Here is a 54,048-nt window from a genome sequence, read left to right as displayed (position 1 = left end):
TGGCCTCGGCGCCGTCCTGCCGGGGCTCCTGCTCCTGGGCGCCGCCCGGCAGCCCGCACGACTCGGGGTCGGCGGCGCACTCGTCGGCCCGCTGGCGCAGCTCGGCCACGCGCGTGTCGGCCTGGCCGGTCTGGTCGGAGCCCTCGAACGTGATGGTGCCGGTGACGGCGGCGCGCTCGGTCTCGGGCAGGCCGTCGAGGGGGATGCCGGTGTCCTCGACCTGCTCGGCGAGGCGGTAGCCGGCGACGTCGTCGTCGATGCCCCGGAAGACGGCGACGTTCTCGCCGTTCTCGGAGGGGCCGATGAAGTACTGGCTGTTCAGGTAGCGCGAGCCGAAGTAGTAGCCGGCCCCGGCGAGGAGCGCGACGACCACCAGGAAGGTGACGACCATCGGCCACCACCGGCGGGTGCGGACCTCGGGGGTGTCGTCGTCGGGCTCGGGCGTGTAGCCGGGGACCCGGTCCATCTCGGCGGTGTCGCCGCCGCCGGGGCGGTTGAGGCCCTGCGCCCGGCCGGCCGGGGTGTCGGGGGTCATCAGCGGCTCGCGGCGCTGGTCGGCCGCTCCGACGACCGACGGCGCCTGGGTGGGGCCCTGCGGGTCGGTCGCGGTGTCGATGACGTCGGCCACGACCGCGGTGATGTTGTCGGGGCCGCCGCCGCGGTTGGCGAGGTCGATGAGCCGGCGGGCGACGGCGTCGACGCTGAGGTCGCTCGCGAGCGTGTCGCGGATGGTCTCCGTGCTGACGACCCCGGAGAGGCCGTCGGAGCAGAGGAGGTAGCGGTCGCCGACGCGGGCCTCGCTGATGGAGACGTCGGGGTCGACCTGGCTGCGGCCGTCGAGGGCGCGGAGCAGCAGGGACCGCTGGGGGTGGGTGGCGACCTCCTCCTCGGTGATCTTGCCCTCGTCGACGAGGGTCTGCACCAGGGTGTGGTCGTGGGTGATCTGGCCGAACTCGTCGCCGCGCAGCAGGTAGGCGCGGGAGTCGCCGACGTGGATCATGGCCACCCGCGCGCCCGACCACAGCATGGCGGTCAGGGTGGTGCCCATGTTCTCCAGCCGGGGCTCCTCGCGGACCCGCTGGGCGAGGGTGGTGTTGGCCTGCTCGACGGCCTGCTGGAGCGAGCCGACCATCTGCTCGGCGCCCGGCACGTCGTCGTCGAGCGGCATGAGGGTGGAGATCGCGATGGCGCTGGCGATCTCGCCGCCGGCGTGCCCGCCCATCCCGTCGGCGACCGCGAGGAGGTACGGGCCGGCGTAGGCGGAGTCTTCGTTGCCTTCGCGGAGGCATCCTACGTCGGAGTACGCCGCGTATCGGAGAGCGATTGTCATTTGCGCAGTTCCAGGACGGTCTTGCCGATGCGGATGGGCTGCCCCACCGTGATGGGCTGGGGGCGGGTCAGGCGCTGCTGACCGAGGTAGGTGCCGTTCGTCGACCCGAGGTCCTCGACGACCCACCGGCCGTTGTCCGAGAAGATGCGGGCGTGCCGGCCCGACGCGTAGTCGTCGTTGATGACCAGCGTGGCGTCCTTGGCCCGGCCGATGACGATGGGCTGGGAGGAGAGGTTGAGGGTGGTGCCGGTGAGCGGGCCCTTGGTCACGACGAGGGCGCGGGGCTCGTTGCGGCGGCCGCGGGGCGCCTTGGGGGCGGGGGCGCGCCGGGGTTCGGCGGAGCGCTTACTGCGCCCGCTCTTGGACTTCACGGGGCCGAGGAGGTCGGTGCGGATCACTCCGACCGCCATGATCACGAACAGCCACAGCACCCCGAGGAACGTGATCTTGATGAGCATGAGGGTCAAGTCGGACATTGAACTGCTCTTCAGCCCCTGTCGTGTTCCGGCGGGGTGGCGGCCATCGGCGCCGCCACGCGTCTACTCGGCGTCGAACCCTAATGGATGGTGTCGGAAAAGCCCGACGAACTCAATGGAAGGGCCGTCGAGCTCGGTACCGCGGGGCTTCCTCTCCTGGGGGGCGGGCGACGAGATCCGTGGGGTCCGGCGTGCTTGCCCCCTGAGACGCCAGGAGGGCGGGTTTGGTTGCGGCCGCGCGGGGTCAGTCCCGGCGGAAGGTCATGGTGGTGCGGCCGAGGCTGATGCGGGTGCCGTCGACCAGGCGGGCGCGCTTCACCTGCTGGCCGTTGACGAAGGTGCCGTTGGTGGAGTTCAGGTCGATGAGGGCGGCCTCGTCGCCGTCGATGCGGATCTCGGCGTGGTGCCGGGAGACCCCGTTGTCGACCAGGCGGAGGTCGCAGTCGGTGCCGCGGCCCAGCATGGTGACCTGGGCGTTGAGCTCGAACGACTGCTGCTGCCCGTGGCTCGCCGAGGTGCCCTCGGTGACCGCGCCCCCGGGGGAGATGAGCAGCCGCGGCCGGCCGGGCGCCTGCGGCGACGCGTGCGCGACGTGGTTGGGCTCCTGGCGGATCTCGCCGCCTTCGAGGGTGGTGCCGCGCACCACCCCGGAGCGGATGCGGAACCGGCCGGTCTGCAGGTCGTTCTCTGCGGTGAAGTTGACCTTCACCGGGCCGACGAACGAGTAGCCCTGCTCGGTGGCGTAGTCGCGGGCCAGTTTCGCGAGCTCCTGGCCGATGCTGTCGGCCAGGGCGTCGAGCCGGCCCTTGTCGTCGACGGCCAGCTCGACGACGAAGTCGTTGGGTACCAGGGTGCGGCCCTGGGCGACGATCGCGGCGCGCTCGTCCATTTCGCGTTGCACGGCGCTGGCGATCTCGACGGGCTGCAGCTCCGACTTGAAGGCCCGCGCGAAGGTGCCTTCGATCATGCCTTCAAGCCTGCGCTCGAAGCGTTGGAGCACTCCCACGAGGTACCTCCCTTACTCCACTCCCGATGTACAGACGATCGTAACCGGGTAATCGTGCCCTTGGTTTCACGCGCACGCGTCGGCGCCCGGAACCGGTGTCCGGCGCGCCCGGGAGGCAGGCGCGCGGGGCGGCGGAAACGGGTGCGCGACCGGTGTCGCGACCGTGCTAGCCTTGTCTCTGTCGCCAGCCGGACGGGCCGGGAAACCGGATCGCCCAGGAGCGGTGGCACCACAACTCTATATGTCACTCGGGCGGGTGGCGGAACGGTAGACGCGCACGGTTCAGGTCCGTGTGTCCGAAAGGATGTGAGGGTTCAAATCCCTCCTCGCCCACGGGGACCGTGGTCCACGATCACCTCCCGCAGTATCTGTCGAGCCCCGGCGCAACGCGCCGGGGCTCGCGTCGTCTCCGGCGTCATCCCTACCCGCCGCGCGCCGGTTCATCCCCCGGTGCGGCACCGGCCGCCTCCGGCCACCCGGGTGCCGCGTGTCACACTTTGCGCGTGAGACTCAGCGAACGCCTGCACGCGGCCGGCCGGCCCCTGGTCGACGCCCAGCTCGCCCACCCCACCGTCGCCGGCATCTCCCGCGGCGACCTGCCCGAGCGCGTCTTCCGGTCCTGGCTGGAACAGGACCACCTCTACCTCCTCGACTACGTGCGGGTGTTCGCGCGGCTCGCCTGGCAGGCGCCGCCGCACCACCTGGGCACGCTGGTCGACCTCGCGCACTCGACGCTGCACGAGGAGCTGGCCCTGCACCGGTCGCTGGCGGCGGAGTTCGGCGCCGACCTGGAGGGCGCGGCCAAGGGCCCGGCGTGCGCGGCGTACACGGCGTGGCTGCTGGAGTCGGCGGCCGACTACGCCGACGGCCTCGCCGCGATGTACCCGTGCATGTGGGGGTACTCGACGCTGGGCCGGGAGCTGGCGGCCCGCCCGGCGCCGGCCGACCCGCGCTACCGCCGGTGGATCGAGACCTACGCCGACCCCGGCTTCGTCGAGCTGACCGAGGTGTTCGCCCGGATGATCGACGAGGCGGGGCCGGCGCCGGACCGCGCCGAGGAGCTGTTCGTCCAGGGCATGCGGCACGAGGTCGCGTTCTGGAGCGTCCCGCTGTGAGGCGGGGCGGTCACGGGGCCAGGACGGCGCCCATCTCCTCGTAGCGCTCCAGCTCGCAGCCGCCGGCCTTGGTGAACTCGGTGTCGACCTCGGTGCCGTCGACCCGCCCGGTGACGGTGGCGACCTCGGGGCCGCCGTGGATGTGGGTGCACACCTGGTCGTCGCCGACCTCGGCGAAGGCGTCGGTGCCGGCGTCCTCCAGGTCGGCGCAGGCGGCCTCGGGGTCGGGGTGGTCGCCGCCGACGGGCGCGCAGGTGAGCGTCCAGTCGGCGGGTTCGGCGGCGCCGGGGGCGGCGTCGTCCGCGACGTCGATGCGGATGGTCAGCTCGGTGGCGGGGTCGGTGCCGGCCGGGTCGGACCCGCCGTCCTCGTCGGCGCCGGGCGTGTCGGCGGAGGGGGAGCCCTCCGGGGACGCGGACGGCGCGGGGGATTCGGTCGTGGTCGGGGAGGTGCTGTCCTGCGGCGTCTGGACCCCGGTGGCGCCGCCACCGCAGCCCGCGACCAGGAGTGCCATGGCCGCGAGCGCTGCGGGGCGGACCAGCGCGGTCGCCGGGATGTGCGTGCGCATAACCTGTTCGACGCGGGGAGCCGGCAGCCGGTTCCCGATCGTCATGAACCAGGTACGCAACGTCATGCGAGGGGGTCCCGGTGTTCGGACAGAACGTGCCGGTGGTGGAGGTCAGCACGGTGCCCGACGGCGGGTACGTGCTCGACGTGCGCGAGCCCGACGAGTGGGCGGCCGGCCACGCGCCGGACGCCGTGCACATCCCGTTGGGCGAGCTGGGCCAGCGCGCCGGGGAGGTCCCGCGGGACCGGCAGGTCTACGTGGTGTGCCGGGTCGGCGGCCGCTCGGCGCAGGCGGTGCAGGCGCTGAACGACGCCGGGTGGCGGGCGGCCAACGTCGCCGGCGGCATGCAGGCGTGGGCGCTGTCGGGCCGCGCGATGGCCAGCGAGACGGGGGCGCCGCCGCAGGTGGTCTGACCGGGCGGGGAATCCGGACGGGACCGCTTTTGGGTAAAGGCGGGCCGCGCGACCGCGTACGGGTGGCACTATGACGACGTGGCCCCCGACCGTTCCCCTCTCAGCGCCGACGCCGTTCTCGCCAGTGCGGCGGACGCGGTCGTGGCCGTCGACCCCGCTCTGCGCGTGGCGGCCTGGAACCCGGCGGCCGAGCGGATGTTCGGGTGGTCGGCGGCCGAGATCCGCGGGCTGCCGCTGCCCATCGTGCCCGACGAGCTGATGGCCGAGTACCACGCCGTGCTCGAACGGGTCCGCGCGGGCGGCCCGCTGTCGATCGTGAGCCGGCGGCTGCGCCGCGACGGCTCGGCCATCGACGTCCGCATGGACACCAGCTGCCTGTACGGCGACGACGGCGGCGTCGCCGGGTGGGTGGCCGTGTTCCACCCGTACGAGGACGCGGGGACCGTGCGGTCGCACATGACCGAGCGCGCCCGGCTGGTGCGCCGGCTGACCGACGTCGTCGCCGACATCAACGCCGACCTCGACCTGGGCGCGGTGCTCGACCGCATCGCCCACAGCCTGACCGAGCTCACCGGCGCCGACGCCGGCGGGTTCGTGCTCATCGAGGACGACCGGCTGCGGCTGGTCAGCCTCACCCGGCTCTCGGCGCACCTGCGCGGCTACAGCGCGCCGCTGGCCTCCAGCCTCTTCGGCGAGCTGCTGCGCAGCGGCAAGACGGTGCTGCTGGCCACCGACGACACCCGCAGCCTGGACGACCTCATCTGGGCCGACCTCGACGGCCTGCACACCATCGCGCTGGGCGTGTCCAACGTGCAGGGCCGCCCCTACGGCGCCCTGTACGCGCTGTACAGCCGGCGCAAGGTGGGCCACGTCGAACTGGAGCTGCTGGAGCTGCTGGCCGCGCACGCGGGGGTGGCGCTCGGCAACGCCATGGCCTACCAGGAGATCGTGCGGCAGCGGGCGCACGAGCACGCGGTGGTCGACTCCAGCGCCGACGGCATCGCGGTCCTGGGCCGCAGCGGGCGGGTGCGCAAGTGGAACCGGTCGGCCGCCGAACTCACCGGCCTGTCCTTCGCCGAGGTCGTCGGGCGGCCGCCGCCGTTCCCGCTGCCGGCCCGGCAGGGCGAGAACGTCAAGCACCGGCTGGCGGGCGGCCGGTGGCTGGAGATCCTCGTCACCGACATCCCCGAGACCGGCGAGCGCGTGGTCGACTTCCGCGACATCAGCGAGGCCAAGGCGCTGGAGGAGGAGAAGGACCTCTTCCTGGCCACCGCCGGCCACGAGCTGCGGACGCCGATCACCGTGGTGCAGGGGTTCGCGAGCACGCTGGCACAGCGCTGGGACCAGCTCGACGAGGACGCCCGGCGGTCCGCGGTCGGCACGATCGCGGAGCGCTCGGCCACGCTGGCGCGGCTGGTCGAGAACCTGCTGCTGGGGTCGGCCGCGGCGGGCGGCGACCTCTCCTCGGGCGCCGCGCCGTTCGACCTGGCGCGGCTGCTGTGCGACACCACCGCCGCGTTCCGCCCGTTCTCCCCGCGGCACACCCTGCTGCTGGAGGTCCCCGAGCGGCTGCCGCGCGCGGTGGGCGACCCCGTGGCCACCGACGTCGTCATCGGGCAGCTGCTGGAGAACGCGTTCAAGTACTCGCCCGACGGCGGGCGGATCGTGGTGCGCGCCGCGGCCGACGGCGACCGGGTGGTCGTGACCGTCGACGACGAGGGGATCGGCATCCCCAAGGGCGATGAGGAGCGCGTGTTCGGCCGGTTCGTGCAGGGCGAGGCCGGCGACCGCCGCAGGTTCGGCGGGATCGGGCTCGGGCTCTACATCGTGCGCCGGCTGGCGCACGCCCAGGGCGGCGAGGTCACCGCCCACGCCCGGCACCCCCGTGGCACCCGCATGAGATTCACGTTACATCGGGCCGAACCGGGGGTGTCCGGAACGCCTGCGGCGCGGCCGGATGCGGACGCCGGTGGCACCTTTCACGACGCTGAGTAGGCATGACGGTGATGTTGCCCCTGCGTGACGTGTTTCCATGTGGACCGAACGGGGCATTTCGGCCCTGGCGGAGTCGCACACCAAGACTTTGCCGTTGACCGGCCAAGAGAATACGGGGCGAGATCGGACGCCGCGGGCGCGGCGAACGCTCCGGCGCTCCGCCGGTACACACGGGGGCGATCGGACGCGGGCGCCGGGGCGCCCGCCTCCGAGGAAGAGGAGATTAGGACGTGTCGAGGGCCGTACTGCTGCCACATGCGCCGGCGAGCGTGACCAGCGCGCGTCGGCACCTCTGCTCCGACCTGCACGCGTCCGGCCTCACGTCGGGCAAGGTCGACGACGCCGCGCTGATCCTGAGCGAACTGCTGAGCAACGCCCTGCGGCACGCCGCGCCGCTGCCCGCGCCCTACCCTCCCGGGTCGGTGCGGGTGTCGTGGGAGGTCGGCCGTTCCGTGGACGACCACGGGGGGTGGCTGGAGATCGCGGTGCAGGACGGGGGCGCCGAGACCCTGCCGCGCATCGCCCGGCCGTCGCTGTCGGCGCTGGGCGGGCGCGGGCTGGGCATCGTCCAGCACCTCGCCGCCAAGTGGGGCACCGAGGTCGACGACCGGACCACCACGGTCTGGGCCGTCCTGGAGGTCGTCCCGGACGAGGAGCCCGCCGCCGACGGCGCGGCGGTCCCGTGGCTCGACGCCATGGTGTCGCGCGCCTGAGTTCCCCGGTTCCGGCCGTTCCAATCCTGCGCACGCCGCCCGATGTGGCGAAACACCGCCGACGAGGTGGTCAGGCACCGCCGTGGCCGCTACAGTCACGAATGTGGAGTTGAAGATATCGAGTCGATCTCAGGACGATTGCGCGGTGGTCACCGTGCTCGGCGAGATCGACCTCTATACCGCACCGCAGTTGCACAGCGAGCTCGGCGCCGCGCTCGACGACGGGGCGCGCCGCCTCCTCGTCGACATGTCGCGGGTCGAGTTCTGCGATTCCACCGGGCTGAGCGTGCTGCTGTCGGCCATGAAGCGGGTCCGCGCGTCGGGCGGTGAGCTGGAACTCGTCGCGCCCAAGCCCGCGGTCCGCAAGATCCTCGTGGTCACCGGCCTCATCGACGTCTTCACCGTCCGCGACTCCACCGACGCGCTGCCGCTGGCGGCGGGGACCGGCGCGGGCACCACCTAGGAGCGCGGCCATGAGCCACGGGGAGCCCGGCGTCGCGGTCGTCATCGCGGCGAAGGACGAGCAGGAGCGCGTCGCCGCCACTGTGCGGGCCGCGAGCGGGTTGCCGGGCGTCGACCTGGTCGTGGTCGTCGACGACGGGTCGGCCGACTCCACCGCGGCGGTCGCCGCCGACGCCGGGGCGCGCGTGCTGCGGCACGGCCGCAACCGGGGCAAGGGCACCGCCATGGAGACCGGCGCCGAGGGCGTCCGGCTCATCGAGGCGGAGGCCGGGCCCGCCGCCCCCCGCCACCTGCTCTTCCTCGACGCCGACCTGGGCGACTCCGCGGCCGGCGCCGGTCCGCTCGTCACCCCGGTCCGCGCCGGCGGCGCCGACATGGCCATCGCCCTGTTCCCGGCCACCCGGATGCGGCTGGGCGGGCACGGGTTCGTCGTCCGGCTGGCCCGCGACGGCATCCGCCGCGCCACGGGCTGGGAGCCCGAGCAGCCGCTCAACGGGCAGCGGTGCATCACCCGGGCCGCCTTCGAGGCCGCCCGGCCGCTGGCCGCCGGGTTCGGTGTCGAGACCGGGCTCACCATCGACGTCCTGCGCGCCGGGTTCCGGGTGGTCGAGGTCGAGGTGCCGCTGGAGCACCGGGCCACCGGCACCGACCTGCGGGCGCAGTTGCACCGCGCGCGCCAGTTCGCCGACGTGGGCCGGGCGCTGGCGGCGCGCGAGCTGCGGCCCGCCCTCCGTAGGGGCGCCGGGCGGCTGCGGCGGGGCGCCGGCGACGCCGGAAGATCCGTTTCGCGGAAAATCGCGCAAAGTCGACGCAATAATAACGCTGCGTACCGCTCTGACGACCAGGCGTAGCAGTACGCTCGCTGGTGTGCTGACGACAACCCTTGCCGTGATCGGCGTGCTGGCGGGCCTGTGCGGAACCGCCCTCGGCTTCTGGGCGCTCACCCGCGCCCGGACCGCGGTCGGCGAGTGCCGCACCGCCGTCCAGCGCGCGCTGCCCGACACCGGGCTCGACCTGCGCGCCATCCGCGACGTCGCCGTGGTGCGCTACGACGCGCTGGAGGAGATGTCCGGCGCCCGCTCGTTCTCCCTGGCCATGCTCAACGCCGAGGGCGACGGGGTGGTGCTGACCTCCATCAACGGGCGCACCGAGTCCCGGACCTACGCCAAGATCATCGAGTGCGGGGGCGCCTCCGAGGCGCTGTCGCCCGAGGAGTACCGCGCCATCCGGGCGGCCCGCCTCGGCCAGGGCCCCGGCAACGTGCCCGCGCCGGACACCACCGAGGACGCCCCCGCGGTCAAGCCCGTCGGCGCCACCGCGCCCCCGCCGCGCCGGGGCGACGACGAGGCCGGCGCGACCGACGGGGCCCCCGACGTCCCCGAGGCCGCCACCTGACGGGCCGCACCGGACACGCCCGCGCCACGTGCCGCGGGCGCGCCCGCCGGGGGCGGCCCGCCGATCCGGGCCCCCGGCCGCTCACTCCCCGGCGCATCCGCCGCGTCACGCGCCGTCGCAGCGGCCCACCACCGGATAACCTGCGGGGTATGCCGAACCGCTACGCCTACCTCGGCCCCGAGGGCACCTTCACCGAAGCCGCCCTGCGGGCCCTCGCCCCCGACGCCCCCGCCGACGAGCTGCTGCCGTGCTCCGGGGTCGACGCGGTGTTCGCGGCGGTGCGCGGCGGGGCGGCCGACAGCGGCGTGGTGCCGCTGGAGAACTCCGTCGAGGGCGGCGTCTCCGCCACCATCGCCGAACTCGTCAACGGCGACCCCCTGCTGATCACCGCCGAGGTCGCGGTCCCGGTCGAGTTCACCCTGTTCGCCCGCGAGCACGTCGCGCTCGCCGACGTCAAGCGGGTCGCCACCCACCCGCACGCGCTGGCCCAGTGCCGCGGCTGGCTGGCCCGCCACCTCGCCGACGCCGAGACCCACACCGTGTCGTCCACCGCGGCCGCCGCCCAGGCGGTGGCCGAACCCGGCTCGCCCTACGACGCGGCCATCGCCGCCCGCATCGCCGGTGAGCGCTACGGCCTGGTGCCGCTGGCCGAGAACGTGGGCGACCGCGCCGACGCCGCCACCCGGTTCATCCGGCTGGCCCGGCCCGGCGCCCTCCCGGCGCCCACCGGCGCCGACCGCACCTCCCTCGTCGCGTTCCTCAGCGACGACCACCCCGGTGCCCTGGTCGAGCTGCTGAACCAGTTCGCCGTGCGCGGGGTCAACCTCACCCGGCTGGAGTCGCGGCCCACCGGCGACGGCCTGGGCCGCTACTGCTTCTGCCTGGACGCCGACGGCCACGTCGCCGACGCCCGGGTCGGCGAGGCCCTCATGGGCCTGCGCCGCATCTGCAAGGACGTCCGGTTCCTCGGCAGCTATCCGCGCGCCGACGCCGACACCGAACTCACCCCGTTCATGCCGACGCGCGGCACCACCAACGCCGACTTCCACGAGGCCGCGCAGTGGCTGGAGCGCATCCGCGCGGGCGGCGTCGCCTGACCCGCCGGGCCGGCCGCCCCCTCCGGCCGGCCGGCCCGGCCCCCGTCACGTCGCCACCAGCTCCCCGGCCGCGTCGGCCGCCTCCGCCAGCACCGCCCGCACCAGTTCCGCGCGCAGCGCCAGGTGCAGCGCCGTGTCCTCGGGCGCGATCCGGGCCAGTTCCTCCTGGGCGGCGGTCAGCTCCGCCGCCGTCATCGCCGCCAGCGGCTTGGCCGGCCAGCGGCCCTCCCCCGTCGTGGTCGCCATGGCGTCCCCCTCCGTCGTCTCCCCCTGGGCCCTCGGTCGGACCCATCGTCACGTAAAGAGACCGCCGCGTCACGGGACCATGACGCGGGTCCCGCGGATTTCCGCGGCGCCGCCCCGCCCGAGCCCGCCCGCCGGAGCCGGGCCGCGCGGGCGCCGCCGCCGCAAAGAGGTGTGTCCCGACGCCGCCGCACCGGTAACCTGCTGACGTGATCGACCTTCGTGCTCTTCGAGACGACCCTGACCGCCTGCGTGTCTCGCAGCGGGCCCGCGGCGAGGACGACGCCGTGGTCGACCGGCTGCTCGACCTCGACTCCCGGCGGCGCGCCGCGCTGTCGCGCTTCGAGAACCTGCGCGCCGAGCAGAAGAGCGTCGGCAAGTCCGTCTCGGCCGCCTCCCCCGAGGAGCGCGAGGGCCTGCTCGGCAAGGCCAAGGCGCTGGCGGCCGACGTCCGCGCGGCCGAGGCCGAGGCCGGCCGGCTCGCCACCGAACTCGACACCGTCCTCGCGGGCGTGCCCAACATCGTCGAGGACGGCGTGCCCGAGGGCGGCGTCGACGACTTCGCCGTCCTGGACACGGTCGGCACCCCGCGCGAGTTCGACTTCGCCCCGCGCGACCACCTCGAACTCGGCGAGCTGCTCGGCGCCATCGACACCGACCGCGGGGCCAAGGTGTCCGGCGCCCGCTTCTACTTCCTCACCGGGGTCGGCGCGCTGCTGGAGATGGGCCTGATGAACATGGCGGTGCAGCGCGCCGCCGCCAACGGGTTCACCCCCGTCGTCCCGCCCGTCCTGGTCAAGCCCGAGACCATGGAGGGCACCGGCTTCCTCGGCGCCCACGCCGACGAGGTCTACCACCTGCCCGGCGACGACCTCTACCTGGTCGGCACCAGCGAGGTCCCCCTCGCCGGCTACCACGCCGGCGAGATCCTGCCCGGCGACGCCCTGCCCACCCGCTACGCCGGCTGGTCCACCTGCTTCCGCCGCGAGGCCGGGTCCTACGGCAAGGACACCCGCGGCATCATCCGCGTCCACCAGTTCACCAAGGTCGAGATGTTCGTCTACACCCGGCCCGAGGACGCCCGCGAGGAGCACCTGCGGCTGCTCGGCTGGCAGCGCGAGATGCTCGACGCCCTCGAACTCCCCTACCGGGTCATCGACACCGCGGCCGGCGACCTCGGCACCAGCGCGGCCCGCAAGTACGACTGCGAGGCGTGGGTGCCCACCCAGGGCCGCTACCGCGAGCTCACCTCCACCTCCGACTGCACCGACTTCCAGGCGCGGCGGCTGAACATCCGCTACCGCGGCGAGGACGGCCGGCCGCGGTTCGCCGCCACCCTCAACGGCACCCTCGCGACCACGCGGTGGATCGTCGCCCTGCTGGAGAACCACCAGCAGGCCGACGGCTCCGTCGCGGTGCCCGAGGCGCTGCGGCCCTTCGTCGGCGGCCGCGAGGTGCTCCAACCCGTCGCCAAGAAGTAGCGCCACGCGCGGGGGCCGGGGTCGGACCCACCGTCCGCCCCGGCCCCCGCGCGCGGGCCGCTCCGCCTACAGGTAGGGGCCCGAGCCCGCCCGGCCCTGCTCCGGGTCGGGGCCGCCCGGCACCCCCGACGGCAGCGCCTTGCGCATGTTCTCCAGCTGCGCCCGCGCCGCCATCTGCTGGGCGAACAGCGTGGTCTGGATGCCGTGGAACAGCCCCTCCAGCCAGCCCACCAGCTGCGCCTGGGCGATGCGCAGCTCCGCGTCGCTGGGGGTCCCGCCGTCGGCGAACGGCAGGGTCAGCCGCTCCAGCTCCTCGGTCAGCTCGGGGGCGAGGCCGTCCTCCAGCTCCTTGATGGAGTTGGTGTGGATCTCCTTGAGCCGGGCCCGGCTGGCGTCGTCGAGCGGGGCGGCCTTCACCTCTTCGAGCAGCTGGCGGATCATGCTGCCGATGCGCATGACCTTCGCGGGCTGCTCCACCATCTCGCTCAGCGGGCGCTCCTCGGGCTCCCGTTCGTCGGACCCCTTGCCGCCACCCACGGTGGCGCCGCCGGGGCCCACGATGAGGACGTGCGGCTGCTCTGCTTCGTTCGGTCCGTTGCTCATTGAAACCCTCACCTTGAGGTGTCGCGAATCCCGGCGTTGTCAGACGGTGAGCACGATCTTGCCGACGTGCGCACTGGACTCCATGATGCGGTGGGCCTCGGCGGCCTCCCGCAGCGGAACCGTCCGGTCCACGATAGGCCGCACGGTGCCGTCCTCGACCAGCGGCCAGACGTGTTCGGCGACACCCGCCACGATCTCCGCCTTCTCCTCCACCGGCCGCGCGCGCAGCGTCGTGGCGTGCACCGACAGCCGCTTCACCAGCATCCGGCCGAGGTCCAGCTCGGCCGAACGGCCGCCCATGAGCCCGATGATCACCACCCGGCCGCCGACCGCCAGCGACCGCACGTTCGCGTCGAGGTAGGAGCCGCCCATGATGTCGAGGACGACGTCGGCGCCGGCCCCGCCGGTCTCCTCCTTGACGCGCGCGGCGAAGTCCTCCCGGTGGTAGTCGATGCCCACGTCCGCGCCCAGTTCCCGGCAGCGCTCCAGCTTCTCGGCGCTGCCCGCCGTCGTGATGACCCGGGCGCCGCGGGCGTGCGCGAGCTGGATGGCGAAGGTGCCGATCCCGCTGCCGCCCCCGTGGACGAGCAGGGTCTCGCCCGCCCGCAGCCGGCCGACCATGAACACGTTCGACCACACCGTCGCCGCCACCTCGGGCAGGGCGGCGGCCTCGGTCAGGGACACCCCGCGCGGAACGCGCAGGAGCTGGCCGACGGGGACGGCGACCCGTTCGGCGTATCCGCCGCCGCTGAGGAGCGCGCACACCTCGTCGCCGACCGACCAGCCGGAGTCCTCGGTGCCGGGGCCCAGGGCGGCGACGCGGCCCGAGCACTCCAGGCCCGGGTACTCCGAGGCGCCCTTCGGCGGCGGGTAGCTGCCCTGGCGCTGGTTGACGTCGGCCCTGTTCACGGCCGTCGCGGCGACGTCGACGAGGACCTCGCCGGGGCCGGGGACCGGGTCGGGTACCTCGGCGAAGGAGAGGACGTCGGCGGGACCGGGCTGGGTGATCACGATCGCGTGCATGATTCGACGCTACCCCCGCTGCGTCTGAGGTGGCAGGGGTCGACGGCCCTTCTCCCAACCGTTGTCGGCCGGTGGTGTCCGGCCTTGCAGTGGGGTCATATCTTTGTTGGCGGGAGGTCATGACAGCCGCACGTCCGGCCGGGGGCCCGCGAGACCAGCACGGGGGTCCGAGCCAGGAAACGGCAACCCGCGCACCCGAGCAAGCGTTTTGAGGAGAACCGCGTTGGCACAGAGAGAGCACGACGGTTCGGAGCATGCCGGTACGCGTCCGTGGGAGGGCGAGCCCGCCCGCGAGGCCGACGACCGGCAGGGGGAGTACCCGGGCGCTCCGGCCGACGAGCCGAGCGGCCTGTCTCCCGCCGACCAGTGGTTCGGAGACGGCGCGATCCCGCCACCGCCTCCCTATGCCCTGGGGGACGTGCCGCCCCCGCCGCCCTACGCCATGCCCGGCTACGGGGGGACCGCGGAGCCGCCGCACGCCCCGCAGCCGCCCGGCGGGCGGCCCCCGGGCGACGCCCCGGCCGGGCCCGGCGGGCCCGCGGCATGGGAGTCCGACGACGACGCGCAGACGCTGCGGATGCCCTCCGGCGACCCCGCGCCCCCGGACGGCGCCGCACCGGGGGCCGGGCCCGCCCCGGCCCCCGGCGGGTACGCGTCGCCCGACAGCGGGTACGCCGCGCCCGACCCCGGGTACGCGCCGCAGCCCCCCGCCCCCGAGGCGGGGTACGCGCCGGACGCCGGATCGGCGCCGGGCACCGGCTACACCGCCGGGTCCGGGTACACCGCGCCCGGTGCGGGCGGTGACGCGGACGACTCCGCGGGGACCTGGCGGTTCGACGCGCCCGCGCCTGACGCCGGGTACGCCGCGCCGGGCGCCGGGTACGCCGCGCCGGATGCCGGGGGCGACCCCGACGACTCCGCCGGCACATGGCGGTTCGACGCGCCCGCGCCCGCGCCCGAGGCCGGGTACGCCGCGCCGGACGCGGGCGGCGACCCCGACGACTCCGCCGGGACCTGGCGCTTCGACGCGCCCGCGCCCGACACCGGGGCCGGGTGGGCGGCCCCCGCCGTCCCGCCCACCGAGTACGCCCCCGAGGCCGCGTCGCCCTACGGCGGCAACGGCACCGGCCACGCCCCCGCCGCCCCCGAGCCGGCGCGGGACGAGCCGGCCGAGGCCCCCGCGCCGCGCTTCGCCGAGGACGTGCCCGAGCCCGAGCAGCTGCCGCCCCTCGACTACACCCCGCCCGACGCCGCCCGCCCGGACGCGCCGGGCCCCGACGCCGGGTGGTACGCGGGCCCGCCGGCGCCGCCCCAGCCGCCGTACCGGCAGCCGGGCCCCGACACCGGCGGCCACCCGCCCGTGCCGCCCATCGCGGACGGGGCGTCCGCGCCGTGGTCGCCCGGGCCCGTGCCGTCCGGTCCGCAGCAGCCCGTCCCCGACACCGGTCGGCAGCCGGGGCCGCCCGCCCCGCCGCCGTGGTCGCCCGCCGGGCAGCCGCAGTACCCGGGCGCCCCCGGGCAGCCGCACCCCCAGCAGCCGAACCCCCAGTGGTCGGGCCCCCAACAGCCGTACCAGCCGCCGCAGGCACCGCAGCAGCAGCCGGGGCCGGGAGCGCCGGGGTGGCGCCAGGCGTACCCGGGCGCGTCCCCGGACGCCGCGCGGCCGCCGGCGCCGCCGCACCGGCCCCCGCCGCCCCCGCAGCAGCAGCACTCCGGGCAGCCGTTCCAGTACCGGGTCCACCTGACCGGCGAGCAGCCCGCGGTCGGCCAGCAGCCGCCCAGCGCCCCCGAGACCTCCGACGCCCTCAACGCCGAGGCGCTGGTCAGCCCGAAGCGCCGAGGGCCCGCCAAAGGGTGGCGCAAGGCCATCCACTCGGCGTCGTTCGGCCTGCTCAGCCCGGGGGAGTCCGCGGCGGAGCTGCGCCGCCAGGAGCTCGCGGCGCGGGCCCGGACCCACGTCGCCGGCGGGCACCACCGGGTGGCGGTGCTCAGCCTCAAGGGCGGGGTCGGCAAGACCACGACGACGGTGGCGCTCGGCTCCACCCTGGCGTCGCTGCGCGGCGACCGGGTGCTCGCCGTCGACGCCAACCCCGACCGGGGCACGCTGTCGGACAAGGTCCGGCTGGAGACCGCCGCCACCATCCGCGACCTGCTCAACGAGAAGGAGCTGATCTCCCGGTACGCCGACATCCGCGGGTTCACGTCGCAGGCGGCGAGCCGGCTGGAGATCCTCGCCTCCGACCGCGACCCCGCGGTGTCCGAGGCGTTCAGCGAGTCCGACTACCGCGAGGTCTCGCGCATCCTGGAGCACTACTACTCCATCTGCCTGACCGACTGCGGTACCGGGCTGCTGCACTCGGCCATGCGCGGCGTGCTGGGGCTGGCCGACCAGGTCGTCCTGGTCAGCTCGGCGTCGGTCGACGGCGCCCGCAGCGCGAGCGCCACCCTCGACTGGCTGGAGGCCCACCAGTACGGGTACCTGGTGCGCGGCGCGGTGGTGGTGCTGTCGATGGTCCGGACCGACGGTAGGAGCAGCGTCGACCTGGACCGGCTGGAGCAGCACTTCGCCAGCCGCTGCCGCGCGGTGGTGCGGGTGCCGTGGGACTCCCATCTGGAGGAGGGTGCCGAGGTCGACCTCGACCGGCTCTCCCCGGCCACCCGCGACGCCTACCTGCAGCTCGCGGCCACCGTCGGCGAGGCGTTCGCCTGGCCCCGCTGACACCGCGGCGCGGTCCCGATCGGGACCGCCCCGCATCCGCCGCCCGCCGGCCGGGCGCCGCCCGACGGAGACGGACCGCCGCCCCGCTGCCCCGCGCGTAGACGCCGGGGCAGCGGGGCGCCGGTGTCCGTGGCCCGTCCGTATCGGACGTGCGGCGGCGCCTTCCTGGGCTTGGAAGGGTCACCGGTGTCGGGAGTGGGGCGGCTTCAGGCGGGTGGTGTGCCGTCGACCAGGTGGTCGCCCAGTGGGCTGCGCCGGTAGAGGGCCCGGCGGCGCGCGGTCGGGCTCTCACGGCTCGCCGTGATCGCCCTGGGACCCGTGGCGGCCGCGCGCGCCTGCCGTCGCTGGTCCGCCGCCCGAGGGGTGGTGCGCGGGACGGCAGCGCGGGGACCGTCCGGCCGGACCGGCCGCCCCTCGCGCCGCCAGGCGCGGTGGCATAGTGTAACCCCATAGGGGTTATACGCGCGGCCACGGCCGTGCCCGACCGGAGGGAGCGCCGTGGCCGCCCGCGTACTCCTGCTCGCGACGAAGGACACCATCGCCCACGGCCGGCGCGGAGGACGACCGGTCGTCGCCTCGGGGGCCGACCTGCTCGCGGCCCTGCCCGCCGACCGGGTGCCCGCCGACGTCCGGGCCGAGGACGTCCTCGCCGAACCCGGCTGGGACACCTCACCGGCGACCATGCTCGCCCTCGCCCGGCGCGTCCGGGACGCGCTCGCCGACGACGGCTTCGACGGCGTCGTGGTCACCCACGGCACCGACACCATGGAGGAGACCGCCTTCCTCGCCGACCTGATGGCCGGCCCGGCGGCGGAGCGCGGCGGCATCGTGTTCACGGGCGCCACCCGGCGCGCGGACGACCTCTCCGCCGACGGCCCCCGCAACCTCGCCGCCGCGATCACCGCGGCCGCCGACCCGGCGCTGCGCGGCGCGGGCGCCGTCATCTGCGCCGACGACCACCTGCACGCCGCCCGCTGGGCCACCCAGGTCGACGCGGCCGGCGCCGCCCCCTTCTCCTCCGCGCCGTACGCGCCCCTGGGGCGGGTCGTCGCCGGGCGGGTGCGCCCGCTCGCCGCCCCGCCCCCGCGCCCACCCGCGTGCCATGGCGCCCCCGAGACCGACGTCGCGCTCATCACCACCTACCCCGGCATCCCCCCGGAGCTGCTGACCGCGGCGGTCGACGCGGGGGCGCGGGGCGTCGTCCTCCAGGGCACCGGCGCGGGCAACGTCCCGGCCGGGCTGTTCACCACGATCGGCGAGTTCACCGAGTGGGGCGTCCCGGTCGTCGTCGCGTCGCGCTGCCGGACCGACGGCGTCCCGCCCCGCGTCCCGGGGGAGACCGCCGACGGCCTCGCCCGCGACATCGGGGCCATCGACGCTCGCGGCCTGCCCGCCGAGAAGGCGCGCGTCGCCCTCATGGCCGCGCTCGCGCCCGGCACCCTCGACGCCGTGCGCGCGTGGTTCGCCCGACTGTGACGGGCCCCGCTGCGACGCCGCTCCGACGTGCGGATTCACCCCCCGCTCCCGGGGTAGACCGACCGGGTCGACACCGCTCGAACCGCTGATCGAGGAGCCCATGCCGTACGACCCCGGCGGCGCCGCCCCCGGCGCGGACACCGACCCACCGCGCCTGGTCGCCCTCGCGGCGCCCGGCCCCGACGTCGCCCTCGACCTCGACCTCGACGTCGAGGACCTGCGGCGCGAGAACGCCGCCCTGCGCCGCCAGGTCACCCACCTGAGTTCGGCCCTGACCTCGCGCGCCGACATCGACCGGGTCGTGGGCATGCTCATGATGCTGCACCGCTGCGACGCCGACACCGCGTGGACCCGCCTGGTGCGCGTCTCCAACGACACCAACACCAAGGTGGCCGTGCTGTGCCGGGCGATCACCCGGGGCGAGGTCCCGGACGACGCGCCGTCCGCCCTGCGGTGCCGGTCCGCCGTCAACGTGATTGGCCTGCCCGCCGCCCCCCGCCCACCCGCACCCGTCCCGGCCGAGTGACCCCACGGCGACCGCATTCGGACTGGCATTGGTGGCCGGCTCGCTCACGAGAAGGCACGCGTCGCCGGTACGGGGACGGCAATGGCGCCGCCCGGTGATCACCGACCCCCGGGCGGCGGCCACCGGTGAGGGGTGGCCGGGGAACCAGCGGCAGTACGAGGCGGAGGGGCGGTCCTGTTCGCTGATGCGGACCATGGCGGTTGCACCTCACGGGTCAGGCAGACCCAGGAGACACTGAGCCGCACATCGAGTGGTTCCGGTGCGGCTGCCGTACATGAGGAACCTGGTACCGAGGCCTACGCCTGGCACACGATCGGTACCGCTGCTGTCTATGCGAGCTGAGGGAGTCCCCATGTTCGGACTGGTCGTGCGATTCACGCTGAAGGATGCGGAGAGCGCCGCCGGCTTCGACGGCCTGGTGGCGGAGACGCTTCCGCGCATCCGCGAGAACGAGCCGGGCACGCTCGTCTACGCCGTGCACCAGGTCGACGGCAAGCCGCTGGAGCGCGTCTTCTACGAGCTGTACCGCGACCGGGCCGCCTTCGACGCCCATGAGGAGCAGCCGCACGTGAAGCGGTTCCTGGAGGCGCGCGGCGCCTACCTCGACACCTTCGACGTCGACTTCCTGGCCCTCCAGGACGGCAAGGGCGTGTCCGGATGAGCGAGGACTACCAGCGCGCACCCGGGCGCGAGACCGCCAAGTACCGCAAGCGGCGCGGGCCGTCCCAACGCGAGGCGATGACGACATCGACGCCACGGTGGCCGAGCGATGAGGAAGGCCGGCCGTCCGAAGCCGTGTGCACCGGATGTGCACCGGGCGGCGGACGGCCAGCCTTCCTGAAGGTCCCGTGACGCGCTGACCGGCGCGTTCTGCGGGTGGTGGCGGAGGGTGTGGGATTTGAACCCACGAGACCCCGTCAAGGGCCTAGCGCTTTTCAAGAGCGCCGCACTCGGCCGCTATGCGAACCCTCCCGTGCGGTACGGCGTACCGCCGCCGATCCTACCCAGTGGGCGGACGGCGGCGCACCTCGGCGCGGGACGGCCGGCGGCGGGTCAGGGGCGCTTGAGGTCGCCGAAACCGGCGCTGAACGCGACGCCGAACCCGACGCCGATGATCATGCCCGCGATGAGGTTCTCCATGAGCGTGCCCAGCAGGAAGCCGACCAGCAACCCGGCGGCGAGCCAGACCGTGTACGTGAGCGTCCTGTTCACACGTCCTCCTCACGATCGGGCGGTACGACCGACCTTCGCAGATTGGGACGCCATGCGCACCGGTTCCGTTCCTCAACCTGCGCGAACGGCCGGATGCGGCCGTGCGCGGCCCGGAGCCGGGGGCCGCCGGTGGCATGCTGGGGGCATGAGTGGGGTGTCCGGACGACTGCTGCGCCTGCTCTCCCTGATGCAGGGCCGGCGCGACTGGCCCGGCGCGGAGCTGGCCGACCGGCTCGGGGTGAGCCCGCGCACCCTGCGCCGCGACGTCGAGCGCCTGCGCGAACTCGGCTACCCCGTCGACGGCACCACGGGCACCGCCGGGGGCTACCGGCTGCGCGCGGGCGCCGCCATGCCCCCGCTGCTGCTGGACGACGACGAGGCGGTGGCGGTGGCGGTCGGCCTGCGCACCGCCGCCCGGGGGACTGTCGCGGGCATCGAGGAGACCTCCCGCCGCGCCCTCGCCAAACTGGAGCAGGTGCTGCCCGCGCGGCTGCGCGTCCGGGTGGGCGCGCTGCACGCGGCGGTGGTGCCGCTCGCCGGCACGCCCGTGGCGGTCGACCCGGAGCTGCTCACCACCGTGGCGTCCGCCCGCCGCGACCACTACCGCCTCCGGTTCGACTACCTGGCGCGCCGGGGTGAGCGGAGCCGGCGCGAGGTCGAGCCCTACGGCCTGGTCTGCACCGACCGGTACTGGTACCTCGTCGCCTGGGACACCGACCGCGCCGACTGGCGCACGTTCCGGGTCGACCGCATGGGCGGCGTCCCCGCGCGCACGGCGCGGTTCACCCCGCGCGAACCGCCGCACGCCGACCTCGCCGCCTACGTCGCGGCGGCCATGGACGCCATCGCGTTCCCCTACACGGCCCGCGTGGTGCTGCGCGCCCCGGCCGAGGCGGTGGCCGACCGGTTGCCCACCGGCGGCGTCCTGGAGCCGGTCGGCGACGGCGCCTGCGTGCTCCGGTTCGGCGCTGAGACGGTGGACTGGCTGGCGCTGTCGGTCCTCTACATCGGGGTGCCCTTCGAGATCGAGGAGGCCCCGCCGGAACTGGTGGCCCGCCTCCGCGAACTCGGCACCCACGCCACCACCGCCGCAGCGGGGGCCCCACCCGCCTGAGGCGCCGCTCGTGGACGGCGGACCGCACGCGCCACCCGGGTTTCCCGCCCCGTCCCGCCTGTCCTGGCCCGGGTCGCGGTCGGGACCCGGACGGCTGGCGGTGCCCGTTGAGGGAGGGGATGCCCTACACCTGGGGCAACAGCGCCGCGGTCTTCCTCTCCGGCGACGACGCCGGACTCCGCGACCACTTCGCGAGGCTGTCCGTCGGCGGCACCATCACGCTGCCCCTGGAGAAGCAGTCCTGAGGCGGCGAGGCCGGCTCGCTCGTCGACCGGTTCGGGGTCACCTGGATGGTCGACATCACCCGGCCCGGATAGGCCCGGGCGCCCGACGGGTCAGCGGGGGCGCAGTTCCCGGGCGTCGATGTAGCACCAGGCCCAGGTGTCGCCGGGTTCGGCGGAGGCGGCGACGGGGTGGTCGGCGGCGCGGGCGTGCGCGTCGGCGTGGCGCTGCGGGGAGGAGTCGCAGCAGCCGACGTGCCCGCAGGTCAGGCAGGTGAGCAGGTGGACCCACTCCCGCTCGCCGCGGCGCATGCAGTCGGCGCAACCGGGGCCGCTGGGCAGCACGGGCCGGATGGCCCCGGTGTGCGGGCAGGCGTCGGCCGGTTCGGGCGCGAACGCGACCACGGCGGCCGGGTCGGGGTGGTCGTCGGGGGCGACCGGGGCGACGCCGATCCGGTCCAGGACGGCGGCGGTCAGCGCGCGGACGACGGTGCCCGGGGTGTCCACGACCCGGTCGGCGCCCGCCGCCGCGAGCCGCGCGGGGTCGGCGGCGTCCACGGGCCGGGCGACGATGGGTACCCCGGGCGCCAGACGGGCCACGACGGCGGCGATGCGCGCGGTCTCCTCGTCGGTGTTCTCGCAGACGACGACGGCGCGGGCGCCGTGCAGACCGGCCTCGGCCAGGATGTTGCCGTGCAGGGGGTCGCCGCGGACGACGGTGTGCCCGGCGGCCTCGGCCTCGGCACCGAGGTCGGGGCCGAGCGTGGTGACGGTGACCGGCACCCCGCGTCCGCGCAGCTCCTCGGCGAGCCCCGCGGCCACCGGCCCCCACCCGGAGACCAGGACGGGCCCGCCCCCGGCCGTCGGAGCGGCGCCGTCGGGGGTGGCGGCGGCCGACGGCGTGCGGTGCCCCGCGCGCGGCGTGCCGGCCCACCGGGCGACGCGGTCGCCGAGCGCGGCGAGGGCCGGGGTGGCGGTCATCAGCAGGACGGTGACGGCGATCAGCACCTGCTCGCCGTCGGCCCCCAGCCCGGCGGGGCGCAGCCCGAGTTCGGCGCCCGAGCGCTGCAGCACGAAGGAGAACTCGCCGATCTGCGCGAGGAGCAGTCCGCCGGCGGCGGCCGTGGGCAGGCCCACCCGCAGCGCGGCCAGCGCGGCGGCGCCGGTCACGGCCTTGACGGCGACCACGGCCAGGGCGAGGAGGAGCACCAGCCACCACAGCCGGGCCAGGGCCCGCAGGTCGAGCAGCATGCCGATGGAGACGAAGAACGTCGCGCTGAACAGGATCTGCAGCGGCAGCACCTCGCCGAGGGCGTGCGAGCTGTGCCGCGACTCGCTGACGACCAGCCCGGCGAGGAACGCGCCGAGCGCCACGCTGACCCCGGCCAGCGAGGTGAGGTAGGCGGTGCCCATGCCGATGGCGACCACCGTCAGCAGGAACACCTCTGGCGAGCAGGTGCGGGCCACCCGCTCCAGCAGCGGGGGCATGACCCGCCGCGCCACCACCAGGACGAGGACGAGGACGGCCGCCGCTGTGCCGAGCGCGCGGGCGATGTGCCCGGGGGTCTCCCCGGAGCCGCCCAGAACGGGGACGAGCAGCACCATGAGCACCACGGCGAGGTCCTGGAAGACGAGCGTCGCCAGCGCGGAGCGGCCCAGCACGGAGGTGGTGCGGCCGGAGGCGTCGAGCACCTTGAGCACGATCGCCGTCGACGACAGCGCCACCAGGAAGCCGGTGAACACGGCGGTCCGCCAGTCGGCGCCGAACGCCGCGACCAGGCCCGCGGTGGCGGCCGTGGCCAGGACCACCTGGAGCCCCCCGCCGACGACCACGGCGGTGCGGATGGCGGCCAGCCGCTCCAGGCTGAATTCGATGCCGATGGTGAAGAGGAGGAGGATGACCCCGATGTCGGCGGCGGCCTCGACGGCGTCGGTGGTGCCGACCAGGCCCAGCTGGTGCGGGCCGATCGCCACCCCGGCGAGCAGGAAGCCGACGATGGGCACCACCCGCAGCCGCGTGCTGAGGTAGCCGATCACCGCCGCCGCGCACAGCAGGACCACCACCGGAGTGAGGTAGCCGGGTGTCTGCTCCGCCGCCAGGGTCATGTCGTCGCGCCCGCGCGCCCCGGCCGTCCCCCGGGCCGACGGGCGCCACGTCAGCATAGACCGGACCCGGCCGCGCACCGGGGAGGCGCGGGGCTGGCCACGCGGCATTACCCGCAAGTAACATATCCGGCATGGCAACGATGAACGCCGAAACGGCGGAAATGGTCAAGGCCGGCTTCCTCGCCGCGATCCCGTTCGCTCGGACGCTCGGCGTGGAGTTCGTCGAACTCGAACACGACCGCGCCGTCCTGCGCCTGCCCGACGTCCCCGAGCACCAGAACCACGTCGGCGGCCCGCACGCCGGGGCCATGTTCACCCTCGCCGAGTCGGCGTCCGGCGCCATCGTCCTCGCCTCCTTCGGCGACGTCCTCGACCGCGCCGTCCCCCTCGCCGTGCGCGCCGAGATCCACTACCGCAAGCTCGCCATGGGCGACGTCCTCGCCGAGGCGCGCCTCGGCCGCCCCCGCTCCGAGGTGCTCGCCGACCTCGACGCCGGGAAGCGGCCCGAGTTCCCCGTCGCGATCGAGCTGCGCACCACCGACGGCACCCCCACCGGCGCCATGACCGTCACCTGGACCCTGAAGCCCCAGCGCGGCTGACCCGCCGGGGGCCGGTCGCCCGCTCCGCGCCGGTCCGCGGGAATGTCGTCCGCGCTGGGTACGGTGACGGGCAGTCCGGCGTGTGCGGTCCGGACGCGATTCACCTGGAGGCGCCGTGAGATTCCGAGTCGACCGCGACGCGTTCGCCGAGGCCGTGGCCTGGACCGCCCGTGCGCTGCCCGCGCGTCCGGCGGTCCCGGTGCTGGCGGGCATGCGGCTGGAGCTGCCCGGCGGCGACGCCCCGCTGCGCCTGTCGAGCTTCGACTACGAGGTCTCCGCGCGGGCCCAGGTCGACGTCGACACCCAGGAGCCCGGCGCCGTCCTGGTGTCGGGCCGGCTGCTCGCCGAGATCGCCCGCAACCTGCCGCCCGCACCCGTTGACGTCGCGGTCGACGGCGCCCGCGTGCTCGTCACCTGCGGCAGCGCCCGGTTCACCCTGCTGACCCTGCCGATCGAGGACTACCCCGCGCTGCCCGCCATGCCGCGCACCTCCGGCGGGCTGCCCGCCGACGCCTTCGCCGCCGCGGTGCGCCAGGTGGTCCCCGCGGCCAGCCGCGACGACACCCTGCCCATGCTCACCGGCGTCGACCTCGTGTTCGACGGCGACACCCTCACCCTGGCCGCCACCGACCGCTACCGGATCGCCGTCCGCCGCCTGTGGTGGCGCCCCGAGACGCCCGACCTCACCGCCGAGGCGCTGGTGCCCGCCCGCACGCTGCACGACCTCGCGCGGTCGCTGGTGCCCGGCGGCAACGTCGACATCGCCCTGTCGGCGGCCGCGGCGGACGGCACGGCCCAGGGCGAGGGCATGATCGGCTTCGACAACAACGGGCGGCGCACCACCACCCGGCTCATCGACAGCGACTTCGTCACCTACGCGTCCCGCTTCCCCGCCGAGGCCGCGGCCCGCGCCCGGGTCGCCACCGCGCCGCTGCTCGAAGCGGTCAAGCGCGTGGCGCTCGTGGCCGACCGCTCCACCCCGGTGCGGCTCTCCTTCACCGCCGGGCAGGTGCTGCTGGAGGCCGGATCGGGCGACGACGCCCAGGCCGTCGAGGCGCTGGAGGCCCACTACGAGGGCGAGCCCATGCGCGTGGCGTTCAGCCACGAGTACCTGCTCGACGGGCTGGGTGCGGTCCCCACCGCAACGGCCCATCTGCGGTTCACCCAGCCCACCAAGCCCGTCGTGATCACCGACGACCCCGAGGACGACGGCGCCGAACCCGACTTCCGCTACCTCGTCATGCCGCTGCGGGTGTCCTAGGCCGCAGGCGTCCTGTTCCGCCCCGCGCACCCCCGTCCCGGCGGCCGGCCCGCGCGGGGCGGGGACACGCCGGCCGAGGCGAACGGGCGGGTCGGCCCTCCCGCGCGCCCCGGGCGGCGGTCAGTCGGGGCAGCCCTCCATGTTCTCGACGTCGGCGCTGCCGTCGGCGGGTACGAGCGCGTAGTGCAGGGTCCGCTGGCGCAGCAGGCGCTGCGAGAACGGGACGGCCCAGCGGCGGAACGGGTGGCGCACCAGGAGCAGCCGCGCCGCGTGCTGCTCGTCGGCGCCGTCGAGCAGCCGGACCTCGCCGCGGATGGGCCGACCCACCGGCTCGCCGCGGAAGGTGCACGGCCGCAGGTCGGCCTGCGGGTGGTGGCGGAGGCGGTCGGCCTCGCCGGAATCCGCCCAGACGCCGAACAGTACCCGGCCGCCGTCGATGACGATGTTCACCGGGGTGTTCACGCAGGTCAGGCCGTCGCGTCGGTACGTGGTGAGCAGGGCGGTGCGGTGGCCGTGGAACGGCCGCAGCAGCGTGGCTGAGATCATCTGTGCTGGCTTCCTCGTCGGCGGTCCTCCCCCCAGCTTTCCCCGTCGAGTGATCCACGTCACCTCGAATTGCCGGGAAGTGGGATATCCGCACGCGGGGAGAACGGAATCCGGGGCGGGCCGAACCGTCCTCCGGGAGGGGCCGAATGTTCGTCCGGCCGTCACCCGCCGGATGGTCTGCCCGGTTCATCCCGAAGAATCCGCTGGCGGCCGCAGAGGGGGCCGCGACGGCCGGGCCGACGGGGGAAAGAAGCGCGAAAACGTGGTTTATCCACAGGCTGTTCTGGCCGCTCCCGCTTTTCCGCCGCTTATCCCCAACTTATCCACAGATTATCCACAGGAGGCAGGGGACGAAGTTGGGGAAATGTGGACGGGAAAGCCGGGGCGCGGCCCGGCTATTCCGCGTCGGGCAGGGACGAGGTGCCGCCGCCGCCCACGGCGGTCTCCATGCCCAGTTCGGCCCGGCGCCCCCGCAGGTACCCCGCCCGGTACCCGGCCCGGTGGTGGGTGCGTTCGGGGCGCGTGGGGCGCAGCTGCGGGAACCGCTTCTGGAACTCCTCCTGCACGCGGTCGACGTCGGTGCGCAGCACGACCTCGGCGCCGCGCGGCGCCTCACCGCCGGACGACTCGCCGGCGCCACCCGGCTCCGGATCGGCGCTCAGCCGGGCGCGGAACTCGCGGATGCGCTCGGCCACCGCGTACCCGTAGGCGCGGATGAACGACCGGTAGAAGCGGCTGCGCTCGGTGGCCAGCGCCGAACGGTCGTAGTTGCGCAGCTCGCGCAGGTTGGCGACGTGCTCGCGCGCGGTGAACCGCGCGGACGCCTCCATCTGCATGGTGATCGACGGCAGCAGCACCCGCAGCGCGTCGAGCGCCGTCGCCGTGCCGACGATGATGAGGGTGCGCTCGGTGTTGGCGGAGGTGTTGCCCCGCACCGCCGACTGGCAGCCGTAGGCGGCCGCGATCCCCGCGAGCGCCTTGACCCGCGCCTTCCCGTGCCCGCCGACCCCCGAGACCGGGAAGTCCAGCCGGGTCACGGACTCGGCGGCCTCGCCCCGCTGCGCCCGCGCCTCGGCCTCGGCGATGGCGTGCCGGGTCATCAGTTCGGCGGCCTTGGCGGTGAACGCCTGGCTCTCGGCGTCGGTGACCGCGGGGTCCTCCGCCATCCGGAGGAGCCCGCGGACCCGCTCGACCATCTTGCGACGAGCTTCGGTTGTCATAGAAAGCGTGGTCGTTCCCGTCCGAAAAAAGTGCCCATGGTGCGGTGGAACACCGAGCTTAGGCGGACTTGTTCCCGGCGACCATGCCGATGATGCCGAGAATGACCCAGATGAGTGCCGCGGTGCCCAGCCCGGCCCACGCCGCGGCCAGCAGGCCGGCGATCGGGGCGCCGGCGAGCAGCATCCCGGCGTAGGTGACCACGGCCGTGCCAGCGCCGCCGACCGCCGCGGGGGCGGCGGCGAAGCGCCACGGGTACTGGCCGGCGTAGCGCCGGGCGCGGCGGTCGCCCTTGGAACCGAGCAGCGCCACACCGCCCCCGACCAGCGCGAAGAAGAAGATGGCGGTGGTCAGTCCGCTGGACAGGGAGAGGCCGGTCAGCAGGAAGGACGCGACGCCGGAGACGGCTCCGGCCGCCAGCGCCGTGCCCCAGGGCCAGATCATCGTCGCCGAGGCGACGGGAGTGAATGCGTTGCCGCGCTCCAGCGTCATGTCTGCTCCTTCGATCGGTGAGCGGCACCCGCCGCGCGGGTGCGCACGGGCCCGACGTCTCCCAGGATGCCTCCGGGGCGCCGCCGGCACATCAGGGCACACCCCTGACTTACCCCTGACGGGCGGTCACGGCACCTGCCGCCACCCGGGAACCGCACCCGATCCAACGAACGGCACCGCCTCCCCGTGCCCGCCCACCCCACCGCGTGCCGCACACCACTCCCGACCGCCCCGCTCCGGTGAACCGGGCGCCCGACCGCTCCGCCCCGCGCCACCCGGCGCCCCGGGCCGCCGGGGTCGCCGCTCCACCGGCTGTCCGCGCTCGGGCGCCGGTCGGGAGGGGGACGGCCGTGTTCGCGGACGGCGGCCTCCCACGGCCGTGGTCGGTTCCACCCCGGGGCCCGGAGCCGGCGGCGTCGCCGAGGGGCACCGCACCTTTGGCCGCGTCGGGCCATGGGCGGCCGCCCACCCGCCGCCGCTGTCCGGGCGCCGGTTCCGTGGCCGGGCGGTCGTGTCCGCGTGCGGGCGCGGTCGCCGGGGGCGGACGCGCCCGGCCGGGTCTAGCGCGGGCGTCCGGCCGCACGGCGGGCGCACCGCCCCGCGAACGCCGTCGGCCCCGCGCCGTTCGGTCGGGGTTTTCCACAGGCCACCGAACCGGGGCGGCGGCGCCGGCCGGAGGTGGCTAGCGTGGACGTATGACCCGCTTCCGCGTCGTGGACGCCTTCGCCGACCGTCCCTTCACCGGCAACCCCGCCGCCGTCCTCGTGCTCGACGGCGGCTACGACGACGCGTGGGCGCAGGCCGTCGCCGCCGAGTTCGCGCTCTCCGAGACCGCGTTCGCCGAACCCCACCCCGGCCCCGACGCCGACTACCGCCTCCGCTGGTTCACCCCCGCCACCGAGGTCGACCTGTGCGGCCACGCCACCCTCGCCACCGCCCACGCGCTCGCCGAGGACGGCGCCGCCGGACCCCTGCGGTTCGCCACCCGCAGCGGGGTCCTCACCGTCACCCCGGCCGACCACCGGCTGTGGATGGACTTCCCGGCGCACCCGCCCGTCGCCGCCGACCCCCCGGCCGGGCTCGCCGCCGCTCTGGGCGCGGCCCCGCGCTGGGCCGGCACCGCGGGCACCGGCGACCTCCTGGCCGAACTCGACTCCGAGCGCGCGGTCCGCCACCTCGCCCCCGACCCCGCCGCGCTCGCCGCCCTGCCCGGTCGCGGGGTCATCGCCACGGCGCGCGCCGACGACGGCGCCCCCTACGCCGTGGTGTCGCGCTTCTTCGCCCCCAACGTCGGCGTCCCCGAGGACCCGGTCACCGGCAGCGCCCACACCGTTCTGGCGCCCTACTGGGCCGACCGCCTCGGCCGCACCGCGTTCACGGCCCGCCAGTGCTCGGCCAGAGGCGGCCTGGTCGACGTCGACCTCCCCGCCGGCACCCCCGGCCGGGTCCGCATCGGCGGCACCGCCGTCACGGTCAGCGAGGGGGTGCTCCGGGTCTGAGCCCCGCGCCGGCTCAGGCGCGCAGCAGCCCGCGCGGCCCCAGCAGCCACCCCGGCGGCACCACCAGGGCGCCGTCGCGCGCCCGCGCCCCGGCGGCCACCCGCACGGTCGGCACCGCGCCGTTGCCGGTGTCGCCCGCGGCGCCCGCCGCCACCACCTCCACGCCGGGCACCGCCGCCACCCCGGCGGCCGCCTCCGGCACCACCAGCCGCACCCGGGGGTACCACCGGTGCAGCGCCACCGGCGCCACCCCGGCGGGCAGCTCCGCCGCGGCGACCCCCGCCGCGGCCAGCCGGGCGAGGTCGTCGCGGAGCACGGCCACCGCGGCGGGGTCGGCGGCCGACCCGTCGAGCACCGCCGCCGCCTCCACCTCCAGCTCCACCCGCAGGCCGAGCGCGGCGCGCAGCTCCGGCCAGACCCGGCGGAACGCCGGCAGCAGCCGGAGCCGCTCCACCCGGTCGAACGCCACCCACTGGATCGCGCTGCTCTCGTTGTTGCCGGGGGTGAACAGCCGGCGTTCGGCGAGCCGGCCGAGCACGGTGTCGTAGCGCCACACCCCGTGCTCCTGCCGGTGCACCCCGCTGTAGGCCACGCGGCCCAGTTCGCCCGCCACCTCCTCGCCGAACTCACGCAGCGCGGCCTCCTCGGGGGTCTCCCCGCTGTCGAGGGCGCCGCCCGGCACCCCCCAGGTCCCGCCCTGGTGGCTCCACCACGCCCGGTGCTGGAGCAGCACGTGGCCGCTTCCGGCCGCGTCGCCCGTGTACAGCAGCAGCCCCGCCGCGCCGTGGCGGCCCCACCGCCGGGTCCCGTCCGGCAGGACCACCCACCCGTCGCCGTCACCCGCGATCATCCGTACTCCCCGTCTCCGCTGGGGGCGCCGTGCCCCGAACCCCGTTCCTACCGCACCTCGCGCCGGTCGGTGCGGGCTTCGCCGGGACCGGCCGACTCCGGACCGCCCCTCCGGGGCCGCCCGCCTCCGCCGCCGCCCGCCGGGGCGCCCCGTGCGGACGGTTCCACCGATCCGCGGCCGGACACGGCCACGACCGGCCGCGATCCGCCCCGCGGCGCACCGGTGGGCCACCCGGTCCGGCTATTCTCTGCACGATGGCTAGGATGGCGACCTCCGCCGCGAAACTGCCCCTGTACACCCTCGACCTCGCGAGGCGGTACTGGGCGCCACTGCTGTGCGTCTACCTCGGTGGAACGCTCGTGCACGACCTGCTCATCCGCGGCATGGTCCTGGTGTCCGCGAGCGACGCCACCATCGCGCTCCTCGGGTTGAGCGTCTCGGTGCTCGTCACGCTGATCGCGACCATCCTCATGTTCCACCTGCTGCGCCCCGGCCTGCCCACGGTCGACACCGAACTGGTGGGCTCGGTGCCGCCCGAGCGGCGCACGCTGGGCGCGCGCGAGCACCACGTCGTCGACGCCGTCGCGATGGCCATCCTGCCGTTCCTCATCTTCTACAGCGCGTGGGGGCTGTTCGCCGAGGAGTTCCGCCTCTACAGCGTCGCGCTCGTCAACGAGCGCGGCCTCGAAGGGCTCACCGAGCCCACCCGGCTCGACGCCCTCGGCCTGCCGCTCGGCATCGCCCTCGGCTCCTGGGCGCTGCGGGCTGTGTGCGAGCACTTCTACGTCCGCAAGGAGAACAAGGTCCTCGGCGTGCTCACCGCCGTGTTCGAGGCCAACTGGATGTTCTTCGCGGTGTTCTCGGTCGCCCAGATCCTCAGCGACGGCCAGACCTGGCTCGCCGGGCGCACGTTCTGGGTCGGCCTGCAGAACGAGATCACCGACCTCACGCGCGTCCTCGGCGACCTCACCTCGCTGCCGGTCGAGGCCGCCTACCTCGCGGTCCTGGCCGCCATCGGAACGGCGTGGGGCCACCTCAAGGAGGGCCTGTTCGAGCCGCTGCTGTGGCTCACCATCGCCGCGGTCATCTTCGGCGCCGAGATCGAGGGCCACGACCGCATGTTCCGCTCCGGCACCCGCGCCGGGCGGCTGGAGGACCGGGTCGGCCGGGCGCCGGGGCTGGTGAGCGGCATCGGCCGCTACGCCGGACGCGGGGTGCGCGAGAAGTACACGCCGTTCCTCAACGCCTTCCGGTTCATCCTCAGCGTCAGCCCGGTGTTCTACCTGTCGTTCTGCCTGTACTACGTGCTGCTGGAACTGGCGTTCGGCTGGCTGCACCGCGCCGTGTTCCTGGTCGTCGGCCCCGCCGACTTCCTCGGCTGGTGGTGGCAGTGGCTCACCCCGCTGGAGACCTCGGTCGAGGCGCTGCACGAGGTGCTGCGGGTCTGCCTGCTCGCCGCCACGTTCGAGGTCGCGCTGCGCCGGGTGGGCGACACCAGCACCGGCCGGCGGGCCCGCCGCGCGAGCCGCGCCGCGGCCTGACCGGGCGGTCCGACTAGTCCGACTAGTCCGACGAGTCCGGCTAGTCCGGCTGGTCGAACAGCAGCGCGGCGGGGCGGGGCTCCTCGCCGGTGGCGGTGTTGGCCCGCACCTCGAACCGCAGCTCGCCCGCCACGTCCTCGGGCACCAGGAAGGTGACCACCATCCCGGTCTTCTCGTCGACCGGCAGCGGTTCGCCCTCGGCGTCGAAGCAGCCGAACCCGAACTGGCCGACGTCCTCGGGCAGCGTGCGGCCCGAGAACTCCGAGGTGGGGTCCCACGCCCGCCCCTCGTCGTCGAGCGCCCGGAAGGAGCACGACGCCTGCAGCAGCTCCACCGCGCGGTCGTCCCCCGGGGTGACGACGAACACCGCGTCGACCAGTTCCAGGCCGTCGGGCACCGGTTCGCCGCCGCTCTCGCCGAACACCGGGCCCCGGAAGTCCCAGGTGCTGCCCGCGAGTTCGGCCGTGTCGCCCGACACGGGGGTGGGCTCCGGCGGCATGGCGCCGGAGGCCAGCATGGTCCGGCGCTCCAGGTACCACGGGACGCCCAGGGCCAGCGGGGCCAGCACCGCCAGCGCGGCGACGTAGGGCAGGTGGAGCCGCTTCCACAGGGGGAGGGCGCGGCGCGGCCGCCGCGAACGGCCGGCGCCCCGCTCGGCGGGGGGCGGTCCGGGCGGTGGGCCGGGCGGTGCCGGCGGCGGGCCGTAGGGGGCCGCGGGGGCGCCGAAGCCGGGCGGACCCGGGTTCGGGCCGGGCGGCGGCTGCCGGTACGGGGAGCGGGGCGCGCCGGGCGGCGGGATCGGGGGGCCCTGCGGGCCCGGGTGCGGCGGCCCGCCGAAGGGCGGCCGCGGCGGACCGTACCCCGGCGGCGGGGCCGGCCGGCCCTGGGGGCCGTACGGGCCACCGCCCGGCGGCGGTCCGGGCGGCGGGGTACGGCGGCGGGGATCGTGTGGATGCATGTCCGTCGCTCCCCTAGCGCATCTCGGTCGGTGGGATGGCGACCTCGTCCTCGGGGTCCTCGACCAGGGCGGCCAGCTCGGTGCCGCGCAGTCCCAGGTCGATGTCGGCCCGCGCGGACAGCCGCGCGTCGAGCGAGGTGTTCAGCGACACCTGGAGCGTGGGGTCGGTCAGCCGGTTCTCGGCCACCTCGAACACGATGGCGCCGTACTCGGGGCGGGCGGGTTCGAACGGTGCGCCGTTGGACTCCAGGGTGTTCATGAACCACATGGAGCTGGAGTAGGTGTAGCCGCCCCCGGCGTCGAGCTCGGCCGACACGTTCGGCAGGGACTCGCGCCGCGCCTCGACGGTGAGCCAGGCGACCAGCCACACCCCGTTGGCCTCGATGGGCTCGCCCTCGATGCCGAACTCCCCGGCGTCGCCGGCGCCGTCGTAGGCGGAGCGGGCGATCTCGATCCGCTCGACCTCGACCGTGAAGACCTCGGCGTCGACCGGCTCGCCGATGGCGCCCCCGTAGGCGATCGGGCCGACCGTGTCGGCGGGGGAGGGGATGAGCGCGTGCGCGGCCATGATCAGGGCCAGCAGCACGGCGCTGAGCGCGGCGGTGAGCAGGCGGCCGCCGCGCGGGCCGGAGCGGTCGCGCACGTCACTCCCCCTTGTCGAGGGGCAGGGTGATCGCGGCGAGCGTGGTGCCGCCGGGGCCCCATCTCTCGCTCTGGTCGGTGAACCCGCTGGCGTACTCGGCGTCGAAGACGCGGAGGGTCACGGACTCCTCGCGCGCGATCTCCGCGGACAGGTCCTCGGGCTCGGCGAACAGCTGGTCGGGGTCGAACACCGGGGCGTCCGGGTCCTTCTCGGCCTCGGGGTCGACCTTGGACAGCGGCCAGCTCAGGGTGACCTCCTCGGCCATGTCCGGCTGGACGTCGTAGACGACGCCGTCGGGGTGGCGCTCGAACGCGATGGACAGCGGGCCCGGTTCGAGGAGGTGCGGGTCGAGCTTGGGTTCGATGATGCGGCCCAGGTCGCCGCCGGTGAACGGGCGGGTGTCGTGCGACCGCAGGTCGGCGCGGACGACCAGCGAGGAACCGCCCAGTTCGGGGTCGGTGGTGATGGCGGCGTCGCGCACCGTGAGGGTGAACATGTCGTTGGTGACCGGGGTGCCCGGGGCGGTGTCGGCGGCGGCGTCGGCGGATTCGAGTCCGCCGGTCACCCACAGCAGCAGCGCGACCATGCCCGCCACCGCGGAGGCCACCAGGGCGAGGACGGCACGCAGCAGCCGGCTCTCGGGCAGGAACTGCCCGGGACCCTCGTCTCCGGCCGGTGCGTGGTGTGCCACGGGGACGGAGTCTAGTTGCTATGACCCCTTTCGCGGTGTTCGCGGCCTGATCAGGCCAGTGTGCGCGGGTGTGGAACCGCCGAGGCGGGGAAGCCGTCGCGCGCGGGGCGCCGGCCGCCGGGCCTTAACGAGGGCCACCCAAGGGGGACAACCTTCGTAAGTCCGGTGAAAGCAGGGCGCAAGACCGCGCTTCTAAGGTCGGAGTCGTTCAGCGAGATCGGCACCCGCAGGAGGACGGCCTGCGGAACCGGTCTGGCGTTCCTCAGGGTCCCGGCATGCCCGCCGCGGACCCTGATGAGCGCCTACGTCCGTTCGCCCCCGCAGATGGGACCTCGCATGATGACGCTCACCGTGCCCTCCCGGGTCGACGCCGAGTTCCTGCGGATCGTCACGGAGACGGAGAACGGGGCGAAGGGGGACCTCGCCCCGTCCACCGCGAAGGCCAGCCCCATGGACGCCGACGACGCACCTCTGCGCGCGGACATGGAACCCGCGGACGACGAGGATGGTCTGTTCGACGAGGAATTGGACTGGCCGTAGCGGCCAGGAGCACGCACGACCGAGGAGAAGAGACGACATGGGGCACATGACGCTGGTGGCCGCGCCGCACCTGGACACCGAGTTCGACGAGATCGTCGCGCGCCTGGGCGCCACCGCCAAGGCGACGCCGTTCCAGGACCCGGCGGCGGGTGCCGAACCCGCCGAGGTCCCCGCTGCGGAGGAGCCCGGCGAGGAGATCGAGGTCGCCGAGAAGCGCCCGCGGGAGCGCAAGGAGTGAGTTGATTCGCTCGACGCGCAGACCCGCCATCACGCCCGGTGCCCGCGAGGGGGAGGCACCGGGCGTGATGGCATTGGAATTGCATACTCTTCATGGACCGCAAATGGCCTTGCTACAGTGCCATTTGTGGAATTTGGCGTGCTAGGTCCGATTACAGCCTGGGTGGACGGCGAACCCGTCTCCGTCGGCGGTCCGCGGCAGCGGTGTGTCCTCGGCGCGCTCCTCGTGGACCTGGGCAAGGAGGTCACGGTCGATCGGCTGATCGACTACCTCTGGGACGACGATCCGCCGCGCACGGCGCGGTCGGTCATCCAGGTGCAGGTCTCCCACCTGCGGCGCGCGTTCCCCGACGTCATCGAGACCACGGCCGGGGGCTACCTCGCCAACGTACCCCCCGAGCGCATCGACCTCTACCGGTTCCGCGAACTCGTCTCCCGCGCCCAGACCGCCGCCGAGCCGACCGAGCGGGTGCTGCTGTGGGAGCGCGCCCTCGCGTGCTGGCGCGGCAAGCCGTTCTCCGGCACCGGGTCCGACCAGCTCTGGTACGCCGTCTGCCAGCCGCTCATCGAGGAGCGGTGGGCGGCCGTCACCGGCTGGGCCGAGTGCGCCTTCTCCCTGCACCGGTACTCCGAGATCGTCACCCGGCTGACCCCGCTGCTGCGCGAGGACCCGCTGCGCGAGCGCCTCCAGTACCTGCTCATCGCGGCCCTGCACCGCAGCGGGCAGCGCGCCGCCGCCCTGACCGCGTTCCAGGACACCCGCGCATATCTGGCCGAGGAATTGGGCGTCGACCCCAGCCCCGCCGTCATGGAATTGCACCAGCGCATCCTTCGGGATACGGGCGGTGGAATCGACGATATGGCCGTGAACACTATCAATTCGCCGCAAATCGATTTCCCGACCGGGCCGCAGGAGAGCCCGGTCAAGCCCGACGAGATCGTCCCGCGCAATGACCTGCCGCGCGATATCCCCGATTTCACCGGACGCGAGGAGGCCCTGCGGCAGCTGCTGCGCGACCCCGGCGGCGACGACCAGGACCGCGCCGAGGTCCACGTCATCACCGGGCCCGGCGGCGCCGGCAAGACCACCCTCGCCGTGCACGCCGCCCACCGCCTCGCCGAGCACCACCCCGACGGGCAGCTGTTCATCGACCTCTACGGGTACACCGTCGACCAGGAGCCCGTCAGCGCCCGCTCCGCCCTCGGCACCCTGCTCCGCGCGATCGGCGTCGAACCCGAGGCCATCCCCGAGACCGTCGAGGAGCGGGCGGCCCTGTGGCGCGCCATGCTCGCCGGCAAGCGGGTCCTCGTCGTCCTCGACAACGCCCGCAACCACGCCCAGGTCAGCCCGCTGCTGTCGGCCGCCGCCGGATCGCTCACCCTCGTCACCACCCGGCACGACCTGCCCGGGCTCAGCGGGGCCCGCTACATCTCCCTCGGCATGCTGGGCGAGGAGGCCTCCCTGCGGCTGTTCACCACCGTCCTGGGGGCCGAACGCGTCGAACGCGAACCCGAGCAGGCCCGCCAGGTGGTCCGGCTGTGCGGCGGGCTGCCGCTCGCCCTGCGCATCGTCGTGGGGCGCATGCTCAGCCGCCCCCGGTGGACGTTCGCGCACGTCGCCCAGCGGCTCGGCGAGCACCAGCGGCGGTTCCGCGAACTCCGCGTCGACGGGCAGAGCGTCGAGGCCGTCTTCGAGCTGTCGTACCAGAGCCTCTACGACGAACTGCGGCGCGGCTTCCTGCTCCTCGGCATGATGGTGGGCAGCAGCGCCGACCTGCACGGCGCCGCCGCCCTGCTCGGCTGCGACCTGCCCGAGGCCGACGACCTCCTCCAGGACCTGGTCAGCGTCTGCCTGCTCGACGAGCCCGGCGTCGACCACTACCGGTTCCACGACCTCATCGGCGCCTACGCCCGGCAGAAGGCCCTCCAGCTCATCCCGCCCGCGGAGATCGAGACCGCGCGCCGCCGCATGGCCGACCACTACCTCGACATGGCGCAGCGGGCCGCCCGCATGATGGGGCCGCGCGGGCACGACTACGTCGTCGGGTCCACCGACTCCTCCCGCTACCGCAACGACTTCTCCACCCGCGTCGAGGCCGCCGCCTGGTTCGACCGCCACCAGGAGAACCTGGCGGCCACCGTCGACCTCTACGCCGCGGTCGGCGCCGGCGACGAGGCGTGGCAGCTCGCCGACTCCCTCTGGCGGTTCTACGCCCTCAGCGCCCGCACCGAACTCCTGCTGTCCACGCACGAGCGGGCCCTCGCCGTCAGCCGCGCCCAGGGCAACGAGCGGGGCAGCGCGGTCACCCTCATCGGGCTCGGCATCGCGCACTGCCTCGCGGGCCGGTTCGAGATGTCGCTCAAGCTGCTCAACGAGGCCCGCGACCTCCTCGCCGAGGTCGACGACCGGCGCGGGCAGGTGCGCGTCTACGGCAACCTCGGCATGGTCTACGAGCGGATGGGGCGCTTCCACGACGCCATCACCTCGTTCTGGAAGGTCCTCGACCACGCCATCTCCGTGGCCGACCCCGCGCTGGAGGCCATGCAGCGGACCAACGTCGCCCTGCTCTACCAGGTACTCGGCGATTACGAGAAGGCCATCGAGTTCAGCGAGTCCGCGCTGCGCATCGACGTCGGCGAGACCCACACCGAGGTCCGCGCGCAGGCGCTGCGCATCCTCGGGGAGGTGCACGCCCAGCTCGGCGACTTCGACGCCGGCTTCCGCCACCTGCAGGAGGCGCTGGACATGGGGCGCGTCGTCGGCGCGCACACCAACGAGATCTACACGCACAACGGGCTCGCGGTCGCCCTGCGCGCGTCGGGCGACCTGGAGGGCGCCATCAAGGCGCACCTGCACGCCCTCCAGCTCGGCGAGGACGCCCGGCAGCACAGCGCCGACGCCGAGATCCTGGCCGACCTCGGCGAGACCTACGCGGCGGCCGGGCGCCACGACGAGGCGGCCGCCACCTTCGGCCGCGGCCTCTCCCTCGCCCGCGAGCGCAGCGAACGCTACATCGAGGCCCGCGCCCTGCTGGGCCTCGCCCTGCTCCCCGAGGCGGTCGTCGACCCGGCCACCTCCCTCGCCCACCTCACCGCGGCGGCCACGATCTTCGCCGAACTCGGCGTCCCCCAGGCCGAACGCGCCCAAACCGAACTCCACCACCGCCGCACCGACGGCTGACCCCCGGGGCGCAATGGCCCACCCGCCGGCCCGCGGCGCGCCCGCCGCCGGCGCCGAGCGGATGGCCTACGGCGGCCGCCCGACGGCGGTCCGATCGCCGCGAGGCACCACCCGCCTCCCTATCCGCGTCCCTCGCGCCGGGGCCCGAGGCGGGCGTCGTTCCACTGACCGGGCGACGTCGCGGCGACGGCGTCGATGACGGCGGCCTCCCGGTGGAACGGGCACAGCACGTCCTCGAAACCGTGCGGCTCGACGCAGCGCTCCACCACGCACCTCCGCCCGCCGAGTTCGGCGCGGAGCGCCCTGATGTGGTTGGTGCAGTACAGCTCGGCGGGCTCGGTGAGTTCGATGCAGTCGCGGACGTCGCAGAAGCGCGAACCGTTGAGCCAGCGGGACAGGCGGACCCACCACGGGGCGGGGCGCACGCCGGGGACAGGGACGTGGTCGTCGGCACCCATGCTCCCAACGTGGAACCCGCCCGCCGCCCGGGCAAGGGCACCGGCCGAATCCGGCCGATGCCCACCGCGACGTTTCACCCGCCCGCACGCACGGAACCCGTCACCCCCACCCCCACGCCCCCCACGACACCACCCCCACCCCACACCCCGCCCAGAAACCGTGCGCGAGCACCTCCCCGCGTCCGCTAGACTGATCCACGTTGCACGGGGTGTAGCGCAGCTTGGCAGCGCGCTTCGTTCGGGACGAAGAGGTCGTGGGTTCAAATCCCGCCACCCCGACCAGCCAGAACGCCGGTTCCTACGGAACCGGCGTTTTGCGTTGGGGGCCGAACAGGGGGCCGGGGCGGGTGCGTGCGTCGGACGTGCGTCATGCGAGCGGCTCGATGCCTCGGACGGCGGTGAGGGCCCGGTCCACTCGGTGGATCGGGCCCTTCACGGTGGGTGCGGCTCGGCCGGGGGCCGGGGTGTGGAGATCGCGTCAGCCGTTCGACGCGTGCTCGGGGCGGTGGTGGCGCTTCTTCGGCATGTCGGCGAGTTTGAGCCAGACCACGCCGCCGATGATGACGGCGAGCCAGAGGGCGCGGAGGGGCGTAAGGGTCTCGTCGAAGAAGACGGGGCCGAGGAGGGCGGCGCCGACGGCGCCGATGCCGGCCCAGACGGCGTAGCCGATGCCGACGTCGATCGTCTTCAGGGCGACGCTGAGGGCGTAGAGGGTCAGCAGGAAGAAGACGACGGCGGAGACGGACCAGCCGACGAGGGTGAACCCCTCGCTGCCGCCGACGCTGAGCGCGTAGCCGACCTCGAAGACGCCGGCCAGGAGCAGGACCAGCCAGGGGCCGGCCTTCCGCTCGGTGGGAGCGGTCGCGGCGGCGGCGGTGGGTGTGGCGGTGGGCGTGGTGGCGGTCATGGGGTTTCCCTTCGCGGGGCTTGGGGCGGGGTTTGTGGTGGAGTCCGTCGCGGGTTTGCAGTGGGGTCCGCAGCGGGGTTTGTGGTGGGGGCGGTCGGGGGCGACGGGGGTCAGGCGGCCCCGGTGAGCTGGAGGCCGACGACGCCGCCGACGACGGCGGCGATGCCGAGGGCCTTCCGCCAGTCCATCCGCTGGCCGAGGAAGAGCGCGCCGACGACGACGATCCCGACGCCCGAGACGCTGGTCCAGATCGCGTACCCGACGCCGACGTCGAAGGTGAGCAGGGCGAAGCTGAGGAACAGGGTGCCGATCGCGCCGCTGACGAGGGTGGCGGCCGTCCACCCCAGGTGCCGGAAGCCGTTCGCCTTGCTCGCGAAGATGCCGACGGCGACCTCGAAGACGACGGCGATGGCCAGGTAGAGCCAGCTCATGGTGGTTCCCTTCGTGAATCCGGTGGATGTCCGGTTCGCCCGCGGAGGACGATGAATGTATGTACGTGCAAGTAAATCGCGGCCGTTCGCCGCCGAGGTGAGCGGAGCGCCTGAAGAGAAGTTTGCATGTACATGTATCCTGATGTCAACCGCGAAGCAGGAAGGTGCACCGATGCCGGACTCCCTCACGACCCCGACAGGTACGTCCGACCAGGAGGTCTGGGCCCGCCTCCTGGCGCTGCACGCGCACGTCGAGCGCGAACTCGCGCTCGCCCTCCAGCGCCGCCACGGCATGGGCCTGTCGGAGTTCCGCTCCCTCGAACACCTCGACCGCGCGGAGAACAGCGAGCTGCGCATGCAGGACCTGGCCGACAGGGTGAACCTCAACCAGTCGTCGGTGACCCGGCTCGTCGGCCGCCTCGAAACAGCGGGGTTCGCCTACAAGGACGTGTGCCCGTCCGACAAGCGCGGCGTCTACGCGGTCATCACCGACGACGGCCGCGAGCGCTACCGGGCGGCGCGCGCCACCTACGCCGACACCCTGTCCGCGGCTCTCGACGCCCTCGCCGCCGACCCCGACCTCGCCCCCGCTGTCCAGGCGCTGCGCGCGCAGGGGGCGACCCCCGCGGTCGGCCACTGAGGCACGCGGCAGCGGCCCCGCGCCCGGGCGAACCGCTCTCCGGGTGGGCGCCGGTGGTGCTCCGCGGTCCGAGGCGCCCGAACGGGGACACGGCGTCCCGAAGCGTGGCCGCACACCCCCGGCGGCGGGGGTTGAACCTCAAGCCGGTCGAGGTCCGATAGTGGCCGCATGAGCGACGAAGAGCTGTACTCCATCGGGGACGCCGCGATGCGGAGCGGGCTGAGTGTGAGCGCCGTCCGCTTCTACTCCGACGCGGGCGTGGTCCCGGCGACCGACGTGACCGAGGCCGGGCACCGGCTGTACGACGTGCACGCCATCGCGCGGCTGGAGCTCGTACGCACGCTGCGCGACCTCGACACCGGACTGGACGGCATCCGCCGGCTACTGGACGGCGGGACGAACCTGCACGACCTCCTCACCACGCACCTGGGGGTGCTGGAGCGGCAGGCGCACGTCCTGCGCGGCCGGCAGGCGGTCCTCAGGGCGCTGCTCAAGCAGAGCGGGACGCCCGCGCAGGCGGTGCTCATGCACAAGCTGGTCACGATGTCCGACGAGGAGCGCGAGCGGCTCATCGACGACTTCTGGAGCGAGGTGGGCGCGGACCTCGACGTCCCGGCCGGCTTCGTCGACCGGCTGCGCACGATGCGCCCCCGCCTGCCCGAGGACCCCTCCGCCGCCCAGCTCGGCGCCTGGATCGAACTGGCCGACCTGGTGCGCGACCCCGACTTCCGCGACGCGGTCCGCGCCTACCTGCGGGACACCTACTCCACGCACCCGGGGCGGGTCATCGCGTCCGGCCCCGTGCAGGACTTCATCTACACGACCGGGGCCTCGGCGGGGGAGGAGCTGTTCGCCGCGTACAACGACGGGGAGCCCGCTGACTCCCCGCGGTCGCGGGCGGCCGCCGCCCGCTTCGCGGAGGCGACCGCCGCGTTCGCCGGCGAGGAGCCCACCCCGCTGTTCCTCGACCGGCTGGCCACCGGCTTCGCCTACGGGGACGAACTGGCTCGTGAGGAGGGGCCGGACGCGTTCGCGGACCCCCGATACGACGGCACGCACGGCAGGTACCTCTCCCTGGTGGCCGTGATCAACGGGACGCCGCCCGACGACGGGGAGGTGCCGTTCGCCTGGATCGCGGCGGCCCTGCGCGCCTCGGCGTCCGGGACCGAGCCCGCCTCCGACCGGTGAGGCGGCGGAGGCCGGCCGCTCCGCACCGGCACGCCGATCACATGTTTCAGCTGCCAGCGGCCGGTGTCAGTGGCCGGGGGCGGCGATCGGGGTGGTGGGCCCCGCGTCCTCGGTCGCCGCCGTGGGGAAGCCGCAGTCGGGCAGCCCGGGAATGGGCTCGTAGTTGCCGCCGCCGGAGACGTTCACCGCCGGGAACCACCCCCACCCCTGGTCGGAGTAGGCCACATCGCCCTGGGTGTACAGCCACCAGTTGTTGCGGTACTCGCCCACCGGGGGGTTCTCCAGGTGGGGCACCTGCTGCTGGCAGACGAACCACGCGCGGCCCGCGTAGAGGTGGCCGGAGATCTCGCTGGGGTCGTCCTTGCCGACGCCCCGTTCGAGGTCGCCGCTGAGCCACGCGTCGCAGTAGGTCGTGGACCAGGTGTTCCCCAGGTGGTCGGTCACGGTCGGGCCCGCGCCGGAGCACCCGGCCGCGGCGGAGGCGGGGCCGGCCGCGGTGAGGGTCGCGGCCACCGCGGCGGTGATCATGAGGAGGGGCGTCATCGTCTTCATGGGACTCATCTCGCTCCGTGGTGACGAAGGGGGTCGCGTCGTCGGTGCCGATCCTCACACGCCCGCGGGCGCGTCACCGGGCGATCCCGTGATGTGACCGATGAAGGTCATCGGTGACGACATGTCGACATCACCCCATCCGCCGCGCCGGCACCGTACGCCACGTTCCGCGGCGCGCCGGACCCGTCAGCACGACTCCATGGTGCAGTCGACCTGGGAGAAGTCCCCCGCGCGCAGGGCGTCGGCCGGGATCTCGAAGGTGACCATGCCGCAGTCGGCCCAGGTCCAGGCGGGGTCGGTGTCGAGCTGGAGGAGGTGGACGCGGGTCTCGACCGGGACGGGCATCCCCTGCATCGCCCAGGGCCAGCCGAACGCCCGGTGGCCGTCGTCGCCGGATTCGGGGAGGTTGCGGATTCCGGCCAGGACGCCGTCCTTCCCGGTGCCGTCCGGAAGGCGGTCGAGCAGCCGCTCGAACGCCTCCCACACCTCCGCGGTGTTCTCCTCGTGCCGGGCCGGCGCGAGGTGGCTCCCGGTGGAGTCGGGCAGGGCCACGACCGGGTCGGCGCGCACGGGGCGCGCGGGCAGCACGACCCCGCCCGCCGGGGGCGCGGCCTCCACCGCGGTGGCCGGGTCGGCGGGGACGACCCGCCAGTCCATCGGGGCCTCGAAGTGGGCCTGCCGGGAGGCGGCGACGTCGTCAGCGAGGGCCGACTCGTAGCCGAGGTAGAAGACGTTGAGCAGCCCGGCGCCCGCCGGCAGCGGCGCGTCGAGCCACGGCCGCAGCGCGTCGGTGTCGACCACCGCGAGCAGCGTCAGCGGGGTGCCCTCGAACTCCGGCCACGGCGTTCCGGGCTCCAGCAGCGCCGGCCCGCCGAACCGGAACCGCCCCGAGGCGCCGGCGCCGTCGTCGACCGGGCTCAGCGTGAACCCGTTGCGGGCCAGCGCGGCGACGCGCGGCCCGGTCTCCGCCCCCAGGTGGGCGGTGCACAGGCGGGTGAGTTCCGTGGTGATGTCGTCGGGGAGCATGCCGGGAGTGAACCACACCCGGATGACGGTCCCGGACGCCGTCCGCCCGCGCGGTGCCCGGCCCCGGTCACTCTCCGAGGAGGTCGGTGAACGGGGTGGGGTCGGTGAACGGGTCGTCGGTGGTGCGGGGCGGGGTGGTGGTCAGGGTGGCGGCGAGTTCGGCCGCGGCGCGGGCGATGCGGGTGGTGAGGTCGTTCTCGGCGCCGGTGCCCCAGTCCTCGGACGAGGCGTAGACGGCGGTGGGGACGACGGCGGCCCGGAGGTAGGCGAACATCGGGCGCAGCGCGTGTTCGAGGGCGAGGCTGTGGCGGGCGGTGCCGCCGGTGGCGCCCATCAGGACCGGGGTGCCGGTCAGCGCGTCGGCGTCGAGGACGTCGAAGAAGGTCTTGAACAGCCCGCTGTAGGACGCGTTGAAGATCGGCGTGACGGCGATGACGGCGTCCGCCTCGGCGACGGCGTCGACCGCGGCCTTCAGGTCCCCGGTGGGGAAGCCCGTGAGCAGGTTGTCGGCGAGGGCGCGGGCGTGGTCGCGCAGTTCCACGACGTCGGCGGTGGCGGTGGCGCCCCGCTCGCGCAGGGCGGTCTCGGCGCCGGCGGTGAGGCGGTCGGCGAGCAGGCGGGTGGACGACGGCACGCTGAGGCCGGCGGACACCACCGCGAGCTTGTACGGGTTCATCGGAATCGCTGCTCCTCTTGGTGCTGCCGGGGCCGGTGGGGCTCCCGGTGTCGGGTGTGGTGGTGCCCCGGCCGGGCGGTGGCGGTACCGGCGGCGCCCCCCGCGCCGGGGCGGTGCGGGTCGGGGTCGTGCGCCCTCGGGAGGCCGATCCGGACGCCTCCGCTCCTGGGCCGTCCGGTCCCGGCGCTCCGGCCCGGGGGGCGGTGGCGGGCGGCGCTCCGGGCGTCAGGACGCGGTGCCCGCCGGGCCGGCCGCGTCCCCCGCGCCGCTGTCGCCGCCGGCCGCCCGCGCCTCGGCGGCCGCGCGCAGGCTCGCGTGGGTCGGGGCGTCGGGCACGTGGGCCGGGCGCAGGGCCGCGAACTCCTTGCGGAGGACGGGCACGACCTCCTCGCCGAGGAGGTCGAGCTGCTCCAGGACGGTCTTCAGCGGCAGGCCGGCGTGGTCCATCAGGAACAGCTGGCGCTGGTAGTCGCCGAAGTGGTCGCGGAACGACAGGGTCCGGTCGATGACCTGCTGCGGGCTGCCGACGGTGAGCGGGGTGGCCTCGCTGAACTCCTCCAGCGAGGGTCCGTGCCCGTACACCGGGGCGTTGTCGAAGTACGGCCGGAACTCGCGCACCGCGTCCTGGCTGTTCTTCCGCATGAAGACCTGCCCGCCGAGGCCGACGATGGCCTGGTCGGCGGAACCGTGCCCGTAGTGCTCGTACCGGCGGCGGTACAGCCCGATGAGCTTCTGGTAGTGCTCCTTGGGCCAGAAGATGTTGTTGGCGAAGAACCCGTCGCCGTAGTAGGCGGCCTGCTCGGCGATCTCCGGGGTGCGGATGGAGCCGTGCCACACGAACGGCGGCACGCCGTCGAGCGGGCGCGGGGTCGAGGTGAAGCCGCGCAGCGCGGTGCGGAACTTGCCCTCCCAGTCGACGACGTCCTCGCGCCACAGCCGGCGCAGCAGGTGGTAGTTCTCGACGGCGAGCGGCAGGCCCTGCCGGATGTCCTGCCCGAACCACGGGTAGACCGGCCCGGTGTTGCCGCGCCCCATGACCAGGTCGACGCGCCCGTCGGCGAGGTGCTGCAGCATCGCGTAGTCCTCGGCGATCTTCACCGGGTCGTTCGTGGTGATGAGCGTGGTCGCCGTGGACAGGATGAGGCGCTCGGTGCGCGCCGCGATGTAGCCGAGCATCGTGGTCGGGGACGACGGGACGAACGGCGGGTTGTGGTGCTCGCCGGTGGCGAAGACGTCCAGGCCGACCTCCTCGGCCTTGAGCGCGATCGCGACCATGGCCTTGATGCGCTCCGCCTCGGTGGGCGTGGTGCCCGTGGTCGGGTCGGGCGTGACGTCGCCGACGGAGAAGATTCCGAACTGCATGCCGGCCTCACTGTGGTAGAAACTTCAACTTCTTCCCGGAGAACCTACCGACCTCCGCTTTCATTCCACCATCCGGCCCTCGGCGCGCGGCCGACGTCCGCGCCCGGACCGCCCGGTGCGCGGGTCAGCGGGAGAGGCCGTCCAGGACGGCCGCGAGCGACGCGCGGAACGCGGCGTCCGGGTCGACGCCGGAGGCGGCGCGCGCGGTCGCGATGAGCAGCGGGTACTCCGCGTCCGGCAGCGCGGCGAGGGCGTCCGTGCCCGGCCCCGACAGCGGGCCGAAGTGGTCGGCCAGGACCGCTCCGTACAGGTGGCCGGTCACCGCCCGGAAGGCGGTCACCCGGTGCGCGCCGGCGAACCCGCCCTCGGTGAGGGCCGCGAGCACGGACTCGCCCCAGGCCAGCGCCCCCGGTGACGCGTGCCGCCGCGTGGCGAGCAGCGGCAGCACGGCCGGATGGGCGGCGAGCGCGGCGCGGACGCGGACGGCGAGGACGACGACGCGCTCCCGCCACGCGACCCCTGGGGGCGGCTCGGGGTCGACCCCCGCGAGGACGTGCGCCAGCACCAAATCCTCGACCCCCTCGCGGTCGCTCACGTAGCGGTAGAGCGACATGGTGCCCATGCCGAGTTCGGTGGCGAGCGCGCGCATGGTCAGCGCGGCGGGGCCGCCGCGGTCGAGCACCGCCAGCGCGGCCGCCGCGATGCGGGTGTCGTCGAGGGAGCGCGGTCGAGGCATGGTGTTGACAGCGTACAAGATACGCGCATAGCTTTTAAGCGTACATCGCACGCTTAAAAGGAGCGGTCATGCCCGTACGCGCCACCCCCCGCCGGTTCGCCGTGGGCGACACCGTCCCCGCCCGGACCCTCACCGACCTGCGCGGCGACCCGGTCGCGGTCCCCGACCCCGACCGCCTCCTCCACCTCCAGTTCCGCCGGTTCGCCGGCTGCCCGATCTGCCACCTGCACCTGCGGTCCGTCGCCCGCCGCCACGACGAGATCGCGGCCGCGGGCGTCCGCGAGGTCGCCGTCTTCCACTCCTCCGCAGCCGACCTGCTCCGCCACGAACCCGACCTGCCGTTCCCGCTGGTCGCCGACCCCGACCGCGCGCTCTACCGCGAGTTCGGGGTCGAGGCCGCGCCTCGCGCGCTGCTCGACCCGCGCGCCTGGCCCGGCATCGCCCGAGCGCTCCGCCACGGGACCCGCGCCGCCGCCCGCGGCGCCGCCGCCCCGCCGCTCACCCCCGAGGGCGGCCGACTGGGCCTGCCCGCCGACCTGCTCGTCGCACCCGACGGCACGGTGGCGGCCCTCCGCTACGGGGCGCACGCCGACGACCAGTGGTCGGTCGACGAGATCCTCGCCGCCGCCCGGGCCGCCCGCCCCTGACCCGCGCCCGGGCCGGCCGATGCCCCCGCCGGCCACGGGGCCGGCGGGGGCGGGGTCACCCGCCGAGGGCGTCCAGCTCCTCCCCGGTGAGCAGCCGGGAGCGGATCAGGAACCGCACCCCCTCCGGCGCCTCGACCGAGAACCCGCTGCCCCGGCCGGGCACCACGTCGATGGTCAGGTGCGTGTGCCGCCAGTACGCGAACTGCGCCGCCGACATCCACACCTCCACCGGCTCCGCCACCCCGGGTACGCGCAGCGCGCCGAGCCGCACGTCGGCGGCGCCCGTCCGGAACTCGCCCGCCGGATAGCACATCGGGGAGCTGCCGTCGCAGCACCCGCCCGACTGGTGGAACATCAGCGGGCCGTGCAGGCCGGTCAGGCGCCGCACCAGGTCCTCGGCGGCGGGCGTCAGCCCCACCCGGCCCGCGCCCGCTCCGTCGCCGCCCACGGCTAGAACAGCCCCAGCGCCGCGTCGGAGTAGCTGACCAGCAGGTTCTTCGTCTGCTGGTAGTGGTCGAGCATCATCTGGTGGTTCTCCCGGCCGATGCCCGACTGCTTGTACCCGCCGAACGCGGCGTGCGCGGGGTAGGCGTGGTAGTTGTTCACCCACACGCGGCCCGCCTGGATGTCGCGCCCCGCCCGGTAGGCCAGCCGCCCGCTGCGCGACCACACCCCCGCGCCCAGCCCGTACAGGGTGTCGTTGGCGATCTTCACCGCGTCGGCGTAGTCGCCGAACCGGGTCACCGCCACCACCGGGCCGAAGATCTCCTCCTGGAAGATCCGCAGCTTGTTGTGCCCCTCGAACACGGTCGGCTGCACGTAGTACCCGCCGGACAGGTCGCCGTCGAGCTCCAGCCGGCCGCCGCCGGCCGCGACCCGGGCGCCCTCCTGGCGCCCGATGTCGATGTAGGACAGGATCTTCTCCAGCTGGTCGTTGCTGGCCTGCGCGCCGAGCATGGTGTCCGTGTCCAGCGGGTTGCCCGCGCGGATGGCCGCCACCCGCTCCAGCGCGGCGCCGAGGAAGTCGTCGTAGATGTCGGCCTGGATCAGCGCGCGCGACGGGCACGTGCACACCTCGCCCGAGTTGAGCGCGAAGAGCGCGAACCCCTCCAGCGCCTTGTCGTAGAACGCGTCGCGGGCGTCGGCCACGTCGGAGAAGAACACGTTGGGGCTCTTGCCGCCCAGCTCCAGGGTGACCGGGATCAGGTTCTCGCTGGCGTACTGCATGATCAGCCGCCCCGTGGTGGTCTCCCCGGTGAAGGCGATCTTGCGGATGCCGCTGTGCTGGGCCAGCGGCTTGCCCGCCTCCACGCCGAACCCGTTGACGACGTTGAGCACCCCGGGCGGCAGCAGGTCGGCGATCAGCTCCAGCAGCACGTGGATGGACGCGGGGGTCTGCTCCGCGGGCTTCAGCACCACCGCGTTGCCCGCGGCGAGCGCCGGGGCCAGCTTCCACGTGGCCATCAGCAGCGGGAAGTTCCACGGGATGATCTGCCCGACCACGCCCAGCGGCTCGGTGAAGTGGTAGGCCACCGTGTCCGCGTCGATCTGCGAGATGTGCCCCTCCTGGGCGCGCAGCGCCCCGGCGAAGTACCGGAAGTGGTCGACGGCCAGCGGCAGGTCGGCGGCCAGCGACTCCCGCACCGGCTTGCCGTTCTCCCACGTCTCGGCGACCGCCAGCCGCTCCAGGTTCTCCTCGATCCGGTCGGCGATCCGGTTCAGTACGAGCGCGCGCTCGGCCGGTGAGGCGGCGCCCCACGCGGGCGCCGCGCCCTGGGCGGCGCGCACCGCGCGGTCGACGTCCTCGGCCGTGCCGCGCGCGACCTCGGTGAACACGCGCCCGGTGACGGGGGTGGGGTTCTCGAAGTACCCGCCCTTCGCCGGCGGGGAGTACTCGCCGCCGATGAAGTGGTCGTAGCGGGATCGGAACCCGACGACACTGCCGGGCGTGCCCGGGTTGGCGTAGACGGTCACAGCGGCCTCCCGTCGCGGACCGGCCGACGGCGCCGACCGGCGTCGGATGTGGTGCGCGTCACCCTAGGCGGGGCCGCGTTACATCCCCGTTGCGTCCGGGCGCCCTCGCTGGTCAGCGGTCTCCGCGCAGGTCGGCGCGGTGCGACCGGAGGGGCGGGTGGGCCGTACCGGTTCCGCCACTTGCCAGTGCGCCGACGCGGCGCGCATCATCCGAGGGGGGCCGGTGCCCCGCCTCGACCTCCGGGTGGTGAGACCGTGTCGGCGCAAAGCGAGCGACTGCGGCGGCAGCACGACGCCGTCCTCGGCGGCTCCCGCCCGCCCGCCGGGCCGCCGCGCCCGGTGGTGTCCGCGTCGTGGTCGCGGTCGCTCCAGGCGAGCGTCGACCCCGACCGCAGCGGGCCGCCCGTCGTCTACGGGCCCGACGAGATCCACGACGTCCGCTCCGCCCACCCCCTCGCCGCGGTGCTGCCGATCCTGCGCGGCGCCCTCGCCCCGTCGGTCGACGCCGCCACCCAGCTGATGATCGTCACCGACGTCGACGGCCACATCCTCTGGCGCGAGGGGCACCCGGCGGTGTGCGCGGCGGCCGACCGGGTGCTGCTGGCCGAGGGCACCCGGTGGAGCGAGAACGCCATCGGCACCAACGCCATGGGCACCGCCCTGGCCACGCGCGCCCCCGTGCAGATCTTCTCCGCCGAGCACCTGGTGCGGGCCTACCACGCGTGGAGCTGCGCGGCCGTGCCGCTGCGCGACCCCGACACCGGGCGGCTCATCGGCACCCTCGACGTCAGCGGGCGCGAGGAGGGGTTCCACCCGGCGCTCACCGGCCTGGTGGCCGCCGCGGCGGGGTTGGCGGAAGCGCACCTGCGGCTGCGCATGATGGCCGCCGACGAGCGCCTCCGCGACCGCTACCGCGACGACCTGCGGGCCCTCGGCGGCCGGCCCGGCGCCCTCGTCACGGTGAGCGGGCGGGTCATCGCCGCCCACCGCGTCGGCGCCCCGCTGCCCGAGCGGCTGACCGGCCTGCGGCCGGGCCCCCTGCGGCTGCCCGACGGCCGCGCCGGCGTGCTGGAGCCGCTGGCGCGCGGCTGGCTGCTCCGCCTGGCGGCGCCCGCCCCCGCCCGGCCGGCGCCATCCGCGCGCCCCGCCGGCTCCGCGCCCGCCGTCCCGGTGGCCCCGCCTGCGCTGTCGCTGCAGTTTCTCGGCCAGGAGCGCCCGGTGGTCCGGGTCGGCGGCCGCGCCCGCCCGCTGAGCCTGCGGCACGGCGAACTCCTCACCGTGCTCGCCCTCGCCCCCGAGGGCCGCACCGCCGAGGGCCTGGCGCTCGCCCTCTACGGCGAGGAGGGGAAGGCGGCGACCGTCCGCGTCGAGATGCACCGGCTCCGCCGCCACCTGGGCGACGCCGTGTCGGGGTCGCGCCCCTACCGCCTGCGGGCGGGCGTCGACGCCGACTTCGCGCGGGTCCGCCGCCTCCTCGCCGACGGCGACGTGCGCGGCGCCGCCGCCGGCTACCGCGGCGCCCTGCTCCCGAGCTCCGACGCCCCCGAGGTCCGCGCCGTGCGCGAGGAACTGGCGGCGACCCTGCGGCGGAGCGCCCTGGAGCTGCGCGACAGCGAGGTGCTGTGGACGCTGGCGGGCACCGACCTCGGCCGCGACGACGCCGAGATCCACGAGGCGCTCGTGGAGCTGCTGCCCCGCACCGCGCCCCGCGCGGCCGCCGCCCGCGCGCGGTTGCGCGCGATCGCCGAGCCCGCGCCGCCCGTACCGACCGCGGCGCGCCGTGCCGAGTCGGCCGCCATACCCCGGCCCGCTCGGCGGCGCCCCGGTTAGCCGTGCCCCGCCGTCCCGGGGCGGCGCCCGGTGCGCCCCGGACACCGCAGGGCCCCGCCCCGGACGAACCGGGGCGGGGCCGTGGCGCCGCGGACGCTAGTCGGCACAGCTCCAGATGAACCCGGAGCCGGCACCGCCCGGCCCGGCGTGGTCCCATTCCTTCCAGTAGCAGGCACCGCCGTCCCCGTGGTGCCCGTGCCCGTACCCATACCCGTGCCCGTGCCCGTACCCGTCGCCGGTGTGGGCGCCCACGTGCTTCGAGTAGGCGCCGTCGCGGTCGGCGTGGCTGTAGCCCTTCTCGTACGAGGCGTCGGCCATCGCGAGCGCGGGCGCGGTGAGCACGAGAGCGGGAGCGGCGATGCCGGCGACGGCGATGCGACGGAGATTGGCGTTCATGCTGGCTGGTTTCCCTTCGCGGAAGACGGTCCGACGATCTGCCGGACCCGGCTCCATCCGCGGCCGGCGCGCCCTATGGGCGGCGGCGCGGTAATCCGGGGCCGACTTCCACTCTGTGCGCTTACCGCCCCAAGAGAGAACATTGCGCGACTGTGTAGTCACAAAAGAAGAACGCGGCTATTTGGGGGTGATTTAACCGCCGAGTCGGCATCCTCGCCCGGCGTCCGCGCGTCCGGGGGCGCGCGTCGGTTTGGCGGGCGGCCCGTGCGGTAGCGGCAGCTGCCGACACTCTTCGACCGCGGATGGGGGACAGCATGGGCGGAGTCAAGGAGGCCATCTCCGAGGAACGGCGCGCCTACGAAGCGGGGGCCGAGCGCCCCACCACGGCGTACGCGGTGACGATGCTCGCCTACGCGGGCGGCGTCGGCGCGCTCGCCCTCGCCGGGCGGCTGAGCCGCCGCCCGCTGCCGAAGGTGACGCCGTGGGACCTCCTGCTCGTGTCGGTGTCCACGCACAAGCTGTCCCGGCTGATCGCCAAGGACCCGGTCACCAGCCCGCTGCGCGCCCCGTTCACCCGCTTCGAGGGCGCCGCGGGCCCCGCCGAACTCCACGAGGAGGTGCGCGGCCACGGCGCCCGCCACGCCCTCGGCGAACTCGTCACCTGCCCGTTCTGCCTCGCCCAGTGGGTGGCCACCGCCCACGTCGCCGGCCTGGTCCTCGCGCCCGGCTTCACCCGCCTCGCCGCGGCCGCCATGACCGCCGTCGGCGTCTCCGACTGGCTCCAACTCGGCTACGCCCGCCTCCAGCAGAGCGCCGAGGGCGGCGGCGACGAGGACTGACGCCGCAGCGGGCCGACGCGCCGCGCGGACGGCCGGAAGGTTCAAGACCGGGGCCGGACGGGTGGATAGCGTTCCCGGTATGGCACCGACATTCGACCTCATCGGACTGACCGTGGCGGACATGGGCGCGTCGCTGGCGTTCTACCGCCGGCTCGGGCTGGACGTCCCCGACGGGTCCGATGGCGCGCCGCACGTCGAGGCGGCGCTGCCCGGCGGGCTGCGCATCGCCTGGGACACGATCGACACCGTCCGCTCGTTCGACCCCGACTGGGTCCCGCCGAAGGGCGGGCACACCGTCTCCCTGGCGTTCCGCTGCGCCGACCCCGCCGAGGTGGACCGGCTCCACGCCGACCTGACCGCCGCCGGGTACACCGGCATCGCCCCCTGGGACGCCGTCTGGGGCCAGCGCTACGCGGTCGTGTACGACCCCGACGGCAACCCCGTGGACCTGTTCGCGCCGCTGCCCGCTACCTGAGCAGGGCGGTCGGCGGCACCCCCGCCAGCGCCCGGACCTCGCGCGCCATGTGCGCCTGGTCGGCGTACCCGGCGGCGGCCGCCGCCCCCGCCAGCGGGGCCCCGGCGCGGGCCAGGTCCAGCGCCCGCCCCATCCGCAGGATGCGGGCCAGCGTCTTCGGCCCGTACCCGAAGGCGCGGTGGAACCGGCGCCGGAGCTGCCGCTCGCTCAACCCGGCCGCCCGCGCCACCGCGCCGACCGCCGCCCCCCGCCGCAGCGGCCCCACCACGGCCGCCGGGAACGCGTCGAACGGCCCCGCGCCCGCCAACCGGTCGGCCGCGATCCGCTCCAGTTCCGCGCCCGGGGCCGCCGCACCCTCCACCCGCCCGGTGAGGCGGCGGACGGTGCGCGCGGGCCACAGGTCGGCCAGCGGCACCCGCTGGTCGGTCAGCGCGTCGGCGGGCACGCCCAGCACGTGCGGGGCGGTGCCCGGGGCGAACCGCAGCCCGGTCACCCCGGACCCGGCGGGCCAGGCGCCGAGCTGGGCGGTGGTGTCGGGGCCGGCCACGACCAGCCGGCCGTCGAGCCAGATGAGGTCCATGCTCCCGTCGGGCAGCACCCGGTGGTCGCGCGGCGGGGCGCCGTCGGGCGCCGCACCGTGCCACACGACCGCACCGGGGACGGCCGCCGGCCTCTCGCGGTACATGGCCCCAGTCTGCCACCCGCCGTCCGACCTGCGGGGACGGGGCCCGGCCGGTACCGCCGCGGGCGCGCGGGACGGGCGGGCCCCGCAGCCGGGAGCCGGGCGCCGCAGCGGCCCTCGGCGGTCAGGCGGCCCGCGCCACCAGGTCGATCAGGCTCGCCTCGGGGCGGCAGCAGAACCGCACCGGGGCGTAGGGCGAGGTGCCCAGGCCGCCCGACACGTTCAGCCAGGCGGGACCGTAGCGGTGCAGCCCCCAGGCGCGCCGCCGGTCGATACCGCAGTTGGTCACCAGGGTCCCGTAGAACGGCAGGCACACCTGGCCGCCGTGGGTGTGCCCGGCGAGCAGCAGCCGGTAGCCGTCGCGGGTGAAGCGGTCGAGGTTGGCCGGTTCGGGCGAGTGCAGGACGCCCAGGCGCAGGTCGGCGCCGGGGTCGGCCGGTCCGGCGACCGCGTCGTAGCGGTCCAGCCCGATGTGGGAGTCGTGCACGCCCGCCGCCGCGACGGCGAGCCCGCCCGCCTTCAGGGTGCCCTTCGCGTTGTTCAGGTCGAGCCAGCCGGCGCCGGTCATCGCCGCGCCGAGATCGCGCCACGGCAGGTCGGGGACGGTGCGCTTGCGGTAGTCGGTCCGGCTGCTCCGCCACAGGTAGCGGGCCGGGTTCTTCAACTGCGGGGAGAACAGGTCGTTGGAGCCGTAGACGAACGCGCCCGGCCGGTCAAGCAGCGGGCCCAGGGCGTCGATGAACGGCCCCACGGCGTCGGGGTGGGCCAGCGAGTCGCCGGTGTTGACGACCAGGTCGGGCGCGTAGGCGTCCAGCCCGCGGATCCACTCGATCAGCATGCGCCGCCCCGGGGTGAGGTGCGCGTCGGACAGGTGCAGCACGCGCAGCCGCGGGCTGCCGGGCGGCAGCAGCGGCAGGACGTGCCGGCGCAGCCGGAACCAGTTCCGCTCGACCACCGACGCGTAGCCGAACCCGGCCGCGCCGACCACTCCGGTCACCAGCGCGGCGCGGCCCGCCGCCCGCAGCACCCTGTTCATCCCGCTCATCGCTCCCCGTGTCCGCTGTCTCGACCCGTGCCCCGCCGCCTCCGGCGGCCGGCTCCCTGCGCCGGCCCTGGGGAGAACCCCTCGGGCGGCACACCCGGAAACCCTATGATCTCTTGCATGTCCGAACTCAAAGACCGCCTGAAGGCCGACCTCACCGCCGCCATGAAGGCCCGCGACGACGTCCGCACCCGCACCCTGCGCATGGTGCTGACCGCCGTGGCCAACGAGGAGGTCGCCGGCAGCTCCGTGCGCGAACTCGGCGACGACGACGTCGTCAAGATCGTCACGCGCGAGGCCAAGAAGCGCCGCGAGGCCGCCGAGGCGTTCGACAAGGGCGGCCGCCCCGAGAAGGCCGCCGACGAGCGCGCCGAGGGGGAGGTCCTCGCCGACTACCTGCCCGCGCAGCTCGACGACGCCGAGCTCGCCCGGCTGGTGGCCGAGGCCGTCGCCGAGGCCGGCGCCTCCGGCCCCCAGGACATGGGCCGGGTCATGAAGATCGTCAAGCCCAAGGTCGACGGCCGGGCCGAGGGCGGCCGGGTGGCCGCCGAGGTCAAGCGCCGGCTCACCGCGTCCTAGCGGCCGCGCCGCCGTCCGCGCCCCGACCGCCGAGGGGCGGGCGGCCACCGGCCGCCCA

58 protein-coding genes and 3 tRNA genes (1 of these 61 only partly in view) are annotated in these 54,048 nt (G+C 75.0%); 31 read left to right on the top strand and 30 right to left on the bottom strand.

The features are described from left to right. The 3 genes from NT8_RS04310 to NT8_RS04300 all read right to left on the bottom strand — a co-directional run. A protein-coding gene (locus tag NT8_RS04310; RefSeq protein ID WP_067964477.1) for a Stp1/IreP family PP2C-type Ser/Thr phosphatase crosses the window boundary here: on the bottom strand, positions 1-1,330 show its 5' portion. 53 nt of this gene lie to the left of the window's left edge; 1,330 of the gene's 1,383 nt are visible here — the first part of the coding sequence; its start codon is at positions 1,328-1,330; its stop codon lies beyond the left edge, outside the window. Next, positions 1,327-1,806, bottom strand: a complete 480-nt coding sequence (locus NT8_RS04305) for an FHA domain-containing protein FhaB/FipA (RefSeq protein WP_067964475.1) — start codon at positions 1,804-1,806, stop codon at positions 1,327-1,329. The genes NT8_RS04310 and NT8_RS04305 overlap by 4 nt, the downstream gene beginning before the upstream one ends. Positions 1,807-2,050: 244 nt before the next feature. After that, complete coding sequence (locus NT8_RS04300) at positions 2,051-2,812, bottom strand: FhaA domain-containing protein (RefSeq protein WP_449406612.1); 762 nt, start codon at positions 2,810-2,812, stop codon at positions 2,051-2,053. 250 nt (positions 2,813-3,062) lie between these two features. On the opposite strand from NT8_RS04300, the gene NT8_RS04295 reads away from it, so the two are divergent. Then, positions 3,063-3,145 (top strand) — tRNA-Leu (locus NT8_RS04295). A 170-nt stretch (positions 3,146-3,315) separates the two neighbouring features. Further along, the gene (locus tag NT8_RS04290) at positions 3,316-3,927 is read left to right on the top strand and encodes a TenA family protein (protein ID WP_067964471.1); all 612 of its coding nucleotides are present in this window, start codon (positions 3,316-3,318) and stop codon (positions 3,925-3,927) included. 10 nt (positions 3,928-3,937) lie between these two features. On the opposite strand, the gene NT8_RS04285 is transcribed toward NT8_RS04290, so the two are convergent. Then, on the bottom strand, positions 3,938-4,561 hold the full coding sequence (locus NT8_RS04285) for an SSI family serine proteinase inhibitor (RefSeq protein WP_369406282.1): 624 nt from the start codon (positions 4,559-4,561) through the stop codon (positions 3,938-3,940). Between the two features lie 14 nt (positions 4,562-4,575). On the opposite strand from NT8_RS04285, the gene NT8_RS04280 reads away from it, so the two are divergent. The 7 genes from NT8_RS04280 (at position 4,576) to pheA (ending at position 10,570) form a co-directional block, all read left to right on the top strand. Next, the gene (locus NT8_RS04280; protein ID WP_067964467.1) at positions 4,576-4,908 is read left to right on the top strand and encodes a rhodanese-like domain-containing protein; all 333 of its coding nucleotides are present in this window, start codon (positions 4,576-4,578) and stop codon (positions 4,906-4,908) included. A gap of 78 nt (positions 4,909-4,986) precedes the next feature. Then, positions 4,987-6,903 carry a PAS domain S-box protein gene (locus NT8_RS04275; RefSeq protein WP_067964465.1) on the top strand — a complete coding sequence of 639 codons (1,917 nt, stop codon included), beginning with the start codon at positions 4,987-4,989 and terminating at the stop codon, positions 6,901-6,903. A 230-nt stretch (positions 6,904-7,133) separates the two neighbouring features. Then, on the top strand, positions 7,134-7,616 hold the full coding sequence (locus NT8_RS04270) for an ATP-binding protein (protein WP_084468635.1): 483 nt from the start codon (positions 7,134-7,136) through the stop codon (positions 7,614-7,616). A gap of 103 nt (positions 7,617-7,719) precedes the next feature. Further along, a complete protein-coding gene (locus NT8_RS04265) occupies positions 7,720-8,079 on the top strand; it encodes an STAS domain-containing protein (protein ID WP_084468634.1) in 360 nt (119 codons plus the stop codon). Between the two features lie 10 nt (positions 8,080-8,089). After that, positions 8,090-8,929, top strand: a complete 840-nt coding sequence (locus NT8_RS04260) for a glycosyltransferase family 2 protein (RefSeq protein WP_067964461.1) — start codon at positions 8,090-8,092, stop codon at positions 8,927-8,929. A gap of 16 nt (positions 8,930-8,945) precedes the next feature. Beyond that, the gene (locus NT8_RS04255; RefSeq protein WP_176579677.1) at positions 8,946-9,473 is read left to right on the top strand and encodes a DUF4446 family protein; all 528 of its coding nucleotides are present in this window, start codon (positions 8,946-8,948) and stop codon (positions 9,471-9,473) included. 149 nt (positions 9,474-9,622) lie between these two features. Next, positions 9,623-10,570, top strand: coding sequence for a prephenate dehydratase (gene pheA / locus NT8_RS04250; protein ID WP_067964459.1), 948 nt, complete (start codon positions 9,623-9,625; stop codon positions 10,568-10,570). A 45-nt stretch (positions 10,571-10,615) separates the two neighbouring features. Here pheA and NT8_RS04245 read toward each other — a convergent pair whose 3' ends face one another. Continuing rightward, positions 10,616-10,816 (bottom strand): hypothetical protein, encoded by a 201-nt coding sequence (locus NT8_RS04245; protein ID WP_067964457.1) that lies wholly within the window; start codon positions 10,814-10,816, stop codon positions 10,616-10,618. A 206-nt stretch (positions 10,817-11,022) separates the two neighbouring features. Between NT8_RS04245 and serS the strand changes: the two genes are divergently transcribed. Beyond that, positions 11,023-12,294 carry a serine--tRNA ligase gene (serS, locus tag NT8_RS04240; protein ID WP_067964455.1) on the top strand — a complete coding sequence of 424 codons (1,272 nt, stop codon included), beginning with the start codon at positions 11,023-11,025 and terminating at the stop codon, positions 12,292-12,294. Positions 12,295-12,360: 66 nt separating this feature from the next. Here serS and NT8_RS04235 read toward each other — a convergent pair whose 3' ends face one another. Beyond that, positions 12,361-12,897: a bacterial proteasome activator family protein gene (locus tag NT8_RS04235; RefSeq protein ID WP_067964453.1), complete on the bottom strand. Its 537-nt coding sequence runs from the start codon at positions 12,895-12,897 to the stop codon at positions 12,361-12,363. A gap of 39 nt (positions 12,898-12,936) precedes the next feature. Beyond that, entirely contained in the window at positions 12,937-13,920 is a 984-nt protein-coding gene (locus NT8_RS04230) for an NAD(P)H-quinone oxidoreductase (protein ID WP_067964451.1), read from the bottom strand. Between the two features lie 1,201 nt (positions 13,921-15,121). Here NT8_RS04230 and NT8_RS30630 point away from each other — a divergent pair. From NT8_RS30630 to NT8_RS04210, 4 genes are all read left to right on the top strand, one after another. After that, complete coding sequence (locus NT8_RS30630) at positions 15,122-16,639, top strand: MinD/ParA family ATP-binding protein (RefSeq protein WP_394326564.1); 1,518 nt, start codon at positions 15,122-15,124, stop codon at positions 16,637-16,639. Between the two features lie 498 nt (positions 16,640-17,137). Further along, the gene (locus tag NT8_RS04220; RefSeq protein ID WP_067964449.1) at positions 17,138-18,115 is read left to right on the top strand and encodes an asparaginase; all 978 of its coding nucleotides are present in this window, start codon (positions 17,138-17,140) and stop codon (positions 18,113-18,115) included. A gap of 100 nt (positions 18,116-18,215) precedes the next feature. After that, on the top strand, positions 18,216-18,641 hold the full coding sequence (locus tag NT8_RS04215; RefSeq protein ID WP_067964447.1) for an ANTAR domain-containing protein: 426 nt from the start codon (positions 18,216-18,218) through the stop codon (positions 18,639-18,641). A 352-nt stretch (positions 18,642-18,993) separates the two neighbouring features. Further along, positions 18,994-19,302, top strand: a complete 309-nt coding sequence (locus tag NT8_RS04210) for a putative quinol monooxygenase (RefSeq protein WP_067964445.1) — start codon at positions 18,994-18,996, stop codon at positions 19,300-19,302. Between the two features lie 219 nt (positions 19,303-19,521). Here the strand turns inward: NT8_RS04210 and NT8_RS04205 are convergent. Both NT8_RS04205 and NT8_RS29135 read right to left on the bottom strand, forming a co-directional pair. Further along, positions 19,522-19,613, bottom strand: a tRNA-Ser gene (locus tag NT8_RS04205). 81 nt (positions 19,614-19,694) lie between these two features. After that, positions 19,695-19,853, bottom strand: coding sequence for a hypothetical protein (locus NT8_RS29135; RefSeq protein ID WP_157515513.1), 159 nt, complete (start codon positions 19,851-19,853; stop codon positions 19,695-19,697). A gap of 145 nt (positions 19,854-19,998) precedes the next feature. Between NT8_RS29135 and NT8_RS04200 the strand changes: the two genes are divergently transcribed. Together NT8_RS04200 and NT8_RS31195 are read left to right on the top strand one after the other, a co-directional pair. Continuing rightward, the gene (locus NT8_RS04200; RefSeq protein WP_067964443.1) at positions 19,999-20,967 is read left to right on the top strand and encodes a helix-turn-helix transcriptional regulator; all 969 of its coding nucleotides are present in this window, start codon (positions 19,999-20,001) and stop codon (positions 20,965-20,967) included. Positions 20,968-21,086: 119 nt separating this feature from the next. Then, entirely contained in the window at positions 21,087-21,212 is a 126-nt protein-coding gene (locus NT8_RS31195; protein WP_281203377.1) for a VOC family protein, read from the top strand. Between the two features lie 90 nt (positions 21,213-21,302). On the opposite strand, the gene NT8_RS04195 is transcribed toward NT8_RS31195, so the two are convergent. Beyond that, the gene (locus tag NT8_RS04195; protein ID WP_245646028.1) at positions 21,303-23,351 is read right to left on the bottom strand and encodes a cation:proton antiporter domain-containing protein; all 2,049 of its coding nucleotides are present in this window, start codon (positions 23,349-23,351) and stop codon (positions 21,303-21,305) included. Positions 23,352-23,425: 74 nt separating this feature from the next. Here NT8_RS04195 and NT8_RS04190 point away from each other — a divergent pair, with 74 nt between their 5' ends. Together NT8_RS04190 and dnaN are read left to right on the top strand one after the other, a co-directional pair. After that, on the top strand, positions 23,426-23,893 hold the full coding sequence (locus tag NT8_RS04190; RefSeq protein ID WP_067964441.1) for a DUF4442 domain-containing protein: 468 nt from the start codon (positions 23,426-23,428) through the stop codon (positions 23,891-23,893). Between the two features lie 115 nt (positions 23,894-24,008). Next, positions 24,009-25,154 carry a DNA polymerase III subunit beta gene (dnaN, locus tag NT8_RS04185; protein WP_067964439.1) on the top strand — a complete coding sequence of 382 codons (1,146 nt, stop codon included), beginning with the start codon at positions 24,009-24,011 and terminating at the stop codon, positions 25,152-25,154. Between the two features lie 120 nt (positions 25,155-25,274). Here dnaN and NT8_RS04180 read toward each other — a convergent pair whose 3' ends face one another. The 3 genes from NT8_RS04180 to NT8_RS04170 all read right to left on the bottom strand — a co-directional run bounded on the left by NT8_RS04180 (position 25,275) and on the right by NT8_RS04170 (position 27,410). Further along, on the bottom strand, positions 25,275-25,700 hold the full coding sequence (locus NT8_RS04180; RefSeq protein ID WP_067964437.1) for a PPOX class F420-dependent oxidoreductase: 426 nt from the start codon (positions 25,698-25,700) through the stop codon (positions 25,275-25,277). Between the two features lie 395 nt (positions 25,701-26,095). Further along, entirely contained in the window at positions 26,096-26,920 is an 825-nt protein-coding gene (locus tag NT8_RS04175) for a DUF2786 domain-containing protein (protein ID WP_067964435.1), read from the bottom strand. A 58-nt stretch (positions 26,921-26,978) separates the two neighbouring features. Continuing rightward, on the bottom strand, positions 26,979-27,410 hold the full coding sequence (locus NT8_RS04170; protein WP_067964433.1) for a hypothetical protein: 432 nt from the start codon (positions 27,408-27,410) through the stop codon (positions 26,979-26,981). Between the two features lie 695 nt (positions 27,411-28,105). Between NT8_RS04170 and NT8_RS04165 the strand changes: the two genes are divergently transcribed. Next, positions 28,106-28,909 carry a PhzF family phenazine biosynthesis protein gene (locus NT8_RS04165; protein ID WP_067964430.1) on the top strand — a complete coding sequence of 268 codons (804 nt, stop codon included), beginning with the start codon at positions 28,106-28,108 and terminating at the stop codon, positions 28,907-28,909. Positions 28,910-28,922: 13 nt separating this feature from the next. Here NT8_RS04165 and NT8_RS31190 read toward each other — a convergent pair whose 3' ends face one another. Next, positions 28,923-29,759 carry an NUDIX hydrolase gene (locus NT8_RS31190; RefSeq protein ID WP_067964428.1) on the bottom strand — a complete coding sequence of 279 codons (837 nt, stop codon included), beginning with the start codon at positions 29,757-29,759 and terminating at the stop codon, positions 28,923-28,925. 263 nt (positions 29,760-30,022) lie between these two features. Between NT8_RS31190 and NT8_RS04155 the strand changes: the two genes are divergently transcribed. Then, positions 30,023-31,300, top strand: a complete 1,278-nt coding sequence (locus NT8_RS04155) for a hypothetical protein (protein WP_245646027.1) — start codon at positions 30,023-30,025, stop codon at positions 31,298-31,300. A gap of 40 nt (positions 31,301-31,340) precedes the next feature. Here the strand turns inward: NT8_RS04155 and NT8_RS04150 are convergent, their stop codons facing one another. The 3 genes from NT8_RS04150 to NT8_RS04140 form a co-directional block, all read right to left on the bottom strand. Continuing rightward, positions 31,341-31,868: a hypothetical protein gene (locus NT8_RS04150; protein ID WP_245646026.1), complete on the bottom strand. Its 528-nt coding sequence runs from the start codon at positions 31,866-31,868 to the stop codon at positions 31,341-31,343. A gap of 403 nt (positions 31,869-32,271) precedes the next feature. Further along, positions 32,272-32,901: a hypothetical protein gene (locus NT8_RS04145; RefSeq protein WP_067964424.1), complete on the bottom strand. Its 630-nt coding sequence runs from the start codon at positions 32,899-32,901 to the stop codon at positions 32,272-32,274. Between the two features lies 1 nt (position 32,902). Then, positions 32,903-33,592, bottom strand: a complete 690-nt coding sequence (locus NT8_RS04140; protein ID WP_067964421.1) for a hypothetical protein — start codon at positions 33,590-33,592, stop codon at positions 32,903-32,905. Between the two features lie 324 nt (positions 33,593-33,916). On the opposite strand from NT8_RS04140, the gene NT8_RS29130 reads away from it, so the two are divergent. The 3 genes from NT8_RS29130 to NT8_RS04125 all read left to right on the top strand — a co-directional run bounded on the left by NT8_RS29130 (position 33,917) and on the right by NT8_RS04125 (position 37,550). Then, entirely contained in the window at positions 33,917-34,132 is a 216-nt protein-coding gene (locus NT8_RS29130) for a hypothetical protein (protein WP_217999059.1), read from the top strand. Between the two features lie 37 nt (positions 34,133-34,169). Then, a complete protein-coding gene (locus NT8_RS04130; RefSeq protein ID WP_067964418.1) occupies positions 34,170-34,370 on the top strand; it encodes a hypothetical protein in 201 nt (66 codons plus the stop codon). Between the two features lie 162 nt (positions 34,371-34,532). After that, complete coding sequence (locus NT8_RS04125; protein ID WP_067964416.1) at positions 34,533-37,550, top strand: AfsR/SARP family transcriptional regulator; 3,018 nt, start codon at positions 34,533-34,535, stop codon at positions 37,548-37,550. 119 nt (positions 37,551-37,669) lie between these two features. Here the strand turns inward: NT8_RS04125 and NT8_RS04120 are convergent, their stop codons facing one another. Then, positions 37,670-38,008, bottom strand: a complete 339-nt coding sequence (locus NT8_RS04120; protein ID WP_067964414.1) for a hypothetical protein — start codon at positions 38,006-38,008, stop codon at positions 37,670-37,672. A gap of 205 nt (positions 38,009-38,213) precedes the next feature. Here NT8_RS04120 and NT8_RS04115 point away from each other — a divergent pair. Beyond that, positions 38,214-38,290: transfer RNA gene (locus NT8_RS04115), tRNA-Pro, on the top strand. 196 nt (positions 38,291-38,486) lie between these two features. Here the strand turns inward: NT8_RS04115 and NT8_RS04110 are convergent. Both NT8_RS04110 and NT8_RS04105 read right to left on the bottom strand, forming a co-directional pair. Continuing rightward, positions 38,487-38,915, bottom strand: coding sequence for a DMT family transporter (locus NT8_RS04110; RefSeq protein ID WP_067964412.1), 429 nt, complete (start codon positions 38,913-38,915; stop codon positions 38,487-38,489). A 110-nt stretch (positions 38,916-39,025) separates the two neighbouring features. Then, positions 39,026-39,346: a DMT family transporter gene (locus NT8_RS04105; RefSeq protein ID WP_067964410.1), complete on the bottom strand. Its 321-nt coding sequence runs from the start codon at positions 39,344-39,346 to the stop codon at positions 39,026-39,028. A gap of 172 nt (positions 39,347-39,518) precedes the next feature. Here NT8_RS04105 and NT8_RS04100 point away from each other — a divergent pair, with 172 nt between their 5' ends. Both NT8_RS04100 and NT8_RS04095 read left to right on the top strand, forming a co-directional pair. Continuing rightward, positions 39,519-39,986: a MarR family winged helix-turn-helix transcriptional regulator gene (locus NT8_RS04100; protein ID WP_067964408.1), complete on the top strand. Its 468-nt coding sequence runs from the start codon at positions 39,519-39,521 to the stop codon at positions 39,984-39,986. 168 nt (positions 39,987-40,154) lie between these two features. Then, complete coding sequence (locus tag NT8_RS04095) at positions 40,155-41,174, top strand: MerR family transcriptional regulator (protein ID WP_067964406.1); 1,020 nt, start codon at positions 40,155-40,157, stop codon at positions 41,172-41,174. Between the two features lie 66 nt (positions 41,175-41,240). Here the strand turns inward: NT8_RS04095 and NT8_RS04090 are convergent, their stop codons facing one another. From NT8_RS04090 to NT8_RS04070, 5 genes are all read right to left on the bottom strand, one after another. After that, positions 41,241-41,726, bottom strand: coding sequence for a hypothetical protein (locus NT8_RS04090; RefSeq protein WP_157515509.1), 486 nt, complete (start codon positions 41,724-41,726; stop codon positions 41,241-41,243). A 186-nt stretch (positions 41,727-41,912) separates the two neighbouring features. Then, entirely contained in the window at positions 41,913-42,752 is an 840-nt protein-coding gene (locus NT8_RS04085) for a DUF1963 domain-containing protein (protein WP_169805189.1), read from the bottom strand. Between the two features lie 67 nt (positions 42,753-42,819). Then, complete coding sequence (locus NT8_RS04080; RefSeq protein ID WP_067964403.1) at positions 42,820-43,428, bottom strand: CE1759 family FMN reductase; 609 nt, start codon at positions 43,426-43,428, stop codon at positions 42,820-42,822. Positions 43,429-43,653: 225 nt separating this feature from the next. After that, positions 43,654-44,790, bottom strand: a complete 1,137-nt coding sequence (locus NT8_RS04075; RefSeq protein WP_067964401.1) for an LLM class flavin-dependent oxidoreductase — start codon at positions 44,788-44,790, stop codon at positions 43,654-43,656. A gap of 124 nt (positions 44,791-44,914) precedes the next feature. Then, a complete protein-coding gene (locus NT8_RS04070; protein WP_067964399.1) occupies positions 44,915-45,526 on the bottom strand; it encodes a TetR/AcrR family transcriptional regulator in 612 nt (203 codons plus the stop codon). Positions 45,527-45,594: 68 nt separating this feature from the next. Here NT8_RS04070 and NT8_RS04065 point away from each other — a divergent pair, with 68 nt between their 5' ends. Further along, complete coding sequence (locus tag NT8_RS04065; protein ID WP_067964397.1) at positions 45,595-46,173, top strand: peroxiredoxin-like family protein; 579 nt, start codon at positions 45,595-45,597, stop codon at positions 46,171-46,173. 55 nt (positions 46,174-46,228) lie between these two features. On the opposite strand, the gene NT8_RS04060 is transcribed toward NT8_RS04065, so the two are convergent. Further along, a complete protein-coding gene (locus tag NT8_RS04060; protein ID WP_067964395.1) occupies positions 46,229-46,621 on the bottom strand; it encodes a DUF779 domain-containing protein in 393 nt (130 codons plus the stop codon). A 2-nt stretch (positions 46,622-46,623) separates the two neighbouring features. After that, complete coding sequence (gene exaC, locus NT8_RS04055; RefSeq protein WP_067964393.1) at positions 46,624-48,147, bottom strand: acetaldehyde dehydrogenase ExaC; 1,524 nt, start codon at positions 48,145-48,147, stop codon at positions 46,624-46,626. A 255-nt stretch (positions 48,148-48,402) separates the two neighbouring features. Between exaC and NT8_RS31185 the strand changes: the two genes are divergently transcribed. After that, entirely contained in the window at positions 48,403-49,977 is a 1,575-nt protein-coding gene (locus NT8_RS31185; RefSeq protein WP_084468632.1) for a GAF domain-containing protein, read from the top strand. A 96-nt stretch (positions 49,978-50,073) separates the two neighbouring features. Here the strand turns inward: NT8_RS31185 and NT8_RS29125 are convergent, their stop codons facing one another. Continuing rightward, complete coding sequence (locus tag NT8_RS29125) at positions 50,074-50,373, bottom strand: hypothetical protein (RefSeq protein ID WP_067964391.1); 300 nt, start codon at positions 50,371-50,373, stop codon at positions 50,074-50,076. A gap of 314 nt (positions 50,374-50,687) precedes the next feature. Here NT8_RS29125 and NT8_RS04040 point away from each other — a divergent pair, with 314 nt between their 5' ends. Together NT8_RS04040 and NT8_RS04035 are read left to right on the top strand one after the other, a co-directional pair. Continuing rightward, a complete protein-coding gene (locus NT8_RS04040) occupies positions 50,688-51,212 on the top strand; it encodes a DUF1360 domain-containing protein (protein WP_245646025.1) in 525 nt (174 codons plus the stop codon). A gap of 79 nt (positions 51,213-51,291) precedes the next feature. Further along, a complete protein-coding gene (locus NT8_RS04035) occupies positions 51,292-51,687 on the top strand; it encodes a VOC family protein (RefSeq protein WP_067964387.1) in 396 nt (131 codons plus the stop codon). Here the strand turns inward: NT8_RS04035 and NT8_RS04030 are convergent. Next, positions 51,680-52,372: a helix-turn-helix domain-containing protein gene (locus NT8_RS04030; protein WP_067964385.1), complete on the bottom strand. Its 693-nt coding sequence runs from the start codon at positions 52,370-52,372 to the stop codon at positions 51,680-51,682. The two genes, NT8_RS04035 and NT8_RS04030, sit on opposite strands and share 8 nt — an antisense overlap. A 121-nt stretch (positions 52,373-52,493) precedes the next feature. After that, positions 52,494-53,414 carry a metallophosphoesterase gene (locus NT8_RS04025; RefSeq protein WP_067964383.1) on the bottom strand — a complete coding sequence of 307 codons (921 nt, stop codon included), beginning with the start codon at positions 53,412-53,414 and terminating at the stop codon, positions 52,494-52,496. Between the two features lie 117 nt (positions 53,415-53,531). Here NT8_RS04025 and NT8_RS04020 point away from each other — a divergent pair, with 117 nt between their 5' ends. Then, positions 53,532-53,990, top strand: coding sequence for a GatB/YqeY domain-containing protein (locus NT8_RS04020; RefSeq protein WP_067964381.1), 459 nt, complete (start codon positions 53,532-53,534; stop codon positions 53,988-53,990). Positions 53,991-54,048 lie beyond the last annotated feature (58 nt).

The organism is Nocardiopsis trehalosi NBRC 14201 (genome assembly GCF_001552555.1).
GTDB lineage: Bacteria > Actinomycetota > Actinomycetes > Streptosporangiales > Streptosporangiaceae > Nocardiopsis_B > Nocardiopsis_B trehalosi.
The sequence above is the reverse complement of the archived record's forward strand: the minus strand, read 5'-3'. Positions and strand labels throughout refer to the sequence as shown.

Bases quoted from the DNA above. Each gene is read 5' to 3' on its own strand.
- NT8_RS04305 (WP_067964475.1), bottom strand. From the start codon at position 1,806: ATGTCCGACTTGACCCTCATGCTCATCAAGATCACGTTCCTCGGGGTG.
- NT8_RS04285 (WP_369406282.1), bottom strand. From the start codon at position 4,561: ATGACGTTGCGTACCTGGTTCATGACGATCGGGAACCGGCTGCCGGCT.
- NT8_RS04260 (WP_067964461.1), top strand. From the start codon at position 8,090: ATGAGCCACGGGGAGCCCGGCGTCGCGGTCGTCATCGCGGCGAAGGAC.
- pheA (WP_067964459.1), top strand. From the start codon at position 9,623: ATGCCGAACCGCTACGCCTACCTCGGCCCCGAGGGCACCTTCACCGAA.
- NT8_RS04245 (WP_067964457.1), bottom strand. From the start codon at position 10,816: ATGGCGACCACGACGGGGGAGGGCCGCTGGCCGGCCAAGCCGCTGGCG.
- NT8_RS04235 (WP_067964453.1), bottom strand. From the start codon at position 12,897: ATGAGCAACGGACCGAACGAAGCAGAGCAGCCGCACGTCCTCATCGTG.
- NT8_RS04230 (WP_067964451.1), bottom strand. From the start codon at position 13,920: ATGCACGCGATCGTGATCACCCAGCCCGGTCCCGCCGACGTCCTCTCC.
- NT8_RS04215 (WP_067964447.1), top strand. From the start codon at position 18,216: ATGCCGTACGACCCCGGCGGCGCCGCCCCCGGCGCGGACACCGACCCA.
- NT8_RS04210 (WP_067964445.1), top strand. From the start codon at position 18,994: ATGTTCGGACTGGTCGTGCGATTCACGCTGAAGGATGCGGAGAGCGCC.
- NT8_RS04200 (WP_067964443.1), top strand. From the start codon at position 19,999: ATGAGTGGGGTGTCCGGACGACTGCTGCGCCTGCTCTCCCTGATGCAG.
- NT8_RS31195 (WP_281203377.1), top strand. From the start codon at position 21,087: ATGCCCTACACCTGGGGCAACAGCGCCGCGGTCTTCCTCTCCGGCGAC.
- NT8_RS04195 (WP_245646028.1), bottom strand. From the start codon at position 23,351: ATGCTGACGTGGCGCCCGTCGGCCCGGGGGACGGCCGGGGCGCGCGGG.
- NT8_RS04190 (WP_067964441.1), top strand. From the start codon at position 23,426: ATGGCAACGATGAACGCCGAAACGGCGGAAATGGTCAAGGCCGGCTTC.
- NT8_RS04180 (WP_067964437.1), bottom strand. From the start codon at position 25,700: ATGATCTCAGCCACGCTGCTGCGGCCGTTCCACGGCCACCGCACCGCC.
- NT8_RS04175 (WP_067964435.1), bottom strand. From the start codon at position 26,920: ATGACAACCGAAGCTCGTCGCAAGATGGTCGAGCGGGTCCGCGGGCTC.
- NT8_RS04170 (WP_067964433.1), bottom strand. From the start codon at position 27,410: ATGACGCTGGAGCGCGGCAACGCATTCACTCCCGTCGCCTCGGCGACG.
- NT8_RS04165 (WP_067964430.1), top strand. From the start codon at position 28,106: ATGACCCGCTTCCGCGTCGTGGACGCCTTCGCCGACCGTCCCTTCACC.
- NT8_RS31190 (WP_067964428.1), bottom strand. From the start codon at position 29,759: ATGATCGCGGGTGACGGCGACGGGTGGGTGGTCCTGCCGGACGGGACC.
- NT8_RS04155 (WP_245646027.1), top strand. From the start codon at position 30,023: ATGGCGACCTCCGCCGCGAAACTGCCCCTGTACACCCTCGACCTCGCG.
- NT8_RS29130 (WP_217999059.1), top strand. From the start codon at position 33,917: ATGGGACCTCGCATGATGACGCTCACCGTGCCCTCCCGGGTCGACGCC.
- NT8_RS04130 (WP_067964418.1), top strand. From the start codon at position 34,170: ATGGGGCACATGACGCTGGTGGCCGCGCCGCACCTGGACACCGAGTTC.
- NT8_RS04120 (WP_067964414.1), bottom strand. From the start codon at position 38,008: ATGGGTGCCGACGACCACGTCCCTGTCCCCGGCGTGCGCCCCGCCCCG.
- NT8_RS04110 (WP_067964412.1), bottom strand. From the start codon at position 38,915: ATGACCGCCACCACGCCCACCGCCACACCCACCGCCGCCGCCGCGACC.
- NT8_RS04105 (WP_067964410.1), bottom strand. From the start codon at position 39,346: ATGAGCTGGCTCTACCTGGCCATCGCCGTCGTCTTCGAGGTCGCCGTC.
- NT8_RS04100 (WP_067964408.1), top strand. From the start codon at position 39,519: ATGCCGGACTCCCTCACGACCCCGACAGGTACGTCCGACCAGGAGGTC.
- NT8_RS04095 (WP_067964406.1), top strand. From the start codon at position 40,155: ATGAGCGACGAAGAGCTGTACTCCATCGGGGACGCCGCGATGCGGAGC.
- NT8_RS04090 (WP_157515509.1), bottom strand. From the start codon at position 41,726: ATGAAGACGATGACGCCCCTCCTCATGATCACCGCCGCGGTGGCCGCG.
- NT8_RS04085 (WP_169805189.1), bottom strand. From the start codon at position 42,752: ATGCTCCCCGACGACATCACCACGGAACTCACCCGCCTGTGCACCGCC.
- NT8_RS04080 (WP_067964403.1), bottom strand. From the start codon at position 43,428: ATGAACCCGTACAAGCTCGCGGTGGTGTCCGCCGGCCTCAGCGTGCCG.
- NT8_RS04075 (WP_067964401.1), bottom strand. From the start codon at position 44,790: ATGCAGTTCGGAATCTTCTCCGTCGGCGACGTCACGCCCGACCCGACC.
- NT8_RS04070 (WP_067964399.1), bottom strand. From the start codon at position 45,526: ATGCCTCGACCGCGCTCCCTCGACGACACCCGCATCGCGGCGGCCGCG.
- NT8_RS04065 (WP_067964397.1), top strand. From the start codon at position 45,595: ATGCCCGTACGCGCCACCCCCCGCCGGTTCGCCGTGGGCGACACCGTC.
- NT8_RS29125 (WP_067964391.1), bottom strand. From the start codon at position 50,373: ATGAACGCCAATCTCCGTCGCATCGCCGTCGCCGGCATCGCCGCTCCC.
- NT8_RS04040 (WP_245646025.1), top strand. From the start codon at position 50,688: ATGGGCGGAGTCAAGGAGGCCATCTCCGAGGAACGGCGCGCCTACGAA.
- NT8_RS04035 (WP_067964387.1), top strand. From the start codon at position 51,292: ATGGCACCGACATTCGACCTCATCGGACTGACCGTGGCGGACATGGGC.
- NT8_RS04030 (WP_067964385.1), bottom strand. From the start codon at position 52,372: ATGTACCGCGAGAGGCCGGCGGCCGTCCCCGGTGCGGTCGTGTGGCAC.
- NT8_RS04025 (WP_067964383.1), bottom strand. From the start codon at position 53,414: ATGAGCGGGATGAACAGGGTGCTGCGGGCGGCGGGCCGCGCCGCGCTG.
- NT8_RS04020 (WP_067964381.1), top strand. From the start codon at position 53,532: ATGTCCGAACTCAAAGACCGCCTGAAGGCCGACCTCACCGCCGCCATG.